This window comes from Rhodoluna sp. (genome assembly GCF_024639375.1).
In the GTDB taxonomy this organism is placed as follows: Bacteria; Actinomycetota; Actinomycetes; order Actinomycetales; family Microbacteriaceae; genus Rhodoluna.
This window is the reverse complement of record NZ_JAHEIM010000012.1, coordinates 1-57,671: the sequence shown is the minus strand read 5'-3', so window position 1 is coordinate 57,671 and position 57,671 is coordinate 1. Positions and strand designations below refer to the sequence as shown.

General features: G+C 52.9%; 50 protein-coding genes, 4 tRNA genes and 1 other RNA gene (1 of these 55 running past the window's edge). 16 read left to right on the top strand and 39 right to left on the bottom strand.

Annotation, left to right across the window (positions count from 1 at the left end; translation table 11 throughout):
• Positions 1–823, top strand: the final stretch of a protein-coding gene (gene acs / locus Q0L28_RS05445; RefSeq protein WP_296632680.1) for an acetate--CoA ligase. The gene continues 1,151 nt to the left of window position 1, outside the view; only the last 823 of its 1,974 coding nucleotides appear in the window; its start codon lies beyond the left edge, outside the window; its stop codon occupies positions 821–823.
• 70 nt (positions 824–893) lie between these two features.
• Here acs and Q0L28_RS05440 read toward each other — a convergent pair whose 3' ends face one another.
• A complete protein-coding gene (locus tag Q0L28_RS05440) occupies positions 894–1,364 on the bottom strand; it encodes a RidA family protein (RefSeq protein WP_296632663.1) in 471 nt (156 codons plus the stop codon).
• Between the two features lie 10 nt (positions 1,365–1,374).
• Positions 1,375–1,530 carry a DUF4177 domain-containing protein gene (locus Q0L28_RS05435; protein WP_296632660.1) on the bottom strand — a complete coding sequence of 52 codons (156 nt, stop codon included), beginning with the start codon at positions 1,528–1,530 and terminating at the stop codon, positions 1,375–1,377.
• Between the two features lie 41 nt (positions 1,531–1,571).
• Here Q0L28_RS05435 and Q0L28_RS05430 point away from each other — a divergent pair, with 41 nt between their 5' ends.
• Positions 1,572–4,076 (top strand): transglycosylase domain-containing protein, encoded by a 2,505-nt coding sequence (locus Q0L28_RS05430; protein ID WP_296632658.1) that lies wholly within the window; start codon positions 1,572–1,574, stop codon positions 4,074–4,076.
• Positions 4,077–4,078: 2 nt separating this feature from the next.
• A complete protein-coding gene (locus Q0L28_RS05425; RefSeq protein ID WP_296632654.1) occupies positions 4,079–4,969 on the top strand; it encodes a metallophosphoesterase in 891 nt (296 codons plus the stop codon).
• 15 nt (positions 4,970–4,984) lie between these two features.
• Here the strand turns inward: Q0L28_RS05425 and Q0L28_RS05420 are convergent, their stop codons facing one another.
• From Q0L28_RS05420 to ffs, 6 genes are all read right to left on the bottom strand, one after another.
• Positions 4,985–5,545, bottom strand: a complete 561-nt coding sequence (locus Q0L28_RS05420; protein ID WP_296632651.1) for a hypothetical protein — start codon at positions 5,543–5,545, stop codon at positions 4,985–4,987.
• A 24-nt stretch (positions 5,546–5,569) separates the two neighbouring features.
• Positions 5,570–6,637, bottom strand: a complete 1,068-nt coding sequence (locus Q0L28_RS05415) for an aspartate-semialdehyde dehydrogenase (RefSeq protein ID WP_296632648.1) — start codon at positions 6,635–6,637, stop codon at positions 5,570–5,572.
• Positions 6,638–6,676: 39 nt separating this feature from the next.
• Complete coding sequence (locus Q0L28_RS05410; protein ID WP_296632646.1) at positions 6,677–7,957, bottom strand: aspartate kinase; 1,281 nt, start codon at positions 7,955–7,957, stop codon at positions 6,677–6,679.
• 61 nt (positions 7,958–8,018) lie between these two features.
• Entirely contained in the window at positions 8,019–8,615 is a 597-nt protein-coding gene (gene recR, locus Q0L28_RS05405) for a recombination mediator RecR (RefSeq protein WP_296632645.1), read from the bottom strand.
• Positions 8,615–10,432, bottom strand: a complete 1,818-nt coding sequence (locus tag Q0L28_RS05400) for a DNA polymerase III subunit gamma and tau (protein WP_296632642.1) — start codon at positions 10,430–10,432, stop codon at positions 8,615–8,617. Before Q0L28_RS05400 ends, recR begins: the two co-directional genes overlap by 1 nt.
• 39 nt (positions 10,433–10,471) lie before the next feature.
• Positions 10,472–10,568: signal recognition particle sRNA small type (ffs, locus tag Q0L28_RS05395), an RNA gene on the bottom strand.
• A gap of 54 nt (positions 10,569–10,622) precedes the next feature.
• Here ffs and Q0L28_RS05390 point away from each other — a divergent pair.
• The 6 genes from Q0L28_RS05390 (at position 10,623) to Q0L28_RS05365 (ending at position 15,210) form a co-directional block, all read left to right on the top strand.
• Positions 10,623–11,804, top strand: coding sequence for an MFS transporter (locus tag Q0L28_RS05390; protein ID WP_296632640.1), 1,182 nt, complete (start codon positions 10,623–10,625; stop codon positions 11,802–11,804).
• A gap of 10 nt (positions 11,805–11,814) precedes the next feature.
• A complete protein-coding gene (locus Q0L28_RS05385; protein WP_296632636.1) occupies positions 11,815–12,234 on the top strand; it encodes an OsmC family protein in 420 nt (139 codons plus the stop codon).
• 31 nt (positions 12,235–12,265) lie between these two features.
• Positions 12,266–12,350 (top strand) — tRNA-Ser (locus tag Q0L28_RS05380).
• Between the two features lie 173 nt (positions 12,351–12,523).
• Complete coding sequence (locus Q0L28_RS05375) at positions 12,524–13,090, top strand: PadR family transcriptional regulator (RefSeq protein ID WP_296632634.1); 567 nt, start codon at positions 12,524–12,526, stop codon at positions 13,088–13,090.
• A complete protein-coding gene (locus Q0L28_RS05370; RefSeq protein WP_296632631.1) occupies positions 13,077–14,771 on the top strand; it encodes an AarF/UbiB family protein in 1,695 nt (564 codons plus the stop codon). Before Q0L28_RS05375 ends, Q0L28_RS05370 begins: the two co-directional genes overlap by 14 nt.
• Before the next feature lie 40 nt (positions 14,772–14,811).
• Positions 14,812–15,210, top strand: coding sequence for a VOC family protein (locus Q0L28_RS05365; protein WP_296632629.1), 399 nt, complete (start codon positions 14,812–14,814; stop codon positions 15,208–15,210).
• A gap of 58 nt (positions 15,211–15,268) precedes the next feature.
• Here Q0L28_RS05365 and Q0L28_RS05360 read toward each other — a convergent pair whose 3' ends face one another.
• The 4 genes from Q0L28_RS05360 to Q0L28_RS05345 all read right to left on the bottom strand — a co-directional run bounded on the left by Q0L28_RS05360 (position 15,269) and on the right by Q0L28_RS05345 (position 18,944).
• Positions 15,269–15,469 carry a hypothetical protein gene (locus tag Q0L28_RS05360; RefSeq protein ID WP_296632626.1) on the bottom strand — a complete coding sequence of 67 codons (201 nt, stop codon included), beginning with the start codon at positions 15,467–15,469 and terminating at the stop codon, positions 15,269–15,271.
• Between the two features lie 83 nt (positions 15,470–15,552).
• Positions 15,553–16,206, bottom strand: a complete 654-nt coding sequence (locus Q0L28_RS05355; RefSeq protein ID WP_296632623.1) for an MIP/aquaporin family protein — start codon at positions 16,204–16,206, stop codon at positions 15,553–15,555.
• A 51-nt stretch (positions 16,207–16,257) separates the two neighbouring features.
• Positions 16,258–18,459: a catalase/peroxidase HPI gene (gene katG / locus Q0L28_RS05350; protein WP_296632620.1), complete on the bottom strand. Its 2,202-nt coding sequence runs from the start codon at positions 18,457–18,459 to the stop codon at positions 16,258–16,260.
• A gap of 38 nt (positions 18,460–18,497) precedes the next feature.
• Positions 18,498–18,944: a hypothetical protein gene (locus Q0L28_RS05345; RefSeq protein WP_296632615.1), complete on the bottom strand. Its 447-nt coding sequence runs from the start codon at positions 18,942–18,944 to the stop codon at positions 18,498–18,500.
• Positions 18,945–18,967: 23 nt separating this feature from the next.
• Here Q0L28_RS05345 and Q0L28_RS05340 point away from each other — a divergent pair, with 23 nt between their 5' ends.
• Positions 18,968–19,426 (top strand): phage tail protein, encoded by a 459-nt coding sequence (locus Q0L28_RS05340; RefSeq protein ID WP_296632613.1) that lies wholly within the window; start codon positions 18,968–18,970, stop codon positions 19,424–19,426.
• 5 nt (positions 19,427–19,431) lie between these two features.
• Positions 19,432–19,842, top strand: a complete 411-nt coding sequence (locus tag Q0L28_RS05335) for a hypothetical protein (RefSeq protein ID WP_296632612.1) — start codon at positions 19,432–19,434, stop codon at positions 19,840–19,842.
• Here the strand turns inward: Q0L28_RS05335 and hrpA are convergent.
• Both hrpA and Q0L28_RS05325 read right to left on the bottom strand, forming a co-directional pair.
• Complete coding sequence (gene hrpA / locus Q0L28_RS05330; protein WP_296632609.1) at positions 19,832–23,437, bottom strand: ATP-dependent RNA helicase HrpA; 3,606 nt, start codon at positions 23,435–23,437, stop codon at positions 19,832–19,834. The genes Q0L28_RS05335 and hrpA overlap by 11 nt on opposite strands.
• A gap of 15 nt (positions 23,438–23,452) precedes the next feature.
• Positions 23,453–26,053, bottom strand: coding sequence for an MMPL family transporter (locus Q0L28_RS05325; protein ID WP_296632607.1), 2,601 nt, complete (start codon positions 26,051–26,053; stop codon positions 23,453–23,455).
• Between the two features lie 164 nt (positions 26,054–26,217).
• Here Q0L28_RS05325 and Q0L28_RS05320 point away from each other — a divergent pair, with 164 nt between their 5' ends.
• Both Q0L28_RS05320 and gndA read left to right on the top strand, forming a co-directional pair.
• Positions 26,218–27,876 (top strand): glycoside hydrolase family 13 protein, encoded by a 1,659-nt coding sequence (locus Q0L28_RS05320; protein ID WP_296632604.1) that lies wholly within the window; start codon positions 26,218–26,220, stop codon positions 27,874–27,876.
• Between the two features lie 31 nt (positions 27,877–27,907).
• Positions 27,908–29,356: an NADP-dependent phosphogluconate dehydrogenase gene (gene gndA, locus Q0L28_RS05315; protein WP_296632602.1), complete on the top strand. Its 1,449-nt coding sequence runs from the start codon at positions 27,908–27,910 to the stop codon at positions 29,354–29,356.
• A gap of 65 nt (positions 29,357–29,421) precedes the next feature.
• On the opposite strand, the gene Q0L28_RS05310 is transcribed toward gndA, so the two are convergent.
• The 12 genes from Q0L28_RS05310 to Q0L28_RS05255 form a co-directional block, all read right to left on the bottom strand.
• Positions 29,422–30,708 carry a saccharopine dehydrogenase C-terminal domain-containing protein gene (locus tag Q0L28_RS05310; RefSeq protein ID WP_296632599.1) on the bottom strand — a complete coding sequence of 429 codons (1,287 nt, stop codon included), beginning with the start codon at positions 30,706–30,708 and terminating at the stop codon, positions 29,422–29,424.
• Between the two features lie 30 nt (positions 30,709–30,738).
• Entirely contained in the window at positions 30,739–31,329 is a 591-nt protein-coding gene (locus tag Q0L28_RS05305; RefSeq protein WP_296632597.1) for an alpha/beta fold hydrolase, read from the bottom strand.
• A gap of 61 nt (positions 31,330–31,390) precedes the next feature.
• Positions 31,391–31,771 (bottom strand): 50S ribosomal protein L7/L12, encoded by a 381-nt coding sequence (rplL, locus tag Q0L28_RS05300; RefSeq protein WP_296632595.1) that lies wholly within the window; start codon positions 31,769–31,771, stop codon positions 31,391–31,393.
• 51 nt (positions 31,772–31,822) lie between these two features.
• Positions 31,823–32,332, bottom strand: coding sequence for a 50S ribosomal protein L10 (rplJ, locus tag Q0L28_RS05295; RefSeq protein WP_296632592.1), 510 nt, complete (start codon positions 32,330–32,332; stop codon positions 31,823–31,825).
• Positions 32,333–32,565: 233 nt separating this feature from the next.
• Positions 32,566–33,705 carry a cystathionine gamma-synthase gene (locus tag Q0L28_RS05290; protein WP_296632589.1) on the bottom strand — a complete coding sequence of 380 codons (1,140 nt, stop codon included), beginning with the start codon at positions 33,703–33,705 and terminating at the stop codon, positions 32,566–32,568.
• Positions 33,706–33,780: 75 nt separating this feature from the next.
• Complete coding sequence (locus Q0L28_RS05285) at positions 33,781–35,052, bottom strand: DUF1501 domain-containing protein (protein ID WP_296632587.1); 1,272 nt, start codon at positions 35,050–35,052, stop codon at positions 33,781–33,783.
• Complete coding sequence (locus Q0L28_RS05280) at positions 35,049–36,512, bottom strand: DUF1800 domain-containing protein (protein ID WP_296632585.1); 1,464 nt, start codon at positions 36,510–36,512, stop codon at positions 35,049–35,051. The genes Q0L28_RS05285 and Q0L28_RS05280 overlap by 4 nt, the downstream gene beginning before the upstream one ends.
• A gap of 72 nt (positions 36,513–36,584) precedes the next feature.
• Positions 36,585–38,888 carry a DEAD/DEAH box helicase gene (locus Q0L28_RS05275; protein WP_296632581.1) on the bottom strand — a complete coding sequence of 768 codons (2,304 nt, stop codon included), beginning with the start codon at positions 38,886–38,888 and terminating at the stop codon, positions 36,585–36,587.
• A gap of 177 nt (positions 38,889–39,065) precedes the next feature.
• Positions 39,066–40,811 carry a hypothetical protein gene (locus Q0L28_RS05270; protein ID WP_296632579.1) on the bottom strand — a complete coding sequence of 582 codons (1,746 nt, stop codon included), beginning with the start codon at positions 40,809–40,811 and terminating at the stop codon, positions 39,066–39,068.
• On the bottom strand, positions 40,804–41,460 hold the full coding sequence (locus Q0L28_RS05265) for a response regulator transcription factor (protein ID WP_296632575.1): 657 nt from the start codon (positions 41,458–41,460) through the stop codon (positions 40,804–40,806). Before Q0L28_RS05265 ends, Q0L28_RS05270 begins: the two co-directional genes overlap by 8 nt.
• Before the next feature lie 18 nt (positions 41,461–41,478).
• A complete protein-coding gene (locus tag Q0L28_RS05260) occupies positions 41,479–42,123 on the bottom strand; it encodes an HAD-IA family hydrolase (protein ID WP_296632574.1) in 645 nt (214 codons plus the stop codon).
• Entirely contained in the window at positions 42,124–43,152 is a 1,029-nt protein-coding gene (locus Q0L28_RS05255) for a hypothetical protein (protein ID WP_296632572.1), read from the bottom strand.
• Between the two features lie 32 nt (positions 43,153–43,184).
• On the opposite strand from Q0L28_RS05255, the gene Q0L28_RS05250 reads away from it, so the two are divergent.
• Together Q0L28_RS05250 and Q0L28_RS05245 are read left to right on the top strand one after the other, a co-directional pair.
• On the top strand, positions 43,185–44,156 hold the full coding sequence (locus Q0L28_RS05250) for a carbohydrate kinase (protein WP_296632570.1): 972 nt from the start codon (positions 43,185–43,187) through the stop codon (positions 44,154–44,156).
• Positions 44,157–44,237: 81 nt separating this feature from the next.
• The gene (locus tag Q0L28_RS05245; RefSeq protein WP_296632568.1) at positions 44,238–47,765 is read left to right on the top strand and encodes a TM0106 family RecB-like putative nuclease; all 3,528 of its coding nucleotides are present in this window, start codon (positions 44,238–44,240) and stop codon (positions 47,763–47,765) included.
• Here the strand turns inward: Q0L28_RS05245 and Q0L28_RS05240 are convergent.
• The 7 genes from Q0L28_RS05240 to Q0L28_RS05210 all read right to left on the bottom strand — a co-directional run bounded on the left by Q0L28_RS05240 (position 47,758) and on the right by Q0L28_RS05210 (position 52,929).
• Positions 47,758–48,786 (bottom strand): Atu2307/SP_0267 family LLM class monooxygenase, encoded by a 1,029-nt coding sequence (locus Q0L28_RS05240; protein WP_296632565.1) that lies wholly within the window; start codon positions 48,784–48,786, stop codon positions 47,758–47,760. The genes Q0L28_RS05245 and Q0L28_RS05240 overlap by 8 nt on opposite strands.
• A 71-nt stretch (positions 48,787–48,857) precedes the next feature.
• Entirely contained in the window at positions 48,858–50,312 is a 1,455-nt protein-coding gene (locus Q0L28_RS05235; protein ID WP_296632563.1) for an aminotransferase class V-fold PLP-dependent enzyme, read from the bottom strand.
• A 94-nt stretch (positions 50,313–50,406) separates the two neighbouring features.
• Entirely contained in the window at positions 50,407–51,108 is a 702-nt protein-coding gene (rplA, locus tag Q0L28_RS05230) for a 50S ribosomal protein L1 (RefSeq protein ID WP_296632560.1), read from the bottom strand.
• 86 nt (positions 51,109–51,194) lie between these two features.
• On the bottom strand, positions 51,195–51,626 hold the full coding sequence (gene rplK / locus Q0L28_RS05225; protein ID WP_296632559.1) for a 50S ribosomal protein L11: 432 nt from the start codon (positions 51,624–51,626) through the stop codon (positions 51,195–51,197).
• Between the two features lie 45 nt (positions 51,627–51,671).
• Entirely contained in the window at positions 51,672–52,511 is an 840-nt protein-coding gene (gene nusG, locus Q0L28_RS05220; RefSeq protein ID WP_366843564.1) for a transcription termination/antitermination protein NusG, read from the bottom strand.
• 39 nt (positions 52,512–52,550) lie between these two features.
• Positions 52,551–52,814 carry a preprotein translocase subunit SecE gene (secE, locus tag Q0L28_RS05215; RefSeq protein WP_296632555.1) on the bottom strand — a complete coding sequence of 88 codons (264 nt, stop codon included), beginning with the start codon at positions 52,812–52,814 and terminating at the stop codon, positions 52,551–52,553.
• 42 nt (positions 52,815–52,856) lie between these two features.
• Positions 52,857–52,929, bottom strand: a tRNA-Trp gene (locus Q0L28_RS05210).
• Between the two features lie 203 nt (positions 52,930–53,132).
• Between Q0L28_RS05210 and Q0L28_RS05205 the strand changes: the two genes are divergently transcribed.
• Positions 53,133–54,332: a pyridoxal phosphate-dependent aminotransferase gene (locus Q0L28_RS05205; protein WP_296632553.1), complete on the top strand. Its 1,200-nt coding sequence runs from the start codon at positions 53,133–53,135 to the stop codon at positions 54,330–54,332.
• A 67-nt stretch (positions 54,333–54,399) separates the two neighbouring features.
• Here Q0L28_RS05205 and Q0L28_RS05200 read toward each other — a convergent pair whose 3' ends face one another.
• From Q0L28_RS05200 to Q0L28_RS05175, 6 genes are all read right to left on the bottom strand, one after another.
• On the bottom strand, positions 54,400–55,452 hold the full coding sequence (locus Q0L28_RS05200) for a UDP-N-acetylmuramate dehydrogenase (RefSeq protein ID WP_296632550.1): 1,053 nt from the start codon (positions 55,450–55,452) through the stop codon (positions 54,400–54,402).
• Positions 55,452–55,874: a MaoC family dehydratase gene (locus tag Q0L28_RS05195; protein WP_296632548.1), complete on the bottom strand. Its 423-nt coding sequence runs from the start codon at positions 55,872–55,874 to the stop codon at positions 55,452–55,454. The genes Q0L28_RS05200 and Q0L28_RS05195 overlap by 1 nt, the downstream gene beginning before the upstream one ends.
• Entirely contained in the window at positions 55,874–56,317 is a 444-nt protein-coding gene (locus Q0L28_RS05190; RefSeq protein WP_296632545.1) for a MaoC family dehydratase N-terminal domain-containing protein, read from the bottom strand. Before Q0L28_RS05190 ends, Q0L28_RS05195 begins: the two co-directional genes overlap by 1 nt.
• A gap of 22 nt (positions 56,318–56,339) precedes the next feature.
• Positions 56,340–56,413: transfer RNA gene (locus Q0L28_RS05185), tRNA-Met, on the bottom strand.
• A 48-nt stretch (positions 56,414–56,461) separates the two neighbouring features.
• Positions 56,462–56,533, bottom strand: a tRNA-Thr gene (locus Q0L28_RS05180).
• Positions 56,534–56,582: 49 nt separating this feature from the next.
• The coding region (locus tag Q0L28_RS05175) for an alpha-amylase family glycosyl hydrolase (RefSeq protein ID WP_296632543.1) at positions 56,583–57,671 on the bottom strand (1,089 nt) is incomplete at its 5' end.

Sequence of the window (57,671 nt, the reverse complement as noted above, 5' to 3'; positions counted from 1 at the left end):
TCGCGTTCTTGGTTCGGTTGGTGAACCAATTAACCCAGAAGCGTGGATGTGGTACCGCAAGGTTATTGGAGGCGGGCATGCTCCGATTGTTGACACCTGGTGGCAGACCGAAACCGGCGCAATCATGATCTCACCACTGCCGGGCATCACAACTTTGAAGCCTGGTTCGGCACAGTTGCCGCTGCCGGGTATCGAATTGAAAATCTTGGATGACGACGGCAACGTGCTTGGCAATGGTCACGCTGGATTGCTGACCATCACCGAACCTTGGCCGTCAATGCTTCGCGGAATCTGGGGCGACCCGGAGCGATTCCAAGACACCTACTGGTCGAAGTTCGACGGCATTTACTTTGCCGGTGACGGCGCCAAGTTCGACGAGGACGGCGACCTTTGGTTGCTCGGCCGCGTTGACGATGTGATGAACGTCTCGGGGCACCGCCTATCGACCGCCGAAATCGAATCGGCTTTGGTGTCACACCCGTTTGTTGCCGAGGCAGCCGTAGTTGGCGCTAAGGATGAAACCACCGGCCAGGCCGTTGTGGCATTTGTGATTTTGCGTCAGAGTCAGCTGGAATCAGTTGGTTCTGATGCAGACGTTAGCAAGATCTTGCGTGATCACGTGACCAAGGAAATTGGCCCAATCGCAAGACCGCGCACCATCATGGTGGTTGGTGAATTGCCAAAGACTCGATCGGGCAAAATCATGCGCCGCTTGTTGCGCGATGTTGCCGAAGATCGCCCGGTTGGCGACGTGACCACCTTGGCTGATACCTCGGTGATGGATATCATTAGCGGCAAAATTGCCGGTGGCGCGAGCGACTAACATTAATGCTGGAAACCCCCGAGTCTTCTCTCTCTAGACTCGGGGGTTTCCTTTTAAAGCTGAAGTTTTGTTAGTTGAACTCCGCGATGATTTCGACCTCAACGGCTGAGTCAAGTGGCAATGAAGCCACTCCAACGGCCGAACGAGCGTGAATGCCCAAGTCTCCAAAAACCTTACTCAAGAACTCGCTAGCGCCGTTTATAACCGCAGGCTGGCCGGTAAATTCTGGAGCCGAAGCCACGAAGCCAACAACCTTAACAATGCGGGTCACTCGGTCTAGGTTGCCAATTTCGCCCTTCAAAGCAGCAAGCGCGTTCAAAGCGCAAATCTGAGCCAACTCTTTAGCGCGAATAGGGTCCACCAGGCCAACGCCCTCGCCCACCTTGCCGGCTGCCGGCAACTTGCCATCAACAAATGGCAACTGACCAGAGGTGAAGCAAAGGCTGCCGCTAGACACAGCTGGCACATAGGCAGCAACTGGCTTGGCAACTTCTGGCAGCGGGTGGCCAAGTTCAGCCATCAGGGTTTCAATTCTTGACATTTAGGTCTCCTTAAGCGGCGATTTGGCGCTTAAAGAAGGCTACAAGACCGCCCTCGGGGCCGGTCACGATTTGCACTAATTCCCAACCTTCTGACCCCCAGTTATTCAAAATTGCGGTCTCGCGGTGCAATAGCAAAGGGGTTGTGATGTACTCCCACTTAATCATTTACAGAATCCTCTCAGGGGTTGTCAGGTAACCTAGAGTTTATGTCTCGTTCGCCCCGCAAGCCCGAAACCCTTACGGGCGGCATCCTTAAATACACCGGATTATCAGCACTAGCAGGCGTAGTTGGCCTCGCGCTTTTGGCTCCGATTGCCCTTGTGGGTGGCTTTGCCGCATCCGCTGGAATCACAATTTTTGAGAACCTGCCAGATTACATTCGCCCGGTAAACGCATCCCAAGCTTCAACACTTTATGGCAACGCAGACGGCAAGCCAGTTGAGGTTGCATCTTTCTATCACGAGAACCGAATCTCGATTGATTACAACCAAATGTCACCAAATATTCGCAATGCAGTGGTGGCCACCGAAGACCCTCGATTCTTTGAGCACGGCGGTGTGGACTGGGTTTCATTGATTCGTGCCGGTATTACCAGCGCGGCATCTTTGGGAAATGGCCCTGGTGGTTCTACCATCACCATGCAATATGTGAAGAACTCATTGGTTGAGGCTGCAAACCTCAGTGGCGACAAGCAGGCCATGGCCGATGCAACCGCGGTGAGCATTGACCGCAAGCTTCGCGAAATTCGTTTGGCGATGGCTCTAGAGGGCGTTGCAACAAAGCAGGAGATTTTGGCTGGTTACCTGAACCTTTCGTTCTTTGGAAACCAGATCAACGGCATCGAAGCTGCCTCGAACTACTACTTCGGCAAGAAGGCCAGCGAGCTAGACATTCCTGAGGCAGCGTTGCTTGCTGGAATGTTGAAGTCACCAAATGACTACAAGCCAGATGACCCTGCCAACCTTGACCGCGCCAAGGGCCGCCGCGACTACGTGATTAACAACATGCAAGACGCCGGCTACATCACTGGCGAACAGGCATCGGCCGCAAAGGCAACGCCAATCACTGTGCACCTAACCCACACTCCAAGCGGTTGTGAAGCAAATCAGACCACAGCCTTCTTTTGTGACTATGTGGTTTGGACAGTGCGCAACAACAGCGAATTCGGTGCCACCCCTGAAGACCGCGAAAACTTGCTTCGCCGTGGTGGTCTTGAGATTTACAGCACCATGGACATGAAGGTGCAGGCAGCAGCGCACAAGGCTGAAATGACCTGGGCGCCGGCAGATGCACCAAGTCAAATCGGTAGCGCAAGCGTTTCGGTTCAGGTTGGCACCGGCCGCGTATTGGCAATGGCCCAGAACCGAATCTTTGACCAGACCTCAAGCAAAGAACTGGGCCACACTTCGGTGAACTATGCAACCGACCGTGACTACGGTGGTTCTTCTGGCTTCCAAACTGGTTCGACTTATAAGGTCTTCACCTTGGCACAGTGGTTAACCAACGGATTCCACCTGATGGATCACGTTGACGGCCGCGTGCAGGAGTGGGATGCATCACAGTTCTCATCTCGTTGTGGTGGAATCGTTGGCACTTGGAAGCCAAACAACATTGTGAAAGAACCCGAAGACCTAAACGTGGTTCAGGCAACTTCGATGTCGGTGAACACCGCATTCGCTGCGATGGCAAGCCAACTAGACCTTTGCGATATTCGCGACACCGCGATGCGTTTTGGCATTCACCGTGCCGACGGAACCGAGCTGCAGTATGTGCCAGCTTCGATCATTGGCACCAACGAACTTGCGCCGATCACCATGGCCGCTGCAATGGCCGGCATATCAAACCACGGCGTTTACTGTTCACCAATTGCCATCGACAAGGTAATTGTTCGCAGCACCCAAAAAGAATTGATCGCACCTAAGAGCCTTTGCTCTCCAGCGGTTACTCCTGAGGTTGCCGCCGGCATGACCTATGCAATGCAACGCGTAATTTCTGGCGGAACCGGTGGCGCATCTAACACTGGCGATGGCACTCCCCTGGCCGGTAAAACCGGAACCACAGACTCTGGTGTTCACACCTGGATGACTGGTTTCTCAAGCTCGGTTGCAACCGCAACCTGGGTTGGCAACGTAGTTGGCAATAAGTCGCTATCTGGCTTGCTGTTGAACAACAAGGCTGCCAACACCGTGCGTCACGATATTTGGCGAACCATCATGAAGACCGCCAACAAACTTTACCCAGGCACCGCGTTCACTCAGCCACCTCAGAGCATGATTGACGCCACCATGATCACCATTCCAAACGCAGCTGGTCAAGCTCCAGATGCTGCGGTTGAGCTGATCAAATCTTCAGACCTAAACGCCAAAGTAATCACTTCACGCGTTGCTTCATCGATGCCAGCCGGCAGCGTTGCTCGCACCTCACCTGCTGTGGGAACCGTTGTGCCTCGCGGTTCACAGATTCGCATTCTGATTTCTAAGGGTGGCAAGGTTGGGGTGCCAGATGTTGCAGGCATGACTGTTGAAGCTGCGAAGTCAACATTGTTGGCAGCCGGCTTCTCGGCAGTGAGTGAACCTCAGCCATCGCAAACACAGTTCTTTGTGAAGTCACCAACCGTGCCAAAGGGCAAGGTTGTGGGCACTGACCCAGCAGCCGGCACTCCAGCCGCATCTGCTGGTGCAATTCTGTTGATCATCAGCACCGGCCCATAATCATGCAGTGGCTGTGGGTTGTTGTTGCACTTGCAGCGGCCGCGGCCGTTTGGGGCATTGGCGTTGAGCGACACCTTTATGTAATTCGTCGTGCCACGGTGAAACTACTGCCAAAGGGTTCACCTTCAATTACCGTTTTGCACATTGGCGACATTCACATGGCCCCATGGCAAAAACGCAAACAGCGCTTCATCAAAAAACTTGGTGAGCTGCGCCCCGACCTAGTGATAAACACCGGAGACAACCTTGGGCATGGTGAAGCAATTGCACCAGTGCTTTCTGCGCTTGGCCCGCTGATGCAAAATGCTGGTGTTTTTGTAAACGGCTCTAACGATTACTTTGCACCGGTGTTGCGCAACCCACTCGGCTACTTAGCCAAACCATCTGAACGCAGTGAAGGCCCCGCCCTCGACACAGCGAGATTAGTGAGTTCATTTCGTGCAGCCGGTTGGTTGAACCTAAATAACCGCGAGGGGCAAATCACCATCAACGGTGTGAAGTTTGGTTTTATTGGCGTGGATGATGCACACGATGGCCTTGATGATTTGCAAACCTTGCCCGCGCAGGCAAACCGAGTTGCCGACGCACAAGTAGTTATTGGGGTTAGCCATGCGCCCTACATGCGCGTGCTCGAGGCTATGAGCAAGGCCGGTGCAGCAATGGTCTTTGCCGGCCACACTCACGGTGGTCAAGTTTGTTTGCCTCTGATTGGCGCGCTAACCACGAATTGCGATTTGCCAAATAAAAATGCCAAGGGTCTTAGCGGATGGAATTTTGGTGGCAAAGACATGTTGCTAAATGTTGTTGCCGGTCTGGGCCACTCGATTTACGCGCCAGTGCGTTTCTTCTGCCGCCCAGAAGTGCGACTCATCACACTAGAAGCGCGCGACTAAAAAACTTCGGATGCCTTATGGGTGCAAAGACCAGGTCTGCCGGCCAAGGGCCATCCACTGACCTGATTCGTTGTCGCAGCGCGCTGTGATGTCTTGCACGTAGCAAGAAAACGGTGGCACATTGATGCGGCTGCCAGAAGGCAACACTTGCGATTGGCTTGGGTCTTGGAATTGACCGGTGGCACATACGAATTCAGCGGTTGCGCCCGAGGCTGGGGTTGTTGACCAAAGTCGAAGCTGGTAGCCATAGCTGCCGCTGCAATCAGCTGGCGCAGGAATTGGCGCATAAACCGCAGTCGCTTCGTTTTGCTCACAGATGATTTGATTCATGTCGGTTGCGATAGTGCACCAAGCTGGGCCATCGCCAACCTTGAATGAATACCATCCGAAGCCGTCGCTATAGGTCTCTGGGTCAACATCAGCAATAGTTGCAGGTGCCTGAGTAGGCACGAGCGACTGATCTGGTGTTGGGGTTGGCAAAGCTGTTGGCGAGCCGCCATCAGCAGCCGGAACAGCGCATCCCCCGAGGCTGATGACTAGACCCAAGCCAACAATTGCGGCTAGTAGTCGAGACATAGTCAAAGGTTATCTTGAAAGCTTCTAAAACTCGCGAGCAACAAGCTCGGCAATTTCATAAGTGTTTAGCGCTGCACCCTTGCGAAGGTTGTCACCAACCACAAACAACTCGATGCTGTTTGTGAAGTCGAGCGACTGACGAATGCGGCCAACAAATGTTGGGTCCTGACCAACCACCATGTTTGGAGTTGGGTACTTGTGGTTTGCTGGGTCATCGACAACCTTGATGGTTGGCTGAGCCTCAAGCACCGCGCGCACTTCATCCGGGGTCAATGGGTTTGCAAAGGTTGCGTGCACGGTAAGTGAGTGCGCAACTTGAACTGGAACGCGAACACAGCTGGCAGCAACCTTTAGGTCGGCAATGCCAAGAATCTTGCGAGACTCGTCGCGAACCTTTAGTTCTTCAGAAGTGTGACCGCCAGCCTTTAGTGAACCGGCGAATGGAATTACGTTGAGTGCAATTGGGTGAGCCCAAGGTGACTCTGAAAGGTCGTTGCCGGCTGCACCCAATGCGGTGCGCACGTCGTCGGTGGCTAGGCCTGAGTTTGGAGCAGTCTTGCCAAGAGCTTCGATCTCGCGAGATAGCTCGTCGATGCCGGCAGCACCTGCACCTGAAACAGCCTGGTAGCTAGAAACAACAAGTTCCTTTAGGTTCCACTTTGAGTGCAGCGCGCCCATGGCAGCCATCATGGTCAAGGTGGTGCAGTTTGGGTTTGAGATGATGCCTAGCGGACGGTTCTTTGCCTGCTCTGGGTTTACCTCTGGCACCACTAGTGGCACCTGGTCGTTCATGCGGAACGCGCCTGAGTTGTCAACGGCAACTGCGCCACGCTCTGCAGCGATTGGTGCCCAAACTTCTGAAACCTCGTCTGGTACGTCGAACATTGCAATGTCGATGCCGTCGAATGCCTCTGGTGAGAGTGCAACCACGGTGCGCTCTTCGCCGTGAACCAAAATCTTCTTTCCAGCCGAACGAGGGCTAGCAATCAAACGAATTTCGCCCCAGATGTTTGGGCGTGAGTTGATGATGCCAATCATCACGGTGCCAACGGCTCCGGTTGCTCCAACAAGGGCGAGGTTTGGCTTAGCCATTTGGTTCTCCTGACTCGAGGTAAAGATTGGTAAAAGTTTTTAGCGACCGGTGCCGGCGTAGACGACGGCTTCGATGTCGGTGTCTAGACCGAATGCGGTGTGCACTGCACGAGCTGCAGCGTCAACCTGATCATCGCTGGTGATTACCGAGATGCGAATTTCAGAGGTTGAAATCATTTCGATGTTGATGCCAGCTTCGGCAAGTGCGCGGAACATGGTTGCCGAAACACCAGAGTGAGTGCGCATGCCTGCGCCAACTACTGAAAGCTTGCCAATCTCTTCATCGATTTCAACTACGCGGTATCCCATGCGGTCTTTTGCTGCCTCAAGTGCAGCGGCAACCTTCTTGGTGTCGCTCTTAGGCAGCGTGAAACCGATGTCGCTAACCGCGTCAGTGACATCCGAGCCGGTTGGTGTGTTTTGAACGATCATGTCGATGTTGGCACCTGCGTCGGCAACGATGGTGAATAGCTCGGCTGCCTTACCAGGAACATCTGGAATGCCGATAACCATAATCTTGGTCTGGCCCTTGTCGATAGCTACGCCTGAAACGACTGACTCTTCCATTCCTGCTCCTGTTTTTTTCGAGTAAACGATTGTGCCTGGGTCGGTGCTAAAAGTTGAACGAACGCGAAGGTCAACGTTGTGACGGCGAGCAAACTCAACCGCACGAATGTGCAAGATCTTGGCGCCAGCAGCAGCAAGTTCAAGCATTGATTCGATGTCGATAGCATCAAGCTTCTTGGCTGCCTTGATTACGCGTGGGTCTGAGGTGTAAACGCCATCGACGTCTGAATAGATTTCGCAAAGGTCTGCGTTTAGGCCAGCGGCTAGCGCCACCGCTGTGGTGTCTGAGCCACCGCGACCTAGTGTGGTCACGTCTTTTGAGTCTCGGTTGAAGCCCTGAAAACCGGCAACGATGGCAATGTTGCCGGCGTCAACTGATTCGCGAATGCGGGCTGGGCTAACCTCGGCGATGCGGGCATTGCCGTGCACGTTGTCGGTTGCGATGCCGGCCTGTGAACCGGTGAAAGATTGAGATTGGCCACCCTGTGCGTTGATTGCCAGAGCCAGAAGCGACATTGAGATGCGCTCGCCCGAGGTGAGCAACATGTCTAGCTCGCGAGGGCTTCTGGCTGGGTCCTCGGCCACTGAGTTGGCTAGGTCTAGCAGCTCATCTGTGGTGTCGCCCATTGCTGAAACCACAACCACAACCTGGTTGCCGGCTTTTTGAGTTTCGATTACTCGGCGTGCTACGTGCTTGATCTTGTCGGCGTCTCCAACAGACGAACCGCCAAACTTTTGCACAATCAGAGCCAAGACCGTATCTCCTTGAAATTTCGCCGATATTGCGGGCAAATTGCCACGCGAAGTCTAAAGTCTACTTCACTTGAGTTCGGCCGGCAAAGGCTCGGCCGAGGGTAACTTCGTCGGCATATTCCAAGTCGCCACCAACTGGCAAGCCCGATGCCAAACGACTCACGTTGATGCCAAGCGGGCTGAGCATGCGAGACAAATATGTGGCCGTTGCTTCACCCTCGAGGTTCGGGTCGGTGGCAATAATCACTTCTTGAATGTCTGGGTCGGCCAAACGGGTCATCAATTCTTTGATGCGCAACTGGTCTGGGCCGATGCCTTCGATTGGGCTGATTGCTCCGCCAAGCACGTGGTACAAACCGCGGAACTCACGAGTGCGTTCGATAGCCTGCACATCTTTCGACTCTTCGACCACACATATAAGGGTGCGGTTGCGGCGAGTATCGCGACAGATATTGCACTGGTTTTCTTCGGTGACATTGCCGCAGATTTCGCAAAAGCGCACGCGCTCTTTAACCTCGGCTAGCACCTGGGCCAACTTGGTGGCCTGGTCGTCATCGGTTTGCAGCAAATAAAAAGCAATGCGCTGCGCCGACTTTGGGCCAATGCCCGGCAAGCGACCCAACTCGTCGATGAGCTCTTGAACTACGCCTTCGTACATCACTTGCCGTTCTTGTCGGCAATAGGCTCGGCGCCCAACATCTCACGCAATAGCGATTCGCCATAGCGAGCCGATTCGTCGACCATGCTCGAATTGCGTGACTTGGTTTCTGGTTCGGCCGGTGCTTCTGGTGCAGGTGCTTCTTCTGCTTCGGATGCCTGCGGCTCAGGTTCTGCAACTGGAACGACAGGTGCAACCGGAGCTGCAGGTGCAACCACCGCAATTGGCGTGGTCACGGCCGCAGGTTCAGCTGGAGCATCAACCTGCGCCTTGAACTTAACCTGCACGCCGAGTGCATCGAAGATCGCCTTGCGCAAAACTTCACTCGAGCCTGCTGAGTTCTTGAAGCTGTCTAGATCTTTTTGGTTCAAAAACTTGAGCGTCAAAACATCACCGGTGAAATCAATCACGGTTAGTGAGAATGCAATCATCCAAACGGGCTTCGACGCTTTGTTTACCGCGGTCAAAATGTTTGGCCAGGCATCGCGAAGTTGCGCAGTGGTGACTGAGCCAATCGAAGTTGCAACTGGTGTTGCAACAACTGGTGCCGCTGCCACAGGAGCACTGGCAACCGGCGCACTAGCTGGCACCGCTGCAACGGGCGCCGCTGCCGGTGCAGCCGCGGCCACAGGAGCCGAAGCATCCGGGGTGCCAGCAACACCAATGCGGCGTTCAAGTCTTTCAATTCGAGCCAATGAACCAACTTCGGTTTGATCGCTCGATGGAACCAACACTTTGGCAACCATGAGCTCTAGGTGCAGGCGAGGGTTAGTTGCGCCAGTCATTTCGGTTAGCGCATCGTTTACGGTTTCGGCTGCGTGAGTTAGTTCGGCAATTCCATAGCGAGCAGCCTGGGTTGCCATTTTGTCTAGTTCGTCGGCGGCAACTCCGCGCAAAACATTCTTTGCGCCATCGCCAACCGAGGCAATCACAATCAAGTCACGCAAGCGCTCAAGCAGATCTTCAACAAAGCGACGCGGGTCCTGGCCACTCTGAATTACTTTGTCAACGCTGGCAAAAACCTCAGCCGCACTCTTGGCAGCAAGTGCATCAACAACTTCGTCAAGCAAGTTTGCGTGAGTGAAACCAAGCAGTGCAGCCGCGCGCTCATAAACAACTTTGCCGCCTTCGCTGCCGGCAATTAGTTGATCAAGCAAAGACAAAGAGTCACGAACCGAACCGCCACCCGAGCGCACCACCAGCGACAACACACCTGGTTCAATTTCAACACCTTCGGATTTGCAGAGCTGCTCAAGGTATTCGAGCATCTGAGCCGGTGGCACCAAACGGAATGGGTAGTGGTGAGTGCGCGAACGAATGGTGCCAATAACTTTGTCTGGCTCTGTGGTAGCAAAGATGAATTTCACGTGGGCAGGTGGCTCTTCAACAATTTTTAGCAACGCATTGAAACCCTGTGGGGTAACCATGTGGGCCTCATCCAAGATGAAAATCTTGAAACGATCACGAGCAGGTGCAAAGATCGCACGCTCTCGCAAGTCACGCGCATCATCAACACCGTTGTGCGAAGCCGCGTCAATTTCAACAACATCAAGTGAGCCGCCGCCATCCCTAGAAAGCTCAATGCAACTTGGGCACTTGCCACAAGGAGTGTCGGTTGGGCCTTCGGCGCAGTTTAGGCAACGAGCCAAGATGCGAGCCGAGGTAGTTTTGCCGCAGCCGCGCGGGCCCGAGAACAAATAGGCGTGGTTTACGCGGTCGGTGCGCAGGGCGGTCATCAGAGGCGCGGTTACCTGAGACTGGCCGATTAGTTCGGCAAAAGTTTCAGGGCGATAGCGACGATATAGAGCGGTGACCACGAATAGAGCCTACCCTTTGGGGCTGACTGCCCCGGATAAATGAAAGACTCCCCGCGCACCCATCAGAGCCCAGTTACCCTTGCTATCTTTCGATCCTGGGGGAGTTAGCCGAGGTGACGCCACGCGGGGAGCCATGGACAAGTTTATATGTGCGTTAGCAACGGGCCTATCGCCTTGTTAGCCTGATGTAATGACAAAGACGCCACGAATTGGACTCTGGTTTGCCGGAGCTTCTGTAATTTTCTTCACTCGCGCATTTCTTTTTTCTAGCTGGGTAAGCCGTGGCCCCGAGGTGCAGCAAGCACTTCACATCAACACCGCCCAGATGGGCTTGCTATCGATGCTCTACCCCGCCGGTGGTCTAGCGGGCATTCTTTTTGCCGGCGCTTTGGTGCACCGCTTCGGTTCGCGCAACGTCAACACGACCATAGCCATCGTGGCGGCAACATCCCTAGGGCTTTTAGGTTTTGCAGTTGACTCTGGCAACTTTTTGACCGCCAGCATTTGCCTCTTCTTCATGGGACTGCCGATGGCTCTAAACGATTTCATTGGCAACATGGAAGGCTCGGCTGTCGATAAAGCGTCGAAGCGTTCACTGTTCCCAGCAATTCACGGTTCTTTTGGTGTGGGCATGTTGTTGGCCGCATCGATTGCGAGCTACTTGATCGCGCAAAAAGTTTCGATTACTACCTCATTCTTCATGGCGGCAATCTTGATCGGCGTGCTCGCGGTCGCGGCAGGTTTCGCTTTTCCAGAGCACAAAGCCCCAGATGTCAGCGACGCAACCAAAGCCAAGAACAAGCGCCAGGCGCTTGCGGTTTGGGGCGAGAAGCGCAGCTTGATTTTGGCAGTGCTCGGTTTCTCATTCATCATGGCCGAGATGACCGCTGGCACTTGGATGCCGATTGCTCTAACCAACGGCGGCTACAGCGGTGCTGAAGCTGCATCTGCTTTTGGTGTCTTCTGGATTGTGATTACCATCGCTCGTTTGATTGGTGGGTTCATTGTTGATCTCATCGGTCGCTTTCGCACTGTTTTGTTTTCTGCAATTTTCACCGTTGCCGGAATCTTGATTTTCATGACAAGCGAAATGACAGGCCTGCAGATGCTTGGCATTTGCATCTGGGGTCTAGGAATTTCTCTCGGGTTCCCGCTGGTGGTTTCGTCAATGGGTGACGATGTGGCCATGGCATCACCGCGTGTGAACATGATCATCACCGTGGTTTACATCTCGAGCATTACGGTTGGCCCAGCTCTTGGTGCCTTGGGTCAGGCCACCAGCATATACGTTGCCTTTGGTATTCCGTTGGTGATGATGGTGATCACGGCTATCTTCAGTGGTGCCACCAAACCCTTAGTTATCAAGAAATAAATTGCCTACGATGCCTGAGCAACTGGTGATGACTTTCAAACTCGACGCCAAGCGCATTGATGGCGAGGGGTCGGTAGTGCATGCCAAAGATGTTGAACTTGTGATTGACACAAGCATGGCTGGCAGGGTCGACGCTTTGAATCCCGTTGAGCTTTTGCTTGCAGCTTTAGCGGCATGCATGCTCAAGGGCATTGAACGCATCAGCCCCACGCTGCCATTTGCATATGCCGGTGCCGAAGTTTCACTTACCGCTCATCGCCCCGAACAAGAAGCTCGAATCACTGACATCACTTATGTTTTGCGCGTGGCGACCGATGAGCCAGATGCTCGCCTAGAACTGCTGCACAAAAACTTGCAGAAATTCGGCACGATCTACAACACCGTGAAAGCGGGCACTGCCCTTAGCGGCGTAATCGAACGCCTCGGATAGGCCTTCGGCGGCTAAACTCGTAGGGTTCCATGGAGAATTCGCCTAGTGGCCTATGGCGCCAGCTTGGAAAGTTGGTTGGGTGCAAGCCCTCATGGGTTCGAATCCCATATTCTCCGCGCTCTTCGAAAGAAGACGTTCACTAATGAGACAGTGAGAAAGCCCCAGAGAAATCTGGGGCTTTTGTCTTGGCCATCTCACATACGAATTTTCCCCAAGCTAAGCGGAATGAAAACCGCATCCGTAGCCTTATAAGCAAGGGGTAATAAATCGTTGCCACGGAGGGATAGCAGTGAGCACAGCAACCAACAGCTTTGAGCCGCGCCAAGCCATCGAGGGCCTATTGGGCTACGTGAAAGACATGGCTACTTCTACCGTGAACCGCGGATTCAAGGCACAACCAGACGAAGAGCGCGTCGAGGCAGCCGTTCTGGCAGCTCTAGAAGCCGGCTCAAAAACAGCCACTCAGATTGTTAAGGCAATCAGCTTGGCAGCGGGTGGCACTTGGGCACCCTCAGATGGCCAGGTGAGCAAGTCACTCACCAAACTCGCAGAAGCCGAAAAGGTCTTGGTGAAAACTAAGGGCGATCGCAAAACCTACACACTTACCAAATTGGGCGAAGAGGCTCTTGCAGCCGCTCAAGAAAAAATGGGCGAAGCTAAGGCAGCTCCCGCAGCCAAAAAGTCGATGGACTTTAACTGGCTTTCTTGTGAGCCAACATTTTTGAAGGCTGCATCTAAATTGCCACCGGTACTTGCTGACATTGCACAAACAGCAACTCGCGAGCAGCAAGCCAAGGCAGCGGCAATTCTTGATCAGGCTCGGCACGACCTTCACACTGTTCTTGCAGAAAAATAAAAGCCAGCCGAAAGGCAAAGCACTCAAAGCCAGATACCGGCGCATTCTGCGGTTTGCCGCCCTGGCTTTAGCAAATGCCTGGTGGTTCGAAATTGTGTTGCCACGCTTTGGCTTGAAAAAATTTAGCGCCCGCGGCCGCACCAAAAGATTGCAGATTCAAGCAAGGGCTTTTCACGATTTAGCTGCTGACCTCGGCGGTTTGATGGTGAAGGTGGGCCAGTTTTTGTCGGCGAGGCTCGATGTTTTGCCTGAAGAAATCACCAAGGAACTTTCGGGCCTTCAGGATGAAGTTGCCCCCGAATCTTTCGAGAGCATTCTGCAGGTAATTGAACATGAACTTGCCATGGGGCCATTGACGGCATTTGCTGAAATAACACCTGAGCCGATCGCAGCCGCATCGCTGGGTCAGGCCTACAAAGCAAAACTCTCTGCAGGGCTAGCCGCCGATCTTGGCATAAGCGATGTTGTGATCAAGGTACTCAGACCAGGCATTGAAGAAATTGTCGAGGTCGACCTGAAGGCCTTGACCAAAGTTGGTGTTTGGTTATCTCGAGTCAAGCTGGTTTCTAAACGAACTGATGCTCCTGCACTGGTTGAAGAATTTGCCGAGATCACTCTGCAAGAAATCAACTATCTGCATGAGGCTGAGAACCTAGAACGTTTTGCTTCGGATTTTGAGAATGATGCACGCATTCAAACTCCAAATGTGATTTGGGAGCGAAGTGCAAGTCGGGTGCTTACCCTCACCGACGTGACGGCGATAAAAATATCCGATGTTGATTCATTAGTTGAAGCCGGGATAAACCCGAACGCGGTGGCCGCCGAACTTGCCCGAGCAACTTTTGAACAGTTCTTCGTGACTGGCTTCTTTCATGCCGACCCACACCCGGGCAACATCTTTGTCACCAAGATGCCAGATGGCTCCCCCGCTGACTTCACACTCACCTATATCGACTTTGGCATGATGGGCGAGGTTAGCCCTGAGGTGCGCGCTGGGCTTCAGAAATTTCTGTTTGCGGTTGCCTCGCGAGATGCACGTGCCTGGGTTGCCGCTTGCGAGGATCTTGGTGTGCTGCTGCCAACAGCTGACACTTTGCTGCTCGAGGATGCGGTGTTTAAGCTCTTCAACCGATTTGGCGGGGTTCGCGTTGGCGAGCTAATCAAAACTGACCCTAAAGAACTGCGCGAATTTGCCCTTGAATTCAGCGAGCTTATTCGCACCCTACCTTTTCAACTTCCAAAAGATTTTCTCTTTTTGATCAGGGCTCTCTCGCTGCTATCTGGAGTGACAAGCTCACTCAACCGAGAGTTCAACATTTGGGACGCCATTGATCCATTTGCACGCTCTTTGCTGAATGGCTCGGGCTCTGGCGCGCTAAACCGAGTTGGCAAAGACCTACTTGCGAATTTGGCAACACTCAGTCGACTGCCCGGCCGCGTCGACAGCATCCTCAGCCGAATTGAACGAGGCGACCTGGTTATTCGCAACCCAGAGCTGGAACGACGGATGAGAATTTTGGACTCAAGCGTTCGCCGTGCCAGTTCAGCATTCATATTCGCAGGGCTGTTCATAGCCGGAGTGCTGCTAGTGCCAAGCAACGAGTTCTTGGGATTCAGTGCACTTGGTGTTTCGGTGTTGCCTTTGCTCTACGCGCTCGGCGCGGGGCGCTTCACAAAATAGCTGCCTACCGCTTGGCATTTCAAAGACTTACAATTTGGGAATGATCTCTTCAATCTTCGTAAATCTGCCAGTTGCTAGCCTCAAGAAGTCAGTTGATTTCTTCACCGGTCTCGGTTTCAAGTTCAACGCGCAGTTCACCGACGAGACCTCAACCTGCATGATTGTGAACGACGCCGTTTATTTGATGCTGATTGAGCACGAAAAGTTTTCAAGCTTCATTGACAAGCCGATTGCCCCTTCAACCAGCACCGAGGCAATCTTGGCCTTTGCCTGCGAATCTGCGGATGAAGTGCGCGAACTTTCTGAGAAGGCGTTCGCCCTCGGAGCCCGCAAGGTGAACGAGCCACAAGACATGGGCTTTATGTTCAGCTGGGGATTCGAAGACCTAGATGGTCACCTTTGGGATTTGTTCTACATGAACCCAGAGCACGTTCAGTAATTCTTAGAGAAACCGAAAGAAAAAAGGCCCCGAATTATACGGGGCCTTTTTTGTAGGACTAACCAAACAGGTTGTTCCACGCCAGACTCAGCAGAAATAGCCCTGCACTTAGCAAGACAAATCCCAGGCCAAGACCGAACGGCGATCGCCAACCGTGCCAGCGTTCTTGATAATCAAAACGCTTTCTGGTCCAAGAATCCCGAAGCTCGACCCAATCGGTCATCTCCTGAACCTTGTCGTTCTTTTTTTCCTCGTTCATGTTTCTTCACTTTCTTCGATTTTCTGATTTGAGTGAAGCTAAATAATTAACACAAAAAGGCTTCTCAACAAGCCTAGGCGAAGCTAGCGCTTCAGTGCAGAGGCTCCAACTAAACCAAGGGCCATTCCCGCAATTTGTGCCGTAATAAATGGCAGCACCGATTCTGGGGCAATGCCGGCAAATGAGTCGCTGAAAATACGACCGAGGGTTACTGCCGGGTTCGCAAACGATGTTGACGAAGTGAAGAAGTAAGCCGAGCCAATCCAAGCGGCCACTGCGATTGGAATCAGTGTTTGCTTCTCGCGAGCGATGAAGGTGTAAATCACGATGATGAGCCCTGCGGTTGCCACCACCTCGCCAATCAATGTTCCGGCGGTAACTCGCTGATGAGTCGAAATTGAGATTGCAGCAGAATCAAACATCAGGTTTGCAAGCACCGCACCGGCAATGGCACCCGTGACCTGCGCGAATGTGTACCAAACAAATTTTGAGACTGACATCTCTTTACGAATCAATCCTGCAAGGCTTACCGCTGGGTTGAAGTGCGCGCCCGAAATTGGGCCGAGAACAAAAATCAGCAATGCCAAGGCAAAGATCGTAGAAACTGTGTTAATCAGCAAGGCAACACCAGCATCTTGCGACAAATTGGTGCCCATGATGCCTGAGCCAACCACAACACACACAAGTGCGGCGGTGCCAAAAAATTCGGCGATTACAGATTTCAAATTAGAGTTCACCTTTACAGTCTTACCCTATTTGAGATCTGTAATCGTGCCGTTTGCCGGTTGTTAACTCAGGTCGAAGCGATCTGAGTTCATCACCTTTGTCCAGGCGGCAACAAAGTCATGCACGAACTTCTCTTTGTTGTCATCCTGGGCATAAACCTCGGCATACGAACGCAAAATTGAATTTGAGCCAAAAACCAAATCAACGCGAGTAGCACTGAACTTAACTTGGCCATTGTTGCGATCGCGCATCTTGTATAGGTTTTCGCCAGCCGGCTCCCAAACCAGGTTCATGTCGGTCAGGTTCACAAAGAAGTCGTTGGTTAGCGCTCCCTCGCGTTCGGTCAAAAGGCCCAGCTTGCTGCCGCCATGGTTCGCTCCAATAACGCGCAAGCCACCTAGCAGAACAGTTGCCTCTGGGGCAGTAAGCCCCATCAACTGAATGCGGTCAAGCATGAGCTCTTCTGGAGTAACAACGTAATCCTGCTTCAACCAGTTGCGGAATGCATCGTGAATCGGCTCAAGTGGAGCAAATGACTCAACGTCAGTTTGCTCTTGAGTCGCGTCACCTCGGCCTGGTGCAAATGGAACCTCAACCGAAACTCCACCGGCTTTTGCAGCGGTTTCAATGGCAACTGCACCGGCAAGCACAATGATGTCGGCCAGGCTGGCTGAAACTTCGGATGCAATTGGCTCAAGCACAGAAAGAACTTTTGCCAAACGCTCTGGCTCGTTTCCTGGCCAGCTAGCCTGCGGCTCGAGACGGATGCGAGAGCCGTTTGCGCCACCTCGCAGGTCTGAACTGCGGAATGTGCGGGCGCTATCCCAAGCAGTTGCAACCATCTCAGCGACGCTCAAACCTGAAGCCGCAATCTTGGCTTTTGCAGCGGCAACGTCGAACTTTGCGTTGCCTGGTGCAATTGGGTCTTGCCAAATTAGATCTTCAGCCGGAACATCTGGGCCAAGGTAGCGAACCTTTGGACCCATATCGCGGTGAGTCAATTTGAACCACGCGCGAGCAAATACTTCAGAGAAGTAATCTTGATCATCGCGGAATCGCTCAGAGATTTTGCGGTAGGCAGGGTCTTTAATCATTGCCATGTCGGCATCTGTCATCATCGGCATCTTGCGGATTGATGGGTCTTCAACATCAACCGGCATATCTTCTTTTTTAATGCCGATTGGCTGCCACTGTGATGCGCCGGCAGGTGACTTGGTCAGTTCCCACTCGTAGTTGAACAACAAGTAGAAGTATCCGTTGTCCCACTTGGTTGGGTTGGTTGTCCAAGCGCCTTCGATGCCGCTCGAAACTGTGTCACGACCAACACCGCGTGTGGTGTGGTTCATCCAACCAAGACCAGCTTCAGCGATGTCGGCACCCTCTGGTTCTGGGCCAACGTTAGCTACCGAGCCGTTGCCGTGCGCTTTACCAACGGTGTGACCGCCAGCAGTAAGGGCAACGGTTTCTTCGTCGTTCATGGCCATGCGAGCAAAAGTTTCACGAATTTGACCAGCGGTTTTTAGCGGATCAGATATTCCGTTGACGCCTTCAGGGTTCACATAGATCAAACCCATTTGCACTGCGGCTAGAGGGTTTTCCATGGTTTCTGGTTTTTCTACGTTTTCGTACCGGTGATCGCTTGGTGCCAACCACTCGTTCTCAGAACCCCAGTAAATGTCTTTCTCCGGGTGCCAAACGTCGGCACGACCAAAACCAAATCCGAAGGTTTTTAGACCCATTGATTCATAGGCGATGTTGCCGGCAAGAATCATCAGGTCTGCCCAGCTGATCTTGTTGCCATATTTCTTTTTGATTGGCCAAAGAAGTCGACGAGCTTTGTCTAGGTTTACGTTGTCTGGCCATGAATTCAATGGAGCGAAGCGCTGGGTTCCGTTGCCAGCTCCGCCGCGACCATCCGAAGTTCGGTAGGTGCCAGCTGAGTGCCATGCCATTCGAATCATCAGGCCGCCGTAGTGACCCCAGTCGGCCGGCCACCAGGTTTGGCTGTCGTTCATTAGGGCGTGCAGGTCTTTTTTGAGTGCATCGACGTCGAGCTTTTTGACTTCTTCTCGGTAATCAAAGTGAGCGCCCAGCGGATTCGTCTTTGTGTCGTGCTGGTGCAAGATGTCTAGGTTTAGGGCCTTTGGCCACCACTTGGTGGCAACCTCTCCGGCGGTGGTGTTGGCGCCATGCGGCACTGGGCATTTAGCTGCTGAATCCATGATTACTCCCGTTAAATCCAAAGGCCCAGACGGGCTCCCCATTTACAAACCCTATAAAAATAGGTTCTATTCCATTCTGATTATGCGCCGATTTTTAACGCCAGCATGAACTGACCGCCACCAGAAGTTATCTGGGTGGTGAATTTTGAATCAGGCGCTAGCCGGGTGAGGCGGTCTAATAACCACTCGGATGCCTGATTGGCGTCATTCTCATCTGGGCAGCGAGCAACAATTTCGCGGCCGCCCTTTGCCTTTAGGCGTTCAACTGTCTCAAAAATTGGTGCCGGGTCAACCACGAACAAATCCTTAGACCAAGGCACAACCGGTGCGATCTTGCCGCGCATGGTGTTGCACATGCGGTGCGCCAAACGCTCGGTGACCACGGCGCCCTTTTTTAACTTCGCAGCAGCAAAGCTATCGGTGCTTGGGCCAAGGTCTGAATTAACTGAAGCATCAGGGTCTACGGCCGCGTCACACAACCAGCATCGCCAATTATCACGGTCGCCTACTTCATTTAAATCACTCATAAAGGCAGATTACGCTAGTTGCCATGGCCAAGATCGATTTTGTAAATGTGAGCACCGCAGGATTAGAACGCTCGCCTTATGCCGACGCCTTGGCCGGCCTTCGCGCAAATGAGGCGCGCTACTTCAAAAATAAATATGACCTCGATTTTGTGACAAAGCCTGCAGATAAGGCCGCGAAGCTAGTGAAGTATGTTGCCAAGGTTCTGCAAGAGCGTGACATCGTGATTGCATCAAAACCCCTCGAGGCCACCGAGTTCGAAGTTGAGGGCGTTCGTTGGACTTATGTTTTCTATGAGAGCGGTTTATCTATCAACGTGCTTTACACACTTGAACCCCGCGGTAAGCGCGCCGTTGGTTTCAAACTTTCTTTAGGCATGCCGGTGCCCGACGAGTTGGCCACCAAGTTCAAATTTGCTCGAATGAAGTCGAAGCTCGCCGGAGAAATCCGGGGCAGTTTCTTTGTGGTGAAAGGCGAATACTGATGGCAATGAGTGACGCCGAAAAGCAGGCCATGAAAGAAACTATGGCTGAGCGCGCCAAGGCGAGAAAAAAGATGAGCCCCGAGCAGCTTGAAGCCGAAGTGGTCGAGAAGATCGACAAGATGGCACCTGCGGATAAGGCACTTGCTAAAAAGATTCACGAATTGGTGAAGAAGAACGCACCACAGCTTCAGGCAAAAACTTGGTACGGCATGCAGGCCTATTGCAACGCCGAAAGCAAAACCATTTTGTTCTTTCAAGATGCCGGCAAATTCAAGGCCCGCTATTCAACCCTGGGCTTTCAAGACGCAGCGAATCTAGATAAAGATGCGATGTGGCCAACATCCTTCGCATTGATTGCCTGGGATGACGCAGTAGAGAAGAAGGTTGTGGCGCTAATCAAACAGGCTATAAAGTAAGCGCTTTTTTGATGCGCTGAACCGAAACCGATTCCGCAGTTCCAAGCGATTGTGCAAAAAGGCTGATTCGCAATTCTTCGATCATCCAGCGGATTGGATCGCGCTTAGCAGGGTCTGCTTTTTCTAAAAGAGCCAAGGCCTCGTTGAGTTCAAGTTCGGCTATGCGATCGCGCTCAGAATTTTCGACGAGTTTTTCGATTCGCATTTTGCTAGCCTGCAGATAAACAGGAATTCTTGTAATTCGGGCAAGCCTGGTGGCGCTAACAATGTTTGGCTGCATCAACGATGCGACGTGATTCTTTTCGTTGGTGAGCACAAACAACAACGAGAAGTCTTGAACTTCAGAAATTGCTTTGCTTGCTTCTCGAGCTGCTGTTGATATTTTGAGTAGCAACTTTGCCAAGTTGAAACACTCTTCAATAATTCGCTCGGTTACTGCCTTTGCAACGTCTTCTGCAACTGACTGCAATCCAAGGTTCGAAATTTCACTTTCAACTAAAGCGCGAATGGCATCGTCAACGAATGCCGCTGTGCCCTTGTAGCCAACAGCCGCGATGGCCAGCTTCTCATCTTTGCTTAGATGCTCGGCGATGTAATCCGCGGGCGAAGCAATTTTGCTCATTGCAGCCGAAACCAACTCGGCTTCTTGCTTGGCTGTGTCGACAACCTTCTTTGCAGGTTGGCCTGGCTCAGCCAAAGCAAACTTCTGCTGCAGGCTTGCCAAATCAACGCTCAAACCAAGCGTGCGACCCTTTTCATCAATCACGCGATAGGTCATGCGTAGTGCCGTTGGTAGCGCAGCCGCATCAATATCAGAAGCCGTCATGTGCGTGCCACTTAGCGCCCTAAGTGTCTTAGCTAGGGTCGAAATTAGCGGGTCCTCCGGATACTCCGGCAAAGTAGCCAAAGCCTTTGCCGCCCAGTCGTTAGCGGGCACAACGTTGCGCCGAAGGTTTTTAGGCAGACTACGAATCAGCTCGGCAACTAACTCGGTGCGAAGGCCCGGAACCAGCCAATCGAACTCGTCGGCCATTACCTTTGGCAACAGGGCCACCGGCACATCCACCGTGACGCCGTCGTCGGTTGCCCCAGGCTCATAGCGATAACGCAACTTGAGTTTTGTGCCATCACTTAGAGACCACTCACTCGGGTTATCTTGCGCACTCGGCTCTTTAACCTCTGGCGGCAGCAAGTCATCGCGAGTCATGGTCAATAGATCAGGGGTTTCGTTCTTAGCCTTGCGCCACCAACCCTCAAAGGTGCGGGTCGACAAAACTTCGGATGGCACTCGCGCTGCATAAAAGCGATAGACGTCTTCTTCATCCGGGGCGAACTGAGGTTTACGAGCGCGATCGGCGAGTGCTTCAAGCTGCTTCAAAAGTGCGCGGTTGGCGCGATCGAACTGTTGCTTGGAATCCCACTCCCCTTGCACAAGCGCATGACGAATAAAAAGGTCACGGCAAAGTTCGGCATCAATGCGTGCATATTGCATGCGACGAGAGACAACAATCGGCACACCAAACAACATCACGCGTTCATAGGCAACAACCGAGCCTTGGGATTTTTCCCAGTGAGGTTCGCTAAATGTTCGCTTGCACAAATCACCGGCAAGCGATTCGGCCCATGCCGGATCAATAGCTGCATTCATTCGCGCAAACAGGCGGCTGGTTTCAACCAGCTCGGCACTCATGACTGCAGCGGGTGGTTTCTTGGCCAGAGTCGATCCTGGAAAAATCACAAACTTCTTGCCGTTTGATCCGAGGTATTCATTTGAACCCTTGGCGGGTTTCTCGTTGTTTGGTTTCTTCACCAAATCGGCAGCTTTTTTATCGCTCAGTTGCTTCAAACCAATTTGGCTTAGCAGCCCAGAAAGCAAGCTCTTGTGAATGCCATCTGGGTCAACTCTTGGGTTACCAGGCACCAGGTCGAGAGGCTTCGCGATTTGCTTGAGCTGCTTGATGAGGTCTTGCCATTCGCGCACACGCAAATAGTTGAGGTACTCACTTTTGCAAAGTCGCCTAAAGGCAGAAGATGACAACTTCTTTTGCTGCTCTTCGATGTAGTTCCAAAGATTCAACAGGCTCAAGAAGTCGCTGGTTGGGTCGGCAAATCGGGCGTGCGCTAGGTCTGCCTGTGGTCGCTTGGCCAGCGGGCGTTCGCGCGGGTCTTGAATGGTTAGTCCCGCAACGATGACCATCACCTCGCGCACTAGATTGTGTTGGGCAGACTCAAGCAGCATGCGGCCAAAGCGCGGTTCAATTGGCAGGCGGGCCAGGCTGCGCCCCACCTTGGTGAGCTCTACGGTCTTACCCTTTGGGTCTTTTAGCGCGCCAAGTTCGGCGAGCAACCCAAGGCCATCTTTCACACCGCGTGAATCTGGTGCCTGCAAGAACGGGAATGCGGCGATGTCGCCAAGCCCCAACTGCGCGGCCTGCAAGATCACTGAGGCCAGGTTGGTGCGCAGAATTTCTGGGTCGGTGAACTCCGATCGCGCTTCATATTCTTCTTCTGAATACAAACGGATGACCACGCCCGCGCTAGTTCGACCGGCACGACCCGCACGCTGATTAGCGCTGGCCTTAGAAATTGCTTCGATTGGCAATCGTTGAACTTTTGCTCGGGGGCTATAGCGAGAGATGCGTGCGGTGCCGGCATCGATTACATATTTGATGTTGGGAATCGTCAGACTTGTTTCGGCAACGTTGGTGGCCAAAATCACACGGCGCTTGAGGCCCACAAGTTTGCTGGTTTCGAAAACTCGGTGTTGTTCGGCAGCGCTCAGGCGACCATAAAGCGGCAACACTTCAACACCACGACCGAGTGCGCCCGATGCAATTCGCCCTTCGATTGCTTCTTGGGCATCGCGAATCTCTGACTCGCCAGACAAAAACACCAATGTGTCACCCTCGGGTTCACTCTGCAACTCATCCAAAGCTTTGACAATGCCGTCGATGTAATCAGAGGCAGTGGTTTCTTCATCAGGGTCAACATCGTCACCTGCTTCGCGAGCGGTGGTTCGATAGCGCACTTCGATTGGATAGGTGCGGCCCGAAACTTCGATAATCGGTGCATCGTTGAAGTGCTTGCTAAAAGATTCAGGGTCGATGGTTGCCGATGTGACGATGACTTTTAGGTCGGGGCGCTTTGGCAACAACTGCTTGAGGTAGCCCAACAAAAAGTCGATGTTCAGACTGCGCTCGTGCGCTTCGTCGATGATGATGGTGTCGTATTGCTCAAGGTTGCGGTGACGCTGCATTGCGTTGAGTAAGATTCCATCGGTCATAACTTTGACCTTGGTTTCGGAACTCGCCTTATCGGTGAAGCGCACCTGATAACCAACCAGCGTGCCCAGCTCAACCTTTAGTTCTTCGGCGATGCGCTCGGCAACGGCGCGAGCCGCAATTCGGCGTGGCTGGGTGTGGGCAATGCTGGTGCGCCCCAACTCGAGACACATCTTGGGAATCTGAGTGGTTTTACCCGAGCCGGTAGCGCCGGCGATTACAACCACCTGGTGATTGCGAATTGCCTCGAGAATCTCTTCTCGACGCTGACTAACCGGCAGGTCAGCCGGGTAGTTGATCTGCAGGTCGGTCATGATGCCTTAATCGTATTAGTGCAGGTGCTCTCGCTCGAGCTTGGCGCCTTCAACATCAACATCAGGCAAGATGCGATCTAGCCACTTAGGCAGCCACCAGGCTGCATTGCCAAAGATTGTCATGGCTGCCGGCACTAGAACCAAACGAACTACAAACGCATCGAAGATCACACCAACGGCGAGACCAAAACCAACCGGGCGAATCATGGTTAGGTGCGAGAACGCGAAGCCACCAAAAACGGTGATCATGATCAACGCTGCTGCGATAACTACAGCGCGGCTCAGGTGCATGCCGTAGTTGATGGAATCCTTCGCAGACTTGCCGTGAGTGAATGCCTCACGCATGCCCGAAACCAAGAACAGCTGGTAGTCCATGGCCAAGCCAAACAGAATTCCAATCAAGAAGATTGGCAAGAAACTAAGGATTGGGCCAGGGTTTGGAACGCCAAAGATATCGGCTAGCCAACCCCATTGGTAGACCGCAACCACGGTTCCCATAGTTGCAAACACGGTGAGCAAGAAGCCTCCGGCAGCAAGCAATGGCACCAAAATCGAGCGGAACACCAGAATCAACAACAACAGTGACAGTGCAAGAACTACACCTAGATAAAGCGGTAGCACGCTGCTGATTTTTTGCGAGATGTCAATGTTGGCTGCGGTCAAACCGGTAACGCCAACCGAAGCATCCATCTCGCTCGCATACTTTGCATCCAAATCACGAACATCAAAAACTAACTTCTCGGTTTCAACACTCGAAGGCTTTACTGCAGGCACTACCTGAAACAAGAAAGTCTTGTTGTCATCTGAAACCGCAGCTGGCACAACTGCAACCACGTTTGGCAAAGAGAACAGGTCGGTTGCAATGCGGGTCTGCAGTGCAGTCTGGTCATCCAAGGCAACTGCCGAAGGCATGGTAACAACGGTTGAGATTTGACCGTTGAAGCCTTCGCCAAACTTGTCGCTAATCAAAACGTAAGCTCGGTTTGGAGATGAGTCTTTTGGTTCTGCACCGCCATCTGGCAAACCAAGACGCATGCTCGAGAACGGCAAGGCAGCAATCACCAAAACAGCAATCGCAGCGAAAGCTGAAATCCACGGGTGCTTGTTTACGAATACCGGCTTGTTGGCATTCTTAGGTTGCATGTGCTCTTCAAGGTGACCATCGTGCGAAACCAATGCACGCTCTTTTTTAGAAAGCACCTTCATGCCAATCAAACGAAGAACTGCTGGAGTTGCCGTGATGGCGATCAAAACTGCAATGGCGATGGAGATTGAGCCCATTGAACCCATCAGACCAACAAAGCCAATGCCCGTTAGGTTCAAGGCGGCAAGCGCAATGATCACGGTGATACCAGCGAAGAACACAGCATTGCCCGAGGTGCCGGTAGCTAAACCAATCGACTCACGCAGTTCAACGCCAGCCTTTAGCTGTCGGCGGTGGCGGTTCAGAATAAATAGTGCATAGTCAATACCAACTGCCAGACCAAGCATTACTCCGAGAACCGGAGTGGTTGAGGTCATATCAATCACCGATGCAAGAACCATGGTGATTGACGCTGAAATTCCAACGCCGATAATCGCCAGGATGACCGGCATGCCGGCTCCGATCAAAGTACCCAGCATCACAAACAACACAACCGCGGCGATTGCCAAACCAACAACTTCGCCAACGCCAAGAATCGAACTCAGTGATCGAGTTAGCTCCTGAGAAAAATCAACCTGAATGCCGAGCAGACTCGCGTTTGTCAGCGAATCAACAACACCCTGGCGAATTGGCTCTTCAAGTTGGTTGTTAGGCACGGTGAATTGCACGGTGGCCAAAGCAACAGTTTTGTCTTTTGAAACTGTTGAGAATTCTTTTGTTGCAGCTAATAATTTGTCTGCGTCTTGAAGCTTCAGTTTTGCTGCATCAAGATCAGCCTGAGCAGTTACCAACTTGGCAGCTGCGGTTACCAATTGAGCCTGGCCATCAAGAATCTTTTGACGCTGCGCAGCAATTTGCGCCAAGCCTCCAGCGATCGGTGCACGGTTGGCAATCATTGCGTCGATCTGCTGCTTAGGAGCACCCGCAGCCTGCGCCTGCTTAATGCCAGCTTCAAGTTGAGCCGATTGAGCTTCGAGCTTAGTCTGGGCAGCATCGAGTTTAACTAGGCCATCGGCAAGCTTTGCCTTATTGGTTGCGATCGAAACCTTGCCATCGGCAATCTTCTTCTCACCGTCGGTGATGTCTTGCCAACCCTTGGCAACCTCCGCACGACGATCTTGAATTTCAGTTTCGATGTTGAACGGGTCACGCGCATCCGAGACGCCGGTGAGCAACTTCACATCTGCGAGTGCTTTAGCAATCGCAACTTCATCCGCCGCAGTGAATTCAGCGCCATCAGTCTTGTGAAAAACAACCTGGCCAGATGCGCGAGACGCTTCTGGGAAAGTTTTTTGCAGTTGATCAATGACATTCTGCGAAGGCACACCGTCGATTGAGATGCTCGAAGAAAGCTTGCCACCGGCGGTGAGCATCAAAGCTACGGATGTGGCCAGAATCAGAAGCCAGGCGCCAAGAACTAGCCATGCTCTACGAGCTGAGAAAATGCCAAGTTTGTAGAGCAAGCTGGCCAAGATTGAGTCCTTTTGGTCGAACGGAACGGCTTTGTCAGCCTTACTGACCCTATCAATTGGGCCTGTGCCTGCGGGCACCCCAGAAACAACCATCCCCTGCCGCTAATTCATCCCCAAATGTGCGATATCGTTGTGGCAGTACCCCCCAACGCAAAGGAGCCAAAATGGCTGAATTTACTATGCTCGCTGGAGACAAAGACTGGTGGCGTCAAGCCGTTATTTACCAGATCTACCCTCGCAGTTTTGCCGACGGCAACGGCGATGGCATTGGCGATCTCAAAGGCATCATCAGCAAGGTTCCTTACCTAAAGAGCTTGGGCCTTGATGCCATTTGGCTAAGCCCCTTCTACCCATCGGCTTTGGCCGACGGTGGCTATGACGTTGACGATTACCGCAACGTAGACCCTCGCATCGGCACCCTCGAAGAGTTCGACGTGATGGTTCAAGAACTTCACAAAGTGGGCATCCGCGTGATCGTTGACATCGTGCCTAATCACTCGGGCAGCAACCACGAATGGTTCCAGGCTGCACTAAAGGCCGGCCCAGGATCTCCTGAGCGCGACCGTTACATCTTTAGAGATGGCAAGGGCGCCAACGGCGAGATTCGTCCATCAGAGTTGGCCAGCCACTTTGGCCCAACCGCATGGACTCGCGTAACCGAGCCTGATGGCAAGCCTGGCCAGTGGTACATGCACTTGTTTGCCAGCGAGCAGCCTGACTTCAACTGGGATAACCCAGAGGTTCGCGAAGACTTCGTCAAGACCCTTCGCTTCTGGAGCGACCGTGGAGTTGACGGCTACCGTATCGACGTTGCTCACGCACTTGTGAAAGACCTCAAGAACGGTCACTTACCAGAGCGTCAATCATTCGATCTTTCGGTGATGAAGAACAACGGCGAGGACGACTTGTTCGACCGCGACGAAGTTCACGAAATTTATGCCGAGTGGCGCAAGGTGTTCAACGAATACAACCCGCCACGCGTTGCGGTTGCCGAAGCTTGGGTTCATGCAAACCGTCGCCCTGCTTATGCAAGCACCGAAGGCCTGGGTCAAAGCTTCAACTTTGACATGCTCGGCGCTGGCTGGGATGCCAAGAAGGTTCGCAAGATTGCCGACTACAACCTGAAGGCCGCCAAGGCTTCGGGCAGCAGCACCACTTGGGTGCTCAGCAACCACGACATCATTCGTCACGCAACCCGCTTTGGGTTGCCAAACGGCACCGACTTTGGTCAGTGGTATGCCAAGAACCGTTTCAACCCAAAGGTTGACGAGAAACTCGGATTAGATCGTGCTCGCGCCATGACAATGTTGTTGCTTGCACTGCCGGGCAGCACCTACCTATATCAAGGTGAAGAACTTGGTTTGCAAGAAGCACTCGAGATTCCTGCAGAACTTATGCAAGACCCTCAGTTCTTTAGAAACCCAGAGCTCGGCCTTAGCCGCGACGGCTGCCGTGTGCCATTGCCTTGGAACCGCACCGGTTCATCATTCGGCTTTGGCACCAACGGTTCACACCTGCCTCAGCCTGAGTGGTACGGCAACGTTTCGGTTGAAGCTCAGGATGGCGTGCACGGCTCGACCCTTGAGCTTTACCGCGAGCTTATGGCGCTGCGCCGTTCGCTTGAGACCACCGAAGAGTTCAGCTGGGTAAACCACATCCTCAGCCCAACCACTTTGCACTTCAAGCGACCTAACGGCTGGCAGAGCATCACCAACTTTGGCACCAAGTCAATCAAGCTGCCTAAGGGCAAGGTTTTGGCTACATCCAAAGCGCTGGTTCAAGGCAAGTTGCCTCAAAACGCCACCGCATGGATTCAAGCGTAAAATTCTAAAGTCTTATAAATAAAGGATAAAAATGACCGCACAGGCAAACATTGGAGTCGTTGGACTCGCCGTTATGGGCTCAAACTTGGCTCGAAACTTGGCTAGCCGCGAGGGCAACACCGTTGCTGTTTATAACCGCTCATACGAGCGCACCGCGTTGCTAATCAACGAGCACCCAGAAGCCGGCTTCATTGCTTCAGAAACTATCGACGACTTCGTTGCCTCACTGGCCAAGCCACGCACTGCCATCATCATGGTGCAGGCTGGCAAGGGCACCGATGCGGTTATCTCTCAGCTAGCCGAGCGCTTCGAGCCAGGCGACATCATTGTTGACGGCGGCAACGCGTTGTTCACCGACACAATCCGTCGCGAAAAAGATGTTTCAGCAAAGGGCATCAACTTTGTTGGCGCTGGAATCTCTGGCGGTGAAGAAGGCGCGCTAAAGGGCCCTTCGATCATGCCTGGTGGTTCTGCTGAGGCTTATAAAACTCTTGGCCCAATTCTTGCTTCGATTGCAGCGGTTGCCGAGGGTGAGCCATGCGTGACTCACATTGGCACCGACGGCGCTGGCCACTTTGTGAAGATGATTCACAACGGCATTGAATATGCCGACATGCAGTTGATTGCCGAGGCTTACGACATTCTTCGTCACGCTGGCGGCTACACCCCTGCCGAGATTGCCGGCATCTTTGAAGAGTGGAACAAGGGCGAACTTGAATCATTCTTGATTGAAATTACCGCTGAAGTTTTGAAGCAGGTTGATGCAAAGACCGGCAAGCCATTGGTTGATGTAATTCTTGACCAGGCTGGTTCAAAGGGCACCGGAGTTTGGACAGTGCAGACAGCACTAAACCTTGGTACTCCAGTTTCTGGAATTGCCGAAGCCGTATTCGCACGTTCACTTTCATCTCAGGCTGCACAGCGTGCTGCGGTTGATGGTTTGCCTGCGGATGCAACTGCTTGGATTATTGCCAACAAGGGCGAGTTCGTTGAGGCCGTTCGCCGCGCACTTTACGCTTCAAAGCTTGTTGCTTACGCACAGGGCTTCGATGCAATTCGAGCCGGCGCAAAGGAATATGGCTGGAACATCAACCTTGGTGCAGTTTCAAAGATCTGGCGCGGTGGTTGCATCATTCGTGCACAGTTCCTTAACCGCATAGCTGATGCATACGGCGCAAAGGCTGACCTTGAGTCACTAATCTTTGACCCTTACTTCAAGCAGGCAGTGGCCACCTCGGTGTCATCATGGCGCCAGGTTGTTGCTAACGCATCACTTGCTGGTATTCCTGTTCCTGCGTTTGCGTCTTCACTTTCTTACTACGACGGTTTGCGTTCACCTCGATTGTCAGCGGCTTTGGTTCAGGGTCAGCGCGACTTCTTTGGTGCTCACACCTACAAGCGCGTAGACCTACCAGGAACCTTCCACACCTTGTGGTCTGGTGACCGCACCGAGGTTGAGCAAGACCCAAGCACTCACTAGAGTTCATAAAAAATCCCCCGTCTCGGTTTCGAGGCGGGGGATTTTTTGTGCTTAGCAAACGAGAGCTAGGGGTGACGCAGTGGGCTCGCTGGCAAACGCTCTTGCGCAATCCACTGCTGGTTATAGCCAACGCTAGAAGACATCAAATCTAAGAATGGCTTGGCATCAAAAGCCTCTGGGCCAAGCACACCGGCACCCCGCCAAACACCTTCGGCCATCAGCTCTAGAGCAATCACCGGGTTGTAGGCGGTGCGGGCAACCACGCACTGAGCTTCGAATTCGGCCATAGTCTGCGAGTTATCGGCCACGTGATATAGATAGGTAGCTCGGTCGCGGCCATCTTTGTCTTTGCCCGTCACCAGCACACCGGCGCAAGTCTTGCCCGTCATCTGAGGGCCAAGGCTAGCTGGGTCTGGCAACACCGCGGCAACCATGTCGCGCGGTGAAACTTCTACCGGGCCCTGAGCCGAACGCACTCGCACCGGGCGGGTTTGATCAAGCCCAAGTTTGTGCAGCACCTTCAAGATTGAAATGAATTCGGCACCCAAACCATATTTATAAGACACTCGATTTGCTGCGATGTGTCGCGGCAACATGGCAACTTCTTCGTGCTCAACGTTTACACACTCAACCGAACCGATGCCCTCTGGAAACTCAAAGATTTCTGGTTCGCTAAACGGTTCAGTGGTGAACCATCCGCGGTTTCGCTCGTAAACCAACGGTGGGTTCAAACACTCTTCGATGGTTTTCCAAATTGAAAACGCTGGCGCAAACATGCGGTTGCCTTGCTCATCGACGATCTCTAGGTTGTCGCCGTCTTTAACGCTAATCTCATTGATTTCGCTAAACAAGTAGTCCTGTGCGTAGCGTGCGAACACGTTTGCCAAACCTGGCTGCGCACCCATGCCAACCAAAGCAAGTTTTCCGGCGCGCTCCCATTGCTCACTCAGTGCATACTGGGCATCACCAATTTTGATTCCTGGCAAGTGATATGGGTCGGCTTCGTGTGGTTCAGAAACACTCATCGCTAGGTCGATGTAATTGATGCCGGCTGTGTAGGCGCCAGAGAAAATAGTTGGCAAATAGCGCGGCTCAACCGCGTTGATTAGGTGAGTCACATTGTGATTGCGTGCAAGTTCAACAACATTTGCTGCGTGGCTGGCATCAAGTTTTGCTGCCAAGAATTTTGAAGCCACTTCTTCACCGTGGCGATTGCGAATCCATTCAACAGTTTTTTCGGCGCGACCAAAGTCGTTGTCAGAAACGATAAAGATGTCATAGAAACTGCGAGTGGCTGCCACTTTTGCAATTGCGTCGCCAACACCGCCGGCACCAACTAGAAGAATTCGCATCCCACAAGCCTACCGAGGGCTTGGGTTTGCTCAGCGCTTGGTGATGTCTGCCGACGGGTCAATAACCCAGTCAACAACGCCAGCCCACTGGCCCCAGCCATCCGCAGCAGTGAAATGCCTTGCCCCGGTGATAATCACGGCCTCGACATTTAGTGGCTCGCCAAAGGTTGCCTGCATGCCACGTGGCGACCACGGATCTGCATCGCTGCCCAAGATGGTAAGCGAACTAGTTGAGGCGTGCACGGCTGCGTTCACGCTGGGCTTGCTCAGATCTACAGCGATGCCATCAATGTCTTGCAGCAGTTCTGGGTCTGCCGGTGCCACAAATAGCACGCGGTCAACAGGCTGAGTGATCTTGCCGGTAGCGGCAGCTTGAATCCAGTTGAGGCAACCGAGTGAGTGGCCAATCACCACGGTCTCGCCCTCGCCCGCATCGTGCAGCATTTGCAACTCGGCAACTAATAGGTCTTGCCACTCTTGCAGGCTCGGCTCGTCTGGGTTTGGAAACTGCGGATACAAAACCTGGTGGCCAGCACGACGAAGTGCGGTTGTCATTTGGTGGTGCCAAACATCGGGCAAACGACGGTTTGTCCAACCGTGCAACATCAAAACTTTGACCATTTATTTAGCCTAAACAAAAACCCCGCCCAGCCGAAGCCGAGCGGGGTTTTATGAAGCGTTATTACTTAAGGGTTACCTTTGCGCCAGCAGCTTCTAGAGCAGCCTTTGCCTTCTCAGCAGCGTCCTTGTTAGCGCCCTCTAGAACGGTTGCAGGTGCACCGTCAACAAGAGCCTTAGCCTCGCCTAGACCTAGGTTGGTCAGTGCGCGAACTTCCTTAATAACCTGAATCTTCTGGTCGCCAGCAGCTTCTAGAACTACGTCGAATGAGTCCTTCTCAGCAGCAGCTTCGCCAGCAGCAGCAGGTGCAGCAGCTGCAACAGCAACTGGAGCAGCAGCGGTAACTTCGAATACTTCTTCGAATGCCTTAACGAACTCTGAAAGCTCGATTAGTGACAGTTCCTTGAATGCATCGATCAATTGCTCAGTAGTCAACTTAGCCATGATGTTTCTCCTTGTTTTTTATAAATCGTTTTGGGTTGGTAAAGCTTTGGTTTAGGCGGCTAGCTTGGCGCGAAGCGCGTCGATAACGCGAACTGCCTGAGATAGCGGTGCCTGAGTTGTGTAAGCAGCTTTGAACATCGGAGCCTTGAAAAGTCCAGCGGCCTTGGCCAATAGAACTTCGCGAGATTCGAGGTCAGCAAGCTTCTTAACCTCTTCGGCGGTAAGAGCGATGCCGTCAAGCACACCGGTCTTTACAACTAGAAGAGGATTTGCCTTGGCAAAGTCACGCAAAGCCTTTGCAACGGTAACTGCGTCACCGGTTGCGAAAGCGAGAGCGGTTGGTCCGAACAGCTGGCCGTCAAAAGCGGCTACTCCAGCGTTCTTTGCAGCGATCTCAATAAGAGTGTTCTTTGCTACGGCGTAGGTTGCGTCGGCACTGATTGAACGGCGCAGCTCTTTAAGCTGGCTCACAGTGAGTCCGCGGTACTCGGTTAGAAAGACGGCGTTTGAGTTCTGGAATAGACCAGTTAGCTCAGCTACCTTCTCGACCTTGTTCGCCATGGCGCTCCTTGATTGTTTATGTCGGTAGCCCCGGGAAATAAAAAATGCTCCATGCAGACGCATGAAGCAGTTTGAAAATTCATGTCGATGAAAACACCGAAGAATAAAAACTTCTAAATACACCTGCGTGGGTTGACACTTTCGTATCCTTCGTTGCCTCGCAAAAGGCAAAACCGACGGTCTTTGGCTTTCTATAGTTTAGGCCAGACAGCGCCCGGCCCGCAACCCCAGATCTAGCCCAGTGCTTGGGCTAGATCGGCGATCTGGTCTTTAACGTTCTCTAGGCCAACAGCCAGGCGAACCAAGGCCTTGCTAACCGCAATCGGCGACTCCATCAATGAAAGGTGGGTCATGCCGGCCGGGTAGTTGACCAATGACTCAATGCCGCCAAGGCTCTCGGCCAAGATGAACAATTCGGTTGAAACACAGAACTTGCGGGCAGCCGCTTCATCCTTCAGGCGGAATGAAACCACGCCACCAAAACCGTGTTCCATCTGGCGCTTGGCAATCTCGTGGCCAGGGTGTGAAGGCAGGCCTGGGTAGTAAACCTCTTCAACCTTCGGATGTGCCAACAGGTACTCAGCGATTGCCTGAGCGTTTGAGCTGTGGCGCTCCATGCGAACTGCCAGAGTCTTGATTGAGCGGTGGGTCAACCAGGCGTCAAACGGTGATGAAACCGGGCCGGTTGCATACTGCAAGAAGTGGAACTGCTCAGCAAGCTCATCCGAGTTGAAAATAACTGCGCCTCCAAGAAGGTCACTGTGGCCGCCAAGGTACTTGGTGGTTGAGTGCACCACGATGTCGGCACCGAGCTCGATCGGGCGCTGAAGGTATGGGCTGGCAAAAGTGTTGTCCACCACAGTCAAAACGCCATACTCGTGGGCGATTTCAGAAACGCGGGCGATGTCAACAATTGCCAAAGTTGGGTTCGAAGGTGATTCGATCCAGATCAGCTTGGTCTTGCCAGGCTTAATTGCGGCGCGCAAAGCGGCTTCGTCGGTTAGGTCAACAACGTCGCTCTCAACGCCGGTGCCACCATAAACTTTGTCGATCAAGCGGTAGGTGCCGCCATAAATCTGCTTGGTCATCACAACGTGGTCGCCAGCGCTGGTAAGCACACGCATGATGGCGTCTTCGGCGGCCATGCCCGAGGCAAAGCTGAAACCGTGCTTTGAGCCTTCAAGGTTGGCAAGCGCCTCTTCAAGCGCGTTGCGGTTTGGGTTGCCCACGCGGCTGTATTCCATGCCCTCCATGTGCTCACCGATGTTTGACTGGCGGTGAGTTGACGCAAGGTAAATCGGTGGAATTACAGCACCGTTGTTGCGGTCAGGCTCTTGCTTAAAGTGGATTGCGCGGGTTTCAAATTCAGACATGCGTTAAAGCCTAGACAATGGCAGGGCTTGGGTCGAATTCGGTTGCGAAATGTGGCAGCTTCGCTTGCCGGCCGACTAACTGACCTGGCGGGCCAATCCGAGATCTTGAAATTGGAACCCAGGGAAAATTGAATTGATCTCGGTTGAAGATAGGTTGCCTCGATAGCGCAGCACATCGGCCATCACGTGGCGGTAGTCCAGGGTCACGGCCAGGTCTCCGTTGTGCAAATTCTCTGGGGATAGACCCGGCCAGTTGGCCACGATCTTTCCACCCTTTACTCCGCCACCCATTACGAACATGGCCGAGCCCCAGCCATGGTCGAGGCCCGCGGATGCGTTTTCTTGCAGGCGACGGCCAAACTCGGTCACGGTCACGATGGTCACCGAGTTCCACAGCGAGCCAAGGTCTTGCTTCAGAGCCATTACCGAGTCATTCAGGTTCTTGAAGTTGTTGGCCATGGTGCCCGAAGCGATGCCAGCCTCGCTGTGCACATCAAGGTCACCACCAAAATCAATATTTGCGGTTTTGATTGGTGTGCCCGAGTGCAGCAGGGTTGCCAAAAGTTTGAATCGACGACCGAGTGCGGTGTCTGGATAAGTGACGCTCGAGGTTTGTGAAACCGAACGCAGTTTTTCAGACGCGTCAATTGAAGAAAGCCCAGCCTTGGCCCATTGGTGATCGCTGTTTTTGTGCATCTGCTTTAGCAGCTCAAGATAACTTGCCCGGTCGTTGCCCACGCTGGTGATGGTCACTTGGCTTAGGTCTTCAAATGATGCAGCCTGGTTTGCGCCGCGGAAGGCAGCCGGCTTATTTTGCGATGCCGAGAAACCGGTAAGCACTTCAGTGCTGCCAATGGCGCTCAGATAGCGAGTCTGCCATCCGGTGGTGGTGTCTGGATTGTTGTAGGCGGCAAGCTCGATGGCAAGTTGATCGTCAAAGTGACTGCGTGTGCCAGTTGGTGTGCCAACCGCGTGAACGATGGCAAGTTCTTGATTGTCAAACATGGTTTTGAAACCCGAAAGATTTTTGTGCAAACCGAAGTGGTTATCAAGATTTAGATTTTCGCTGTCGGCAACTGCTGTGATCGGTCGGCTTTGCTGCAACAGCGGGTCGCCCAAAACCGGAACAGCCATCAGGCCATCCATTCCGCCGCGCATTGAAACCATGATGATTACATCGGCTGCGTTTTGACCGGGCGCTGCAAGTGCGTAATCGAAGCCTGGTTCAACAGCAATCGCCAAGCCACCGCCAAGTGCAAGCACTCCCCCAAGAAATCCACGACGACTAACCCCGCGAGTGAGTTCCTGAAATTCTTCGCAACCGCAATTTGCTTCGTCGTGACTCATCGCAAATTCCAATCTGGTTTTGAAAGCAAAAGTGCCGCTGCGGTTGCCGCAACATTTGAAATGTATTTAGCTTGGTCGCCGTTATTGCGAACGCTTTGATTTACGATTGCCAACACCTTGGTCTTTTCGGCAGTTGGTAAATCTGCACCATAAAGATGCACTGCCAAGTCGGTGACAATTTCATTTGGCGTTGTGCTGGTTGGGCTTAACAGGGTTGCATAATTTGGGTCGGCAAAAGCATTCGCCATTCTGCCCTGAGCAATCTTGGTCGAGAAATTCCAACGCTGCACCTGGCTAGAAAGCGTGGTCCAAGGCTCACCGATGTCTGGGTAGCCATTAGGAAAAGGCCAGTCAAAAGGCGCGTGCCCCTGAGTGGTTAGTGCAGTCAGCACCGGCGGCATAGGTGAACCCTTGGCGTAATCCTTGACCACTTCTATATTCGGCTGTGGCACCGGGTTCGCTAGTGAAACGTTTAGAGCACGCACGGTCGAGGCCAGGTGTTCCATCGGGCGCTTCACCTTGGTTGGCTTGGCTGCCGCAAACTCTGTGCTCAGTGCCATCACTTTGAAAACACTCGGGATGTGCCCTTTGGTGCGCAAGTATTCGGCGCTCATCTTTTTGATTAGCGAGTTTGGTGGCACATCGGCAACAAATCTGCGGGCCATGCGAATGCTGAATGCATTTGCAGTTTCGGGGCGCAGTGCAATGTTTTTGATGAATCGCTTGATGCGCAACTTCACCGCATTTTCGCTCGTGGTTGCCTTGTTTTTATCGGTGTAGCCAAAAACTTTAATCTGACCAAAGTAGTGCTGGCTTAGTCGCACGTGGTGAGTGTCAGTTGCAACATCCCAAAAGATACCCGAGAACATTTTTGAAGCACCCTTGACATCATCTTCGGTGTAGCCCGCACCCGGGGTTAGCGTGAATAGCTCTAGAAATTCACGACCATAATTTTCATTCGGATGCTGCGCGGTGTTGGTGTCGCCGTTTAGGTAATCAAGCATGGCCGGGTGGTAAGTGGCCGCGGCCAAAAGGTTAGGAAAATATCCGAGCACGTTTGCACGAATTACGGTGTTGTCGTAATCAACTCGAACCAGCGATTTCTTTGCCAAAAGCGGAACAGGCACGTAGTCGCTGAAAAGCTCGACCAACATTTCAAAAACTTGACGCGAAGAATAGATGCGACGAATCAGAGTTAGGTGCGCAAGTTCATTTGAAAGCAGGCTTGGCTTGCCCTTGAAAAGTCGATCTTGATAGATCTGCGGAAGTGACATTGTTTGCGAACGAAACATTGAAATGTCTTGCAAGTATTCGCTGGTTTCAACCTTGGTCGGGGTCAGTTGATCTTTGAGCCATTCCTCCAAACCGATCGCCTTAATAGTGGCAACATCGGTTGGGTTATAGCCATAGGTGAGCTTGGCTAGGGTCGTGCGCGCACGCACGTCATTTATGACAGCCAAACGAAATCACCCCTCGCCAAACTCTAACTTGCAGAGATTGACGAGGGGTGAACGACTTTCGATTTTACGAAATTAGCCTTCGAATTTGCGCGCGCGTGGGCGCTTGTCGCCAGACGGCTTGTCTGACCAACGCCCCTTGCCTGAGCCACCGTAGTTGCCACCGCGTGAACCACCACGGCCACCGCCGCCACGACCATCACGGTCACCACGACCACGGCCACCGCCACCTGAGCCACCGCGTGAGTCACCGAAGTCAAGAACTTCTGGCGCTGGTGCAGCAGCAATAGGGCCGGCTAGGTCAACTAGCAATTCAGAGCTTGGGCGAACTTCGCTAAACAAGCCATCGCGCTCGGCACGACCCAATAGGTCTTCCATGCGACGACGACGGTTGCGAGGAATCAGAGTAATCACTGTTCCCTCCTTGCCAGCACGGCCGGTGCGGCCTGAGCGGTGCAAGTAAGTCTTGTATTCCTCTGGTGGATCTACCTGGATAACCAAGGCAACATCATCAACGTGAATACCGCGGGCGGCAACATCCGTAGCCACCAAAACGCGGCAGGCACCCTTAGTGAAACGCTCTAGGTTTCGGTTGCGCTGGTTCTGGTTTAGGTCACCGTGCAAACGAGCCGCTGGCACGCCAGCCTGCGTCAAGCTCTCGCTTAGACGCTCAGCGGTCATCTTGGTGCGAGTAAAGATGATCGACTTGCCTTCACCCTGAACCAGGCGAAGCAATACAGCCGAACGGTCTTCTTGGTCCACCGTCAAAACTCGGTGAGTGATGTTTGCGGTGTCGTTCTCTTCGTTTGGCACTTCGTATACGTAAGGGTCCGGAAGGAATTCCTTAACCAACGCGTCAACCTCGCGGTCAAGTGTTGCCGAGAACAAAAGCTTCTGGCTGTCGCCGGCTGCGCGCATGATGCGGCGCACGCCTTCGATGAAGCCAAGGTCACACATGTGGTCAGCTTCGTCAACAACCAAAGTTTCAACTTCGCTTAGGTCGATGATGCGCTGAGACATTAGGTCTTCTAGACGACCAGGTGTTGCCACCACGATGTCTACGCCACGGCTCATTGCGTTTTCTTGCTTGCGCTGAGGAACACCACCGTAGATACAAGTTGTGTAGAAACCAACCGCACGGGCAATGCCGTTTACAGTGCGGTCAATCTGGTCTGCAAGTTCACGGGTTGGCGCAAGAATCAGCGCGCGTGGCTTGCCCGGCTTGCGAGGCACTGAACCAGCAGCGATCAACTTGGTAACAAGAGGAACGGTGAAGGCAATGGTCTTGCCCGAACCGGTCTTGCCACGGCCAAGAACATCGCGGCCAGAGATAGCTGCAGGAATTGTGCTTGCCTGAATTGGGAACGGAGTCTCTGCGCCCATTCCGGTAAGTGCAATAAGAACCTTCGGGTGCAGACCCATGGTCTCGAATGAGTCTTCGGTGATTACCTCTGACTGCTCAACGTCTAGACGCTCAAGAACCTTGTCTTCGAAGAAAGCCTTCTTGTTTGGGTTCGAGTCACGTGCACCACGAAAGGTTGACTCGCGTGAGTCATCGCGTGCTGCGCGGTCTGGACGGTTTGGGTTGCGCTCTTCGCGGCCACGGTCTTCAGACCAACCACGCTTTGCAGTGCGCTCTTCGAAACGAGTCTTGTCATCGCGACCATAGCTTGGGCGCTCCGCACGGTTGCGGTCGCCGAAGCCACCGCCGAATGTGCGAGGTGCGCGGTCTGAGTCACGACGTGGGCGGTCGTCACGTGCTGGGCGATCGCCGTATGACGGACGGTCATCTCGTGCTGGGCGTGAGTCGCCACGACCATAAGCTGGGCGTGCATCGCGGTCGCCGTAGCTTGGACGTGAGTCACGAGCTGGACGTGAATCACGGTCACCATAAGACGGGCGTGAGTCGCGTGCCGGACGTGAATCACGGTCACCATATGAAGGGCGTGAATCGCGAGCAGCGCGGTCGTCTGAGTTGTAGCGAGGCTTGCGCTCGGTTGAACGTGCATCGCCAGTCTTTGGATACCAGTCACGACCACCTTCGCGGTTTGGTCGGCCTAGGTTAGCGTCGCGACTTGAAGATTCGGTTGCACCGTAGGTGCGCTTTGGGCGATCTTCGAAGAATGCGCCACGCTCGCGTGGAGCACGGCTAGGTGCATCGCTGAAGCTGCGCTGAGGCGCGCGGCCGGAAGATCGAGCTGCGCCGCCTCTAGAAAAATCGCTGTCGCGACTTTTCCCATCTTCACGAGTTTTGAAGTTTGAGCCTGCAGCTTTGCCGGTCGCTGGGCGACCTTTGCCGGCTGCTGGAGCACGGCCCTTACCTGCTGATTTAGGAGCGCCCTTTGACGAGCGCGCGTTTGATTGACCAAAATTTGGCATGATGATTTTCCTTTAATTCAGTTATGAGTGGGGCTCAGCAGGGAGTAGCTGATGAGCGCTGGCTAGTCGAACAGCGCTAGACCCACTTATTTGGAGGAAAATCCGCAAACGACTACTGTCACGATTTCGTAACTTTCTAAGGTTATCCGAAGTTCGCCGTTTTGGCTAGACAATTTTTTAGATTGCGATTGAAGCGACCAACACAGTCAGTGGCCCTTGAGTTTTCAACGACCAGCTAAACGCAACCTCATCAAAAATCGAGCTACCGTAGCCAGGCTTGCAGTCCACGGCTACCGGCTTGCCATCGTTCGAAACTTCAACTGCAATTAGCCCTGCTTCGTTCTCGCGCACCGAGATCTGAATGTTGTTGGCCTTGCCGTGCTTGGCGGAATTACTCACCGCTTCGCGAATTACTTCGGCTACACAAGACGCCGCAATTGGGTGCTTTTCAAAGGTAATTTTCAATTCGTTGCTAATTGGCGACACAGTGATGTTTACGGCACCTGCCCACACCTGTTGAATTTGTTCAATTACCTCGGATAGCGATTCGCCACCATCGGCCTGTTCTAGCTTTCTAACTGAAGCCGAGATATCTTCTTGAATGGCCTTGATTTCTTTCTTAGTTGGCTTGTCGGCCTTGGCCAACTTAATGGCGGCGGCATAAAGCGCCGACTGAACAGAACCGTGCAAAATAGCCGCCAACTTGCGTCGATTCATCCAAGCAGCTTGTCGCAACTGAGAGTTGAGAATTGCCAACTCAGCAATAGCCGAAGTCATCTCGGCTTCGGCGGCTGCACGTTGCGTGCGCAAGAACTGCATGTAAAAAGAAATCCAGGTAATGATCCAACTAAACATTACAAATTGGATGGACCCGCCAAATGGCACCGGGGTGAGCGCAAACGACATCAGGTTCACCGCAATAACGGGCGGAATCGTTGCAGCAATGGTGGCAGTGATGAATGCGAAAAAGGCGGGCAGCCACACGCGAACCAGCAATCGGCTGATCGCCTCAAATCCTAGGTAGACCACTGCAAGAGAAATAAAGCCAGCTAATGCAATGTGGTTAGGCGCCATCACCGCGAGAAAGCCAAGCGCTACCGATGCGGTTGCAAAGGTGATGTAGGGCGCCACAATCATTTGACCAACCGAGAGGCTGCCAGGCCAGTTCTGCTTGAAGCCGGCACCAACCGCGCGCTTTGCCGCGACCTTTACTTCAGCTTCAAATTCATCAGTCAAACCAACATCGTGGCTGAGTGGGCGCACCACGGTTTCAACAATATTTTGCAACTTCGAAGAAACATCCACGCCCTTCGACTTCTTGCTGATTTGCTTCGACACATCTTCAATGGCTGGCTTCAATACGGTTTGAATTCGCTGAAGCAGCTCAAGCTTTTGCATTTTGATGCGCTCGCGAATTCCGCCACGCAACTCATCCAAAGTAGCTTTCTCAATTTCAAGCTTTTGAAGCGTGTCAAGGTGTCGCAATCGCGATGCGTTGAAGATAGCAAAGGTGGCCACGGCCCCATAAACAAACAGGGGTGCATTTAGAAGTCGAAGCAGAAGCTCCTCTGCGGGAATCACACCAAGTTGGGTTCCAACCACGAAAACAACAAAGCCGCGAATTAGACCCGCGATAAGAAACGCAATTGATGTGCGCAAGCGCATTCTTGTGCGATTTTGGGTTGGTGCGATTGTTGATCTAAAAATCAGAAGTGGAATCACCGTGGCTATGTAGGCCGAAAGCGAAATTGCAAACCAGGCGGTTGGGTTTTGAATGAAGCGATTCAGATTGAGCGCAATCAAACCGGTGATCGAAGGAAAAGCAAACTGAATTAGAACGCGATTGCTAACCGCAATCGGCCCGGCGGCATTATCGATTGCCGCTGAGAGACTGGTGCGCGGAGTAATCGCCCGTTTAGTCATCAGCGAGCTGCATGGCCTTGCCCGAAGCCTGCAAGAACTTTGATGCCGCTTCAACGCGTGCATTGCCGGCTGCCTGCGGGTCAACATCCAACGCGGCAAAAGTGCGGCTCACAATGCCCTCAACCGCACGCACGGTGGTTGAACGCTTCTCGGCAATCTGCGAGTTTGAATAACCGGCCGCCAATAGTTGCAACACCGCGATTTGTTTGCGCGACAATTCGGCAAGTGGGCGGTTTGGGTCTTGATCGTGGCGGAATTCTTTGGTGACAGAATCGCGCAGCACTGCCTCGATTGCGTTCACCAAATCTTTGGCGTCAACCAACTTCGACTTGCGCAAATAAGCAACGTGCTTTGGCAGGTCGTCTGAGTGTCGGCCAACAAAACGAGGGTCCGGCAAATTGGTGAGGAACACGAGGCCAACATCCGGGGCCACTTCGTGCACTGCGGCTGCGAAGTCAAAACCATTTGGGCCAGCGCCGAGTTCAACATCGATCACGGCCGCGTCTGGGTCAACCGCTTCAAAGGCTCGCTTCGCATCTGCTGCGTTTGCTGCGGTGGTCACTTGAAAGCCGGCTGACTCGAGCATCTTTGCAATCAAGTCGCGCAGCAATGACTCGTCTTCTACAACAAGCACTTGGCGTGCATACATTTTTATCCCCGGATATCTTTAGCGAAGTCGGTTTTTATCTGGAATAACCAGAGTATCGCCGTCAAAGGTGATGCCTGATAGATCTTTGACCACGATGTCGGCTTGGGTTTTCATGGCTCGCTTGGAAACCCCAATCACTAAGCCCACTCCAGCCTCAATAGCGGCGATTACGCCCGCTTCAGCATCTTCAAAAACCACACAGTCGGCTGGCTCAAAACCTAGGCGCTTGGCACCCAACAGATAAGGGTCTGGGTTTGGCTTGCCGTTCTGCACATCTGCGGCGGTGACCAGTTCGGCAGGCACCGGCAAGCCAGCGGCCTCGAGTCGCGCTCGACCAAGGTTTGGATTCGCCGAGGTACAAACTGTCCAGGTGCCTGGCTTTAGTGAGTGCAGCAACTCCACTGCTCCGCCTAGTGGCACGGTTTCGTGCGCGGTGTCTTGCTCAAGTTGATTGATGCGGTTGTTGGCTTCTTCAAATAACTCGGGTGCCACCCAAAGACGCACTTTGTCTTCGGCGCGCACGCCAGCATTTTCGGCGCTATCCCAGTTAATGTGCGGTGCATATTCGCTGCACCAAATTGCCCAAGCATCTTTGGCAGCTTCGTGGCTGTCTACCAGCACACCGTCGTTATCGAACAGCAGCCCACTTGCAGAAAACTTCAACTACTTTGCCTGTCGGTTGCGCTCGGTGATGGTGAAATAAACGCCAACAACGGCGAGCAAAATCAAAACCTTAGCCGGGGCTGCATCTTCAATTAGCCACTGCCAGGTGATTGGTTTCAAAACCGGAATTGATTGACAATCCATGTCTTTGCAATCCACCGGCGGTGCAGACCAAGTTTGTAATTTCTGAACAGCGCTGCTTCCATAGGCAAATGCCATGATGCCAACTACGCCACCAAAAACAATCGAAAGCACAAAGTTCAAAACTGTAGCTCCCGCAGCAAGTGCGGTGCGCGGCTTTGGCGCCTCGGCCTTTGCCGACTTTGCCTTGGCCGCAAAGCGAGTGCCGGCAACAACACCAAAAGCAACAATCAAAACGATGATCACCCAAACCCAAACCTGAAGAGTGGTGCGAGTGATGTCGTAAACCACAAGACCAAAGATGATGGCGAAGGCGGTTGCCAAAATTGGCACAACGTATCCGAGGGTCAAGGCTTTTTGAGTTTCGCTCATTCGAGCCTTGGTGCCATCTTCGTTGCGCTCGTGCTCGCGGGTTACGAATGCGCGAAGCAAAACCCAAACCACCATTGCGGTGCCAAGCAAAATTGGAATGTAAACATCGACCAAACGCACGACAAGATTTTCTGAACGACCGCTATAAGAGTTGAATGCGCCCATGAAAGTGCCGATGACAAAAATCACACCGGCTGCCAAACTCAAAATCACCATCAGGTTGGCAAAGCGGTGAGCAGAGCGAGCAAGTGCCGCGTTGGCATCCGAGGTGGCACGAGCCTTGATTGCCCAAGACTGACCAATAAGCGAACAAATTGCGGTGGCAAGAATGCCAGCGAAGAAAACATAGATAGAAGGGTGCAGCGTGGCGTCGGCGATAGGCATGCCATTGGTTGAGTACTGCTGCGGCGGGGTGAAGATATCAATGATTTGGGCAAGCATGAAGGCCCACCAGGTCACAACCACTCCAGCTAACGGAAGTGCAACGGCTCGGTTCTCAAGCGGAAATTTCTTCATGTCTTCAGCCTAGACCCCCCTAAACTTTTGGCATGATCCTTGTAATTGGCGAAGCCCTGATTGACCTAATTGAGAACCGCTACCAGCCTGGTTCGTTCAACGCGATTGTTGGTGGCGCAAACGCCAACGTTGCTTTGGCGCTTGCTCGACGCGATGTGCCGCACCGTTTCTTGGGTCGCATCAGCAACGACCGCTTCGGCAAAATCATCCGTGAGCGCCTTGAAACAAACGGCGTGAACCTAGACCTCACTATTAGTGCACCTGAGCTAACCACTTTGGCGGTTGTTTCGATTGATTCGCACGGCATTCCGGCTTACGCGTTTTATGTGAACGGCACTGCTGACTGGGCATGGACCCCAGATGAATTGCCAACCGACGTGCAGCTTGAAAACCTTCACGCCACCGCAATTCAATTTGGCTGCTTGACCATGGCGATGGAGCCTGGCAACAAAGTGATTGAAGCCTGGGGCAAATCACACTTCGAACAAAACTCGGTGACCATTAGTCACGACATCAACATGCGCCCTGCTCTGGGTTTCGACCCAACCACCGAGCGCCTTCGTGTCGAGCGCGTGAATTCGTTTAGCCACCTCATCAAGGCATCCGATGAAGATATCGAATGGCTATATGGGCTCGATGCCGGTGCCGATCTCGACGCAATTGTTCGCGGGTGGATTGGCGACACTGGCCGCGTGGTTTTGGTAACTCGTGGCGCATCGGGTACTTCGATTTATCGCGGCGACCGTCGCATTGATGTGGGCTCTCGAAAGATCAATGTGGTTGACACGGTTGGCGCTGGGGATACTTTCTGCGCCAATCTTTTGGGTCAGCTTTCGGACATTGACGCGTTGGGCACCGATGCATTTGATCGCTTGGATAACTTGACCGATGACGCACTTGCCGAGTTCGTTCGCATTGCCGGCGTTGCTGCCTCGATTACCTGCGAGCGTGCCGGTTGCGAGCCGCCAACTCTGGCTGACCTGAATGCGGTTCTAAACGCCTAAATGTCACACCCCCGTGGCACAATCTGACTCATAAAGACAACAGCTGTGCGAACAGCTAGAACAACATCACGGGGTTTATAAATGCGCAAAATTCAAGACGACATTTGGTCGTTTAACACACGCGACCTAATGCGTGCCGCTTCATGTGAACACTGCATCAAACTGGCTGTCGCGCGCGAGCTGCACATGCCAGGCGTTGCCGAGCTAATCAAGCCTTACGACAAGCCGGTTGAGGGCCTGCCAATCACCTATGGCAATCGATACGAGGCCCAGCTTGAGGCTGAGTTGCGTGAGTGCTTGGGTGACGAAGGCTTTCAAAAACCTTCGGATGGCGGCGACCAGATTGCCAAGACTATTGAGTTGATGAATGCTGGCGTGCCAGTGATCTACCAGGGCTCAATGCGCCACCGCGTGGGCCGTGCCGAATTCAGCGGCCGTCCAGACTTTTTGGTTCGCGCCGATTACGAGCTTGATTTTGAAAACGGCAAATTGATTGCCCGCCAGGTAGCTGAGTTGGCGGGCAAGCACGGCTACATCGCCTGGGATGCGAAGCTGGCCGGTTCGGCCAAGCCAAATTACCTGCTACAGGTTGCGCTTTACATTGACGCCCTGGATGCACTCGGTTTGAAGGCTGTCGATGCGCAGCACGGTTTGGTATTGGGTAGCCGTCGCGTTGAAACCTTTGAAGAAGGCGATGTGGTGCCTGCCATGCGGCAGGCTCGCCAAAACCTGGGTGACTTGTTTGATGAATTAGCGGGCAACGTTGACGTTTCGAAGTTTGCACTTGAGAACCTGAGTTTGTATTGCCCGGTTGCTTCAACCTGCGACATTTGTGAATACCCAGATTTGTGTGCACATACTCGCGTTGAAATTGATCACCTGGTGCAGGTAGCTGGCATCAACAAGAGCCAGATTCAGAAGCTGCAAAAAGCCGGCATCACCACAATGGCCGCACTCGGTGCTGCAACCGATGAACAACGCCCTAGTGATTTTGTGCCTGGCAGCTTCGACAAATTGCGCAAGCAGGCTCGTTTGCAAACCTCGTTCAAAACCACGGGCAAGCACAGTTATGAATTGGTCAACGACCCAGAAATTGGCGTGCTACCTCCGGCATCGGCTCACGATGTGTTCTTCGACATGGAGGGCTTTCCGTACTTCGCAGGTGGCGGCTTGGAATATTTGTTTGGTGCCGTAAACCGCGAAAAGAGGTTCTTTGAGTTTTGGGCGCACGACCGAGAGCAAGAGAAGCAAGCCTTCATTGATTTTGTTGAGTACGCCATTGCCGAGATGAGCGCCGACCCGGCGGCCCACATTTATCACTACGCCCCTTATGAGAAAACTGCGCTTAGCCGCTTGGCTGCTCGCCACGGAGTGATGGAAAAAGAAGTTGCGCAGCTGTTTGAAGAAGACCGCCTGATTGATCTTTATAAGGTTGTGCGCGGTTCTATCTTGGTGAGCCAGCCGAGTTATTCAATTAAGTACCTCGAGCCAATTTATGGTTTTGAGCGCACCGGCGAAGTTTCAAATGCGGCAGCCAGCATCGACGGCTACGAAGACTACCGAATGGCAGTTGAAGTTGGCGATGCCGAAACCGCAACAACTTTGATTCGCGACATCGGTTTCTATAACGAGACCGACTGCGTTTCAACGCTTGAACTCTATGAGTGGTTGGCGGCCATGCCCGGTGCTGGCAGCAAATATGCCCAGTTTCGAAGTGCGGTAGAAACAAAAAAAGCAGCGCGACTAGAGGCTAAGAGCTCAGCCGACGGTTCGCTAAGCAAGGCAGAGCTCGAACTTGAACGCCTAATTGAAGGCACCAAAAACCTGATGGCAGCCGTTGAAGATTGGCCTGAGGGCGAAGACCCAGAAGCCGATTACAACGCCAAGATCTGGCTGGCCATCGCTCACTCGATGCTTTATTACAACCGTGAAGAAGTAATCAAATGGCGCGATTTGCGCATTCGTCGTGAAGCCACCGACGACGCACTAGCTAGCGACCGCAAGGCTTTGGTGGCCCGCGATTGCGAGCTGATTGATGCGCAGCCAATGCGCGGTTCAAATAAAACTCGGCAGACCTACCGGTATTTTCTAGAACCCGGGCAAACAGCTTTTTTGAAAGACGACAAAGACATTTATGTTCGTTTTGACATTGGGGCTAACCAACACGAAGTTGATAAAGGCAAGGTCATCAGCAACCTCGATGGCGAGGTGGTCTTCACTCGCGAAACCACTCCAGAAAATCGAGGCTATGAACCAAACGCGCTTTTTGAGAATGAGGCGATTAGACCAGCTCCAAAACCCGAGGCCGTTGGTGACTGGGTTCACGGCATTACAGATAAGTGGGGTGACCCACGCAACCCCGCACCTACGGGCGATGCCACAATCGATTTGCTCATGCGACGCAAGCCAAACTTGGTTGGCGGCGCAGCACTAACCCAAGCAAACGTAAACGACTATTTGCCTGCACTAATCTCTGCAGTCGATGCGCTTGACCATTCAACGCTTGCAGTTCAGGGCCCACCTGGGTCTGGCAAAACTTATCTTGCATCACGCGCGATTAAGCACCTAATTGAGCAAGGCAAATCAATTGGCGTTGTGGCTAACTCACACTCGGCCGTAGAAAACCTGCTTCACGGTTGCATCTCAGCTGGTGTGCCCGTTGAACAAATTGCCAAGCGCAACGCATCTGGTGAATCATTGCCAAAGCCTTGGGCAGTGCCAAAAGACAATGGCGGCCTTGCAACGTGGCGCACCGAGAACCTTAATGTTGGCACTGTAGTTGGCGGCACGTCTTGGGTCTTTTGCGCTGCACAGGTAATGTCACAAAAGTTCGATTACATGTTCATCGATGAAGCCGCTCAGTTCTCGCTGGTTGACGCAATCGCCATTGGCGCCAACACCAAAAACATCGTGATGCTCGGCGACCCGCAGCAACTCACCCAGGTGGTTCAGGCTGTGCACCCAGGCGGCGTTGATAACTCTGCGCTCGGTCACTACATGGGTGAGCAAAAGATTCTTGATGCTCAACACGGCTACTTCGTCGAGGTCACGCGCCGCATGCATCCAAAGGTGAATGAGCCGGTTTCTTGGTTGTCATACGAGGGTCGTCTGCACTCTCACCCAGACACCAATAAGCACGTGCTCGAAGGCGTGGCCCCTGGCCTAAGCGCAATCGAGGTGCACCATGACAACAACTCAACTCACTCCCCCGAAGAAGTGGAGCAAGTGCTGGCAATTATTCGCAAGCACGTTGATCAAGTTGGCATGAGCGAAATTCTCGTGGTCTCGCCTTACAACGCCCAGGTTGATTTGCTGCGTCACGGCCTTGATGCCGAAGGTTATCAAGACATTCAGGTTGGCACCGTAGATAAATTCCAGGGTCGCGAAGCCGACATCGTGATTATTAGCTTGGCAGCATCAACCGCCGAGGATGCGCCGCGCGGCTTAGAGTTCTTGCTTGATCGAAACCGATTGAACGTTGCGCTATCCCGAGCAAAGACAAACAGCTTCTTGGTTTACTCGCCGTTGCTAACCCGCACCAGCTTTAGAAACGTGCAAGACGTCAAATGCATCAGTCGTCTTGCAGGCCTTCTAGCTTTTGCTAATTAGCTAGCAGTTTCTTAACGCGAGGCACAACCTCGTTGGCATAAAGCTCAATCGAGTGCATTAGCTTGTTGTGTGAAAGAGGGCCGGTTGCATACTTCAAGTCAAAACGCTGGGCACCAACCGATTCAATCGCATAGGCAATCTTCTTAGCCACTGTTTCTGGTGCACCCACATAAAGCGACCCATGGTTCACTTCGTGCAAGTAGTGATCTTTTGACATTGGCTGCCATCCGCGTTCGCGACCAATGCGGCCGAAACTCTCCTGATAGGCCGGCCACATTTCTTCGATTGCTTGCTCATCTGTGTCGGCAACGTGACCAGGTGAGTGAATTGAAATTGGCAATGCTTCGCGGCCAAACTTATCCAAAGCATCGTGAAATAGTTTTGCAAACGGCGCAAAGCGAGCTGGGTCGCCGCCAATAATTGCCAGCGCCAGTGGTGTGCCCAAACGCGCTGCACGAATAACTGACTCTGGGCTGCCACCTACGCCAACGCGAATTGCAATTGGTTTTTCGGTCTTTGGGTAAACGTCTTGGTTGGTTAGCGAAGCGCGAGTGGTGCCGCTCCAAGTGACTGGTTGCTCTTTTAGAAGCTCAACCAATAGCTCCAGTTTTTCTTCAAACAAAACTGCGTAGTCCTGCAGCTCATAGCCAAACAGCGGAAAAGACTCGGTGAAAGATCCACGTCCAGCGGTGATCTCGGCACGGCCGTTTGATAGCGCCTGGATGGTTGCAAAGCGTTGATAGACGCGCACCGGGTCGTCACTAGAAAGCACGGTCACGCCAGTGCCCAGGGTGATGTTCTTGGTGACGGTTGCAATGCCGGCAAGCACGGTGTCTGGAACAGAAACTGCAAAGTCATTGCGGTGGTGCTCGCCGATGTTGAAGTTGTCTAAGCCCAGCTCGTCTGCCAAAACCGCCTGCGCAACAATGTTGCGAATTACCTGGCCGGCAGAGTCATCGTTGCCCTGCTTATCGCGGGTCATGTCGCCAAAGGTGTCTAGGCCAAATCGAACCTGAGTCATCGTCATCTCTTTCTGAGTTGAACTTTGTCAACCCCCACTAGACAACTCTAGGCCAGGTTGGTTTATTCCAACTACTGAGGCAAAACCTTGAGCGTCTTCAAGGTTGGGTCGGCAACAAATGCAATGCGCACGCCCATGTCGCGCGCCTTTAGCAATGCGCTCAAGGCCGCTTCGGTAATGCGCTCACCCGGTGACAACACCGGCACGCCTGGTGGGTAAGGGCAAATCATTTCTGCTGAAACTCGACCAACCGCATTGGCCGAATCAACCACTTCGTAATCAGAGAAGAAGGCCTCGCGCGGGGTGACTACAACCTCAGGCTCAATCGAGAACGCCGGCAGAATTTCAATCGGACGAACCGGCCCACGGTGACGATTCACCGATTCGATAATGCGTTGAATCAGATCATTGATGCGATCTGGGGTGTCGGCAAATGTAATCATCGGAATCACGATGTCGCGGTTCGCCATTTCAACATCGATGTTGGCCGCCAATAGATCGGCTTCAACGTGGTTGCCATCGGCACCCACTGATCCGAGCAAAATAACCAACTTCAACGGGTCAATGTATTCGCCATCAATCACTTGGATGCCGGCCGCACGGAGTGCATCGCGACCGCGCTCGGTGGCTTCGATTACAGGGCCAATCAACTCAGCACCGTGACGCTCAAGCAGCGCACGTGCCGCATCGATAGAAGCCAAGATGCGACCTGACATTGATGTGGTTTGGGTTGAGTCGAACATTTTGTTGAAGCGGGCAAGGTCTACCAGGCCTTCGCGCACCAAAACAAATGAAGCCTGCGAGTAGCTAGGCAAGGTTTTGTGGGCCGAGGTGACCACGATGTCGGCACCTTCGGCAAGGGGGTGGTTTGGCAGCTCTTTGTGAAAACCATAGTGGGCAGCCCAAGCTGCATCAACAACGAGTGGAATGCCGGCGTCGTGACAAACTTTAGACAAGCGAGGGATGTTTGACATGGTGCCAACATATGAAGGCTCGCCAATCAAAACTGCTTTTGCGTCTGGGTTGGCTGCAATGGTTTCTGCCAAACGGGTTGATGGCAAGTATTCAGGCAACCCAGTTTCTGGGTTGATCTCAGGGCGAATCCAAATTGGGGTGACCCCCGCATAAACCATGCCAACCAAAACTGATTTGTGCAGGGTGCGAGAAACAATCACTTTGTCGCCAGGTGAGGCAACGGCCATTACGGCTGCGTGGTTTGAACCACTAGAACCATTCACTCCAAAGCGGCAGAGGTCTGCGCCCCAAAGTTTGGCAGCAATTGCCTCTGCCTCAAGAATGAGCGATGGTGAAATTCGATTGGTGTGGTTGCCCGGCAGAACTGGAATGTCTCCGTCAACGATTGCACCGGTTAAATCGGTGCGACCCTTGTGGCCAGGAATTTGGAATGGCGATCGGTCTGTTTCCATATCGCGCATCCATGCGTCTAGCAGGGGCGCGTGTGCACGCAAACCCATAGGGTCTTTCGGGTCAAGTAGTGTGGCTGCGCCAAATGCGTGTTGTGGCAATATCCCGCCTTTCGATAATCGGCTATCAGCCTAACGAATAAGGGACCGGGCCTAAAGGCCCGATCCCCAATTCAAAGTGAACGTTTGGTAAGGCTTAGAACTCAACCTTGGTGATGTTGGTGTCTAGCAAAATGCCCGGACCAAATGTGGTTGCAAGTGCAGCCTTGATTAGGTAGCGGCCCTTTGAGCTTGATGGCTTCAAACGGTTTACTTCTTCAAGTGCAACTGCAAGGTTTTCGCCAAGCTGCTCTTTTGTGAATGAAGCCTTGCCAATGATGAAGTGCAAGTTTGACTGCTTGTCGATGCGGAACTCGATGCGGCCACCCTTGATGTCGGTAACTGCCTTCGCAACATCTGGAGTCACGGTGCCGGTCTTTGGGTTAGGCATAAGGTTGCGAGGACCAAGAACCTTACCTAGGCGACCGACCTTACCCATAAGTTCAGGAGTCGATACTGCAGAGTCAAAGTCGGTCCAGCCTGCGGCTACCTTCTCGATCAGTTCGTCGCCGCCAACTTCGTCTGCACCGGCAGCCTTTGCAGCGTCAGCCGCGGCACCAGTTGCAAAAACGATTACGCGTGCAGTCTTACCAGTTCCGTGTGGAAGTGAAACAGTTCCACGGATCATCTGGTCTGCCTTGCGAGGGTCGACGCCAAGCTTAAGTGCAACCTCAATGGTTGAATCAAACTTCTTCGAACCAGTCTCTTTGATAAGAGCTACTGCTTCGGCTGGGGTGTATAGCTTGCCCTCGGTGATGAGAGCTGCTGCGGCCTGGTAGGCCTTTGAGCGCTTTGCCATTCTGTTGTTCCTTTTCTAATTGGTCACAGTTCGTGGTCAACGCATCGCGCGCGATGCTCCCACTAATTGCTATTGGTTTGTGTTGCTTAAGCTTCGGTTGTGATTCCCATTGAGCGTGCAGTACCAGCGATGATCTTTGCAGCTGCATCAACATCGTTAGCGTTCAGATCTGACATCTTCTGCTCGGCAATCTTGTACAAAGCTTCCTTCGAAAGTGTTGCAACCTTCACGGTGTGAGGAGTTGCTGAACCCTTCTGAACGTTTGCTGCCTTCTTGATTAGCTCGGCTGCAGGAGGGGTCTTTAGAACGAAGGTGAATGAGCGGTCTTCGTAAACGGTGATTTCTACCGGAACGACGTTGCCCTTCTGGTCTGCAGTTGCGTTGTTGTACGCAGTGCAGAACTCCATGATGTTCACACCGTGCTGACCAAGAGCTGGACCAATCGGAGGTGCTGGGTTAGCAGCGCCTGCGTTGATCTGAAGCTTGATCATGCCAGTGATCTTTTTCTTCGGTGCCATTTTGATTTTCCTTTTGTTTGTTTGGAAACTGTTTATAAAACTTGTTTAGTTCAGAGCGCCAACCTGCTCGAAGCCCAACTCCACTGGAGTCTCGCGCTCGAACAGTGAAACCAAAACAGTAAGCTTGCCGCTTTCTGGCTTGATCTCGCTAATGGTTCCTGGAAGACCGGCAAACGAGCCGTCTTTGATCATGATGCTCTCGCCAACCTTGTAATCAACGTTGATTGGAACAGCCTTAGCCTTGCCCTTAACGGCAACGCCACCCTTGGCAGCAGCCTTGGCTTCTGCTTCTTCAGGCAATACATAAAGGCTCTTCAACATGTTGAATGCTTCGTCTGCGCGAAGTGGTGTTGGGTTCTGAGAGTTACCAACGAAGCCGGTAACTGCTGGAGTGTGACGAACAAGTGACCATGACTCTTCGTTCATCTCCATGCGAATCAATACATAACCAGGGATGCGTACCTTGGTTACCAACTTGCGCTGGCCGTTCTTGATTTCGATTGAGTCTTCCATTGGAACTTCAATCTGGAAGATGTCGTCGCCGCCCTCGATTGCAAGCTTGCGGTTTTCGATGTTCTGCTTAACGCGCTTTTCATAACCCGCGTATGAGTGGATTACGTACCACTTGCCAGGCTGACGGCGAAGTTCTGCTTTGAATTCTGCGTAAGGGTCAACCGGTGCACCCTCTTCGATTTCGTCTGCAATTGCAGCCTGCTCTTCGGCAGCCTCAACAATTGCTTCTTCAAGTTCTAGATCTTGCTCCAGCTCAACAGCCGCGTCTTTTGCCAAATCGGCAAAGTCAGCGTCTGCCTCGGCAATTGCTTGCTCGACAGCTGGGTCAGTTGCAACAACTTCGGCCAAAGCCTCTAGCTCGTCGCGTTCCATATCAGTCAACGTTTGAATCCTTTTATTTGTGGAGCGAAATTATGCGGTTGGGGTGAAGACAAAAGTAACAGCTTGGTAGAACAACCAGTCAAGACCGGTAATGATCACCATTACAACTGCAACGAATGCAAGCACCACTGCGGTGTAGTTGCGAAGTTCTGCCCAGGTTGGCTTGGTGACTTTGTTTAGTTCACCAAGAACCTGCTTAATGAAAAGAGCACCGCGTGCAAAAACGTTGCGCTTTGACGCACGATCAGCTTTCGCTTTCTCGACTAGGTCTTCTTGCTCTAGTTCATCTGCCATGAGGCGTTCCTTTTCTTTGTGACCGAAGTCATTTCGTTTCAGCAGGGCGGACAGGACTCGAACCTGCAACCCTCGGTTTTGGAGACCGATGCTCTACCAATTGAGCCACCACCCTTTACAGGGTTGTTTGTTGCTTCGAAAGCCAGGCAAATGGGCACACTAATAGATTGAATATCTAAGAATGATTTAATTGCCAGATAAGGCTTCCGGAGTTGTCAAACTACCTCCTGTAAGGATAACCGCTGCGGACCTTTTGCGCAAAGGCTAATTAGGGCGCTGGCCCATCCGAGGCCCGATTCTGCTTGCTAATCTTGTCGCATGCCTGAATTCCCTCGAATCTCAAAACGTATCGGTGCCATTGCTGAATCAGCCACTCTCAAGGTTGATGCCAAAGCCAAATCGCTTCAGGCAGCTGGCCGCCCAGTCATCTCTTATGCAGCCGGCGAACCTGACTTTCCAACCCCGGCCCACATCGTAGAAGCCGCCATTGTGGCCGCTCGCGACCCTAAAAACCACCGCTACACCCCGGCCGTGGGCCTTCCAGACCTGCGCGAGGCAATTGCCGCCAAAACCAAGACCGACTCTGGCACCGAAATCTCGGCTGCTCAAGTGGTTGTCACCAACGGTGGCAAGCAGGCGGTTTACCAGGCATTTGCCACAATTGTTGACCCGGGCGACGAGGTTTTGATGCCTACCCCGTTCTGGACAACCTATCCTGAGGCCATTCGCCTTGCCGGTGGCGTGCCAGTTGAGGTTTTTGCCGGCGCAGACCAGAACTACCTGGTCACCGTGGAGCAGCTTGAAGCGGCTCGCACCCCTAAGTCGAAGGTTTTGCTCTTCGTTTCACCTTCAAACCCAACCGGTTCGGTTTATACCCGAGAGCAGACCGAGGCAATCGGTCGCTGGGCCTATGAAAACGGCCTTTGGGTAATTACCGACGAGATCTACCAGAACCTGGTTTACGACGGCGTGAAGGCAACCTCAATCACTGAGGCAGTTCCAGAGCTAATCGACCGCACCATTTTGGTGAACGGCGTTGCCAAGACTTACGCAATGACCGGTTGGCGCTTGGGATGGATGGCTGGCCCGCTTGACGCAATGAAGGCGGCTGGCAATTTGCAGTCACACCTTTCTTCTAACGTCTCAAACATTTCGCAGCGTGCAGCGATTGCCGCTTTGACCGGCCCTCAGGATGAAGTGCTGGCCATGCGCGAAGCCTTCGACCGTCGTCGCAAGATTGCGGTTGCTGAGTTGAACAAGATTCCTGGTTGGGTTGCTCCAACCCCTCAAGGTGCTTTCTATGTTTACTCGGATGTCACCGGCCTGTTGGGTCGCGAGTGGGGCGGCAAGCAAATCAACACTTCGCTAGAACTTTGCGACTACATTCTTGAAACCGCTGAAGTTGCACTTGTGCCAGGTGAGGCCTTCGGCCCATCAGGCTATGTGCGCTTGTCTTATGCACTTGGCGATGCGCCATTGCTAGAAGGCATTCAGCGTTTGCAAAAACTCTTTAGCTAAGTGCTAATAAAAAAGACCCGCGAAGTGCGGGTCTTTTTTTATCGGCAAGTTTTTACGAGCCAAACGTTTAAGCGTGGCTGAAACCAACGAGGTTTGGTTCAGGCACCAAGTTGATTGCGAACTTATTTGACACTCGGGTTTGCACATAGGTTGCCAATTGCAAAATTTCTTCGGCAGTAGCACCCCCGGTGTTCACAATTGCAAGCGTGTGCTTGCTAGAAATTGCAGCCTTAGAGCCGGCAATTCGATAGCCCTTTTGAATTCCTGCGTTTTCAATCAACCATGCCGCTGATAGCTTCACGGTTAGACCATCGTCTTCTTCGTTTTCATAACGAGGTGCATCTTCTGGCAGAGTGCGAGCCACTTTGTCGCTCACGATTGGGTTGGTAAAGAAACTTCCGCAGCTAACTGAATCTGGGTCGGCGTCACTCAACGCCATTCCCTTGTTGGCACGAAGTTTGAGCACGCTGTTTCGCACATCGGCCAGCGGCACCTGCGCGCCCATGGCAACGCCAAGATCCGCAGCAATCTGAGTTGAATAAAGTGGGCGACTCAGGCCATCCAAGTTTTGTAATTCAAATTCAACCCAAGTGATCACGCCTGGGCGACCACGTTTAATTGCGCTATCGCGATAACCAAACTGCAAGTCTTTGGCTTCAAGAATGGCAACTTCGTGAGTCACGTAATCCAAGAACTCGAGGCGCACCATGGTGTCGCTTAGCTCTTGACCATAGGCGCCAATGTTCTGCACCGGAGCAGCGCCCACGGTGCCCGGAATGCCACTCATTGCCTCAATGCCAGCAAGGCCTGCAGCGATGGTGTGGGCCACAAAGCCATCCCAAGATTCGCCCGCTTGCACCCGCACCACAACTCGTGACTCATCGCGATTGCGCACTGGCTCAATGCCAAGATTGGCAACTTTGATCACGCGCAAATTTTCAACGTCGTCGGAAACCACAAGATTTGAGCCGCCACCCAAGACCAACCAGTCTTCGCCCGATCGCCAAACACCAAGTGTGTGTTCGATTAGGTCGTCACGAGTTTTTGCTTCGAAAATTTCGGCAGGTGTGCCGCCAACTCGAATGGTGGTTAATTCGCTTAGTGGTTTAACCGAATTCATTACAGGCGAACTCGAACCTGTGCTTTGCCAAGCACGGTGGTGTCGTTGAAAGTTGCGGTTAGATCAACACGAACAATTTTGTTTTCGGCGTCAATCTCGGCAATTTTGCCAGAGACCAAAACCACTGCGCCTTCGCGAGCATCAACCACTACTGGCTTGGTGAAGCGCACCTGGTAGTCGGCGATTCGGCCGGCATCGCCAACCCAATCAACAGCAACCTGAACGGCGGCGCCCATGGTGAGCATGCCGTGTGCCAAAACTCCTGGCAGGCCAACGGCTTGTGCCACATCGTCGCGATAGTGAATGTTGTTGAAGTCACCCGATGCACCGGCATAACGCACTAGTGAATCGCGAGTAAACCAAAACTCTTGCTTGCCAATTTCTTGGCCAACTTCTAGTGACGCAATGTTGATGTGAGTCATTACTCTGCACCTCGAACCACAAGCGTTGAAATGGCGGTGCAAACAAGGTCTTTATTCACATCGAAGATTTTGGTTTCAAATGTGACCATTGAGTTGCCACCTAGTGACTTAACGCTGGCTACTTCTAGCTCGCTCACCAATTCGTCACCAGCAACTATTGGTCGCTCGTGAATGAAGCGCTGATCACCATGAACCACGCGGCTGAATTCGATGCCAGCCTCTGGGTCTGCCAAAACAGTTGTCAGCGAACGCTCCTGAATCACCACGGCAAAAGTTGGCGGCGCAATGATGTCGTCATAGCCGGCAGCTTGTGCGGCGAAGACATCCAAGTTCATTGGATTGGTTGATTTAACCGCGTGGGCGAACTCGCGGATTTTTTCACGGCCAACCAGATAAGGCTGGGTTGCCGGATATTTTTTGCCCTGCACGTTTGGATTTACCACGGGATTAGTTTACGAGCGACAGTAGCTAGGGCGGGACTCGAACCCGCGACCCCACGATTATGAGTCGTGTGCTCTAACCACCTGAGCTACCCAGCCGGGCATTGCCACCTAGTGAAACGGTGGCAATTGGTTGTTTTTAGTGCGAGCCCCGAGCCAGGATTGAACTGGCGACCCCTTCCTTACCATGGAAGTGCTCTACCACTGAGCTATCGGGGCGTTGTGCAGATTGGCGACTGGCGCCAGGCACCAGAAGACTTTATCACCTTTATTTAGCGGCTGGCAAACGCCAGATGTTGACTGAAACCTTGTCACCCGGCAGTTTCACGCTGTTGGTTTTCACTTCGATTTTGCCGCCACCAAAAAGGTTCACCGAGTGCTCAAGGCCAAACACCGCATCTTTGTGCAACTTGATCGAAGAATCTTTGCCGCGAGTGGCGCACACCAGGATGCTTTGCTTGCGGTGTTCACGAACGAAAACCACGGCTTCATCCGAGGCATATAAAAAGCGCATGCTGCCCTCGGTTAGCGCCGGGTTAGCCTTGCGAATCTCGGCCAGCTTGGCATAAACGGCAACCAGGTTCTTTTCGATTGGTCGCTCGTTGTTCCAAGGCATTGGCGTGCGCGCTTCCTCGCCGATAGTGCCATCGAGGCCAAACTCGTCGCCGGCCCAAACCATTGGAATGCCTGGGATGGTGAATTGCAAACCGGCGGCAACTTTTTGCGCACCCTTGATGGCGAAAGTTTTGAAGCGTGGGGTGTCATGGGTATCGAGGGCGTTCAAATTATTGGTACGAACATGCCACGGAAACCCGGCGTTGAATTGGGTGTAGCTGGTCACAAAGTCAGTGCCGCTTTCGGCCTTGGTGATGTATCCCATGTTTTGCAATTCTGTTTGTTCACTCTGCTTGTGCAACCAACGCCAAACCGGGCGTGTGAAGTTTGCATAAGTCATTGCGCCTTGCCAACCGTCGCCCTGCACTTCATAGGCAGCGTCACCGGTGTACTCCCCCAACATAATGGTGTTCGGGTTTACTTCAACCATGGTGGTGCGCACGGTCTTGGCAACATCCAGATACATGTCTTCATCGCGCACTCGGCCAGTCATGTTGGCCACGTCAATGCGCCAACCGTCAAAGTTGAAAGGCGCCTTGAGCCACTTGGCAACCACCGAGTTTTTACCTTCGATGAATCGCTTGCGCAACTCCTTTGAGTTCCAGTTGAACTTTGGCAAACTCGGGTAACCAAACCAGGCGTCATATTTTGTGTTGCCGTCGGTGAAGTAATAAAACTCAGATTCAAGTGCCTTCGGATTTTTGTGCGCCGCCTTGAACCATTCGTGAGTGTCACCAGAGTG

Bases quoted from the DNA above. Each gene is read 5' to 3' on its own strand.
- recR (WP_296632645.1), bottom strand. From the start codon at position 8,615: ATGTACGAAGGCGTAGTTCAAGAGCTCATCGACGAGTTGGGTCGCTTG.
- Q0L28_RS05430 (WP_296632658.1), top strand. From the start codon at position 1,572: ATGTCTCGTTCGCCCCGCAAGCCCGAAACCCTTACGGGCGGCATCCTT.
- Q0L28_RS05440 (WP_296632663.1), bottom strand. From the start codon at position 1,364: ATGTCAAGAATTGAAACCCTGATGGCTGAACTTGGCCACCCGCTGCCA.
- Q0L28_RS05275 (WP_296632581.1), bottom strand. From the start codon at position 38,888: ATGCCAAATTTTGGTCAATCAAACGCGCGCTCGTCAAAGGGCGCTCCT.
- rplK (WP_296632559.1), bottom strand. From the start codon at position 51,626: ATGGCACCGAAGAAAAAGATCACTGGCATGATCAAGCTTCAGATCAAC.
- secE (WP_296632555.1), bottom strand. From the start codon at position 52,814: ATGGCAGATGAACTAGAGCAAGAAGACCTAGTCGAGAAAGCGAAAGCT.
- katG (WP_296632620.1), bottom strand. From the start codon at position 18,459: ATGGGGAGCCCGTCTGGGCCTTTGGATTTAACGGGAGTAATCATGGAT.
- Q0L28_RS05345 (WP_296632615.1), bottom strand. From the start codon at position 18,944: ATGAGTGATTTAAATGAAGTAGGCGACCGTGATAATTGGCGATGCTGG.
- gndA (WP_296632602.1), top strand. From the start codon at position 27,908: ATGACCGCACAGGCAAACATTGGAGTCGTTGGACTCGCCGTTATGGGC.
- Q0L28_RS05250 (WP_296632570.1), top strand. From the start codon at position 43,185: ATGATCCTTGTAATTGGCGAAGCCCTGATTGACCTAATTGAGAACCGC.
- Q0L28_RS05320 (WP_296632604.1), top strand. From the start codon at position 26,218: ATGGCTGAATTTACTATGCTCGCTGGAGACAAAGACTGGTGGCGTCAA.
- Q0L28_RS05385 (WP_296632636.1), top strand. From the start codon at position 11,815: ATGCCTGAGCAACTGGTGATGACTTTCAAACTCGACGCCAAGCGCATT.
- Q0L28_RS05240 (WP_296632565.1), bottom strand. From the start codon at position 48,786: ATGACTCAGGTTCGATTTGGCCTAGACACCTTTGGCGACATGACCCGC.
- Q0L28_RS05205 (WP_296632553.1), top strand. From the start codon at position 53,133: ATGCCTGAATTCCCTCGAATCTCAAAACGTATCGGTGCCATTGCTGAA.
- Q0L28_RS05285 (WP_296632587.1), bottom strand. From the start codon at position 35,052: ATGAGTCACGACGAAGCAAATTGCGGTTGCGAAGAATTTCAGGAACTC.
- Q0L28_RS05365 (WP_296632629.1), top strand. From the start codon at position 14,812: ATGATCTCTTCAATCTTCGTAAATCTGCCAGTTGCTAGCCTCAAGAAG.
- Q0L28_RS05435 (WP_296632660.1), bottom strand. From the start codon at position 1,530: ATGATTAAGTGGGAGTACATCACAACCCCTTTGCTATTGCACCGCGAG.
- Q0L28_RS05335 (WP_296632612.1), top strand. From the start codon at position 19,432: ATGAGTGACGCCGAAAAGCAGGCCATGAAAGAAACTATGGCTGAGCGC.
- Q0L28_RS05415 (WP_296632648.1), bottom strand. From the start codon at position 6,637: ATGGCTAAGCCAAACCTCGCCCTTGTTGGAGCAACCGGAGCCGTTGGC.
- Q0L28_RS05270 (WP_296632579.1), bottom strand. From the start codon at position 40,811: ATGACTAAACGGGCGATTACTCCGCGCACCAGTCTCTCAGCGGCAATC.
- rplJ (WP_296632592.1), bottom strand. From the start codon at position 32,332: ATGGCGAACAAGGTCGAGAAGGTAGCTGAGCTAACTGGTCTATTCCAG.
- Q0L28_RS05200 (WP_296632550.1), bottom strand. From the start codon at position 55,452: ATGAATTCGGTTAAACCACTAAGCGAATTAACCACCATTCGAGTTGGC.
- Q0L28_RS05195 (WP_296632548.1), bottom strand. From the start codon at position 55,874: ATGACTCACATCAACATTGCGTCACTAGAAGTTGGCCAAGAAATTGGC.
- Q0L28_RS05310 (WP_296632599.1), bottom strand. From the start codon at position 30,708: ATGCGAATTCTTCTAGTTGGTGCCGGCGGTGTTGGCGACGCAATTGCA.
- Q0L28_RS05255 (WP_296632572.1), bottom strand. From the start codon at position 43,152: ATGAAGAAATTTCCGCTTGAGAACCGAGCCGTTGCACTTCCGTTAGCT.
- Q0L28_RS05390 (WP_296632640.1), top strand. From the start codon at position 10,623: ATGACAAAGACGCCACGAATTGGACTCTGGTTTGCCGGAGCTTCTGTA.
- nusG (WP_366843564.1), bottom strand. From the start codon at position 52,511: ATGGAACGCGACGAGCTAGAGGCTTTGGCCGAAGTTGTTGCAACTGAC.
- Q0L28_RS05420 (WP_296632651.1), bottom strand. From the start codon at position 5,545: ATGTCTCGACTACTAGCCGCAATTGTTGGCTTGGGTCTAGTCATCAGC.
- Q0L28_RS05245 (WP_296632568.1), top strand. From the start codon at position 44,238: ATGCGCAAAATTCAAGACGACATTTGGTCGTTTAACACACGCGACCTA.
- hrpA (WP_296632609.1), bottom strand. From the start codon at position 23,437: ATGACCGACCTGCAGATCAACTACCCGGCTGACCTGCCGGTTAGTCAG.
- Q0L28_RS05425 (WP_296632654.1), top strand. From the start codon at position 4,079: ATGCAGTGGCTGTGGGTTGTTGTTGCACTTGCAGCGGCCGCGGCCGTT.
- Q0L28_RS05360 (WP_296632626.1), bottom strand. From the start codon at position 15,469: ATGAACGAGGAAAAAAAGAACGACAAGGTTCAGGAGATGACCGATTGG.
- rplL (WP_296632595.1), bottom strand. From the start codon at position 31,771: ATGGCTAAGTTGACTACTGAGCAATTGATCGATGCATTCAAGGAACTG.
- Q0L28_RS05290 (WP_296632589.1), bottom strand. From the start codon at position 33,705: ATGTCTGAATTTGAAACCCGCGCAATCCACTTTAAGCAAGAGCCTGAC.
- Q0L28_RS05305 (WP_296632597.1), bottom strand. From the start codon at position 31,329: ATGGTCAAAGTTTTGATGTTGCACGGTTGGACAAACCGTCGTTTGCCC.
- Q0L28_RS05340 (WP_296632613.1), top strand. From the start codon at position 18,968: ATGGCCAAGATCGATTTTGTAAATGTGAGCACCGCAGGATTAGAACGC.
- rplA (WP_296632560.1), bottom strand. From the start codon at position 51,108: ATGGCAAAGCGCTCAAAGGCCTACCAGGCCGCAGCAGCTCTCATCACC.
- Q0L28_RS05265 (WP_296632575.1), bottom strand. From the start codon at position 41,460: ATGTATGCACGCCAAGTGCTTGTTGTAGAAGACGAGTCATTGCTGCGC.